Below are 56,374 nucleotides of genomic sequence, written 5' to 3' on the forward strand. Positions count from 1 at the left end.
GTGCGGCCGTGGCAGCGCCGTGCTGCCCCTGCATGCCTTGCGGGCCTGGGGCCGTGCCTTGTACCGTGCCTTGGGCTTCCTGCCGCGCCAATGTCAACAATTGTTCGACGAGCCGTGTGGCCCGGTCTATGCCGGCCGAAAGACGCTGCACGGCCTCGTCATGCGCGGCCGCATCGGGCGCGCGCTGCAAGGCCACCAGTTGCAGCTTGAGCGCGGCCAGCGGAGAGCGCAGCTCGTGCGCGGCGTCGGCCACGAAGTGCTGCTGCGCCTCGAAGGCCTGGCCCACGCGCTGCAGCAGCGCGTTGAGCTCGGCCACCAGGGGCCGCACCTCGTCGGGCAGGCCCTCGGCCGGCACGGGGGCCAGGTCCTGCGGGCGGCGCGCGGCCAGCTCGCGGCGCACGCGCTGCACGGGCGCCAGCGAACTGCGCACCACCCACCACACGGCCAGCGCCAGCACGGGCGCCAGCAAGGCGATGGGCAGCAGGCTTTGCCAGGCGGCATCGCGCGCCAGCGTGCGGCGCACGCGCATGTCCTGCGCCACCTGGATCACCTGCGAGCGCGTCTGCAGCGAGAACACGCGGTAGACGGTGCCGCGCGCGGGCACATCGGCAAAGCCCAGCACGGCCATCTGCGGCAATGCCGCACCCAGCGCGGACTCGAAAATGCGCAGGCCCTCGTTGGTCCAGACCTGGACGATGAATTCGTGGTTCTCATCCTCGGGCGGCGTGCCCTGGGGCCTGCCGCGCGCATCCACCGGCAGGCCGGCGCGCAGCGCGAAGGCGGTCTGCTGCATCTGGTAGTCGAACAGGGTGTCGGTCTGCAGCAGCGCGTTGCGGTAGGCCAGCAGGCCCTGCAGCAGCGCCGTGAGCACGATGGCCGCGCCCAGGAACAGGAGCAGCCGCGTGCCCAGTGCGCCGGGCAGGCGGCCGCGCAGCCGGGCGATGACAGAGGAAGCCGGCGCCGTCATGGCTTGGGCACCATGTAGCCCACGCCGCGCACATTGAGGATCAGCCCCGCGCCCAGCTTCTTGCGCAGGCCGTGGATGTAGACCTCGATGGCGTTGCTGCTGACCTCGTCGCCCCAGCCGTAGAGCTTGTCCTCGATCTGCTGGCGCGACAGCGTGCTGCCCGGGCGCGCCAGCAGCGTCTCCAGCACCGCCCATTCGCGGCCCGAGAGCACCACGTCGCGCCCCTCGACACTGGCCTCGCGCGTGGCGGGATTGAGCCGCACGCCTTCGCGCTCGTACAGCGGATCCATTGCGCCCGACGCCCGGCGCGCCAGCGCACGCAGCCGCGCGAGCAGCTCGTCCAGGTCATAGGGTTTGACCACGTAGTCGTCGGCCCCCGCATCCAGCCCGGCAATGCGGTCGCGCACGGCATCGCGCGCCGTGGCCACCAGCACCGGCGTGCGGTCGCGGCGCCCGCGCAGGCGGCGCAGCACCTGCAAACCGTCCTGCCCCGGCAGGCCCAGGTCCAGCAGCACCATGTCATAGCCATGGCCGCCACCCGGGCCGGGGCACAGGGCCGCATCGGCCTGCAGGCCGTCACGGACCCAGTCCACCGCATGGCCCTCGCCGCGCAGCAGGGTCTGCACGGCCTCGCCGATCATGGCGTCATCTTCGACAAGCAGTAAGCGCATGGCAGAAGAATAGCTCCCTGGACGGCTGGCTCAGTTCTGAGGCACATGCCGCCCGAAACTGGCGCGCTCAAACGTCAGGGGCAGCGAGCAAGGGCCTAAGCCGGCCGCGCCGCCCCGCCGCGAGGCTGTCGTCCCCCTCCTTCGCGAAGCGATTAGAGAGGGGGAAGGCGCGCAGCGACTCAGGGGGTGAGCGGCGGTCACACCGCCGCTTCAATCTTCGGCATGGCCATGCGGGCCTTGGTCAGCGCCATGCCCAGGTTGGCCGTGCGCCGGCAGACGAAGACGGCCACGTAGTCGGGCATGAGCTTGCCGCGCAGGAAGACGTGGATGAGGTTGTCGCTGTTGACGATGAGTTCCTGGAAGTAGTGGTGGCCGTCGTCCTTGAGGCCGCGCGATTTCTTGAACAGGCTCTCGATCATCGAGACGTTGGGGCCGTTGAACAGGTCGGCCGTGGCAGCGGCCACGAGATCGATGACTTCGCGCGGATGCGAGTCCACCGTGCGGATGGCCAGCAGCATGCCGGAGGCGGCATCCACATAGCCGATGGCCAGACATTCGGGCACCGAACCGGCCACCTCGCTCAAAACGTTATCAAGGCTCATTGCAGCTTTCCTTTTTTGTGAATGGATGTGATCGGTCAGCCCATCTTCAGCAGCAGTGCCACTTCGTACGCATACAGCAGGTCCTCCTGGGCCTGGGACTGCACGTACTGGGCATCGATGAGGCGCACGCGGCGCAGCGCCTCGTCGGCGGTGAGGCCCTCGCGCACCAGCCATGCGGCCAGCACCGTACCCGTGCGGCCCAGGCCGGCCAGGCAGTGCACGGCCAGCACCTCGCCCGCGCGCAGCATGGCCGACATGCGCGCCAGCAGCATCTGGATCTGGGCCACCGACGGTGATTCGTGGTCCCGCACCGGCAGGTGCAGGTTGCGCAGGCCATGGCGCTGCAGCGGCTCCTGCGGCAGGTCGTTTTCGGTCAGCGTGATCAGCACGGTGACGCCGCAGCCGCGCAGGGCCTTCAGGTCGAAGTCCATGGACTGCACCACGCCCGGTTGCGGCGCGCCCGCCAACCGGCCCGGCACCAGCCAGGCAAAGCCGCTGGGGCCACGGCTGGCCGGCACGGCCTGCGGGTCGGCCACCAGCGGCTGCCAGTCCACCAGCACGGAGGGATTGACGGCGCGCGGCCGGGCTGCGGCAGCGGGTGCCGGTGCGGACGCGGGTGCTGGTACCGGCGCAGGCACGGGTGCAGGCCCGGGCGCAGATGCGGGTACAGGCATGGGTTCGGATGCAGGCTCGGCGGCCACTGCGTCCGACAGGAATTCGGAGATCGCGGCCACGGCCGCTGCAGGCAGCGGAGGAGGCAGGGGCACGCCCTCCTCCAGGTCTTCGGCCCGCGCATCGGGCGAGGCCACGGCACAGCTGCCGGTGCGCAGGAACTGCTGGCCCGCCAGCGACAGCGGCGCACGCTGGAAGGCTTCCATGGATTGCGCCTCGGCAATGCGGCCGCCGGCCAGCAGCAGCATGTCCTGCGCCACGGCCTGTGCGTGCTGCTGGTGGTGCGTGCTCATCAGCACGGCCGTGCGCTGGGCCACCTGGCGCAGCAGCTCCAGCAGCACGAAGGCCTCGTAGCCCTCAAGCTCTGCCGTGGGCTCGTCCACCATCAGCAGGGCCGGCTCGGCCAGCGCCTCGCGCAGGATGGCCACGGCACGCTGCTGCACGGGGGACAGCTGCAGCGCCGGCTGGTCGAACATCAGCGCAAGCTCGGGAAAGCCGAAGGCCTGCACCTGGGCGCGGCACCAGTCGCGCAGCGCATGCGGCACCAGCTTGAGGCGGGGCCGGGCCAGCTCGACGATGGCGTCGAAGGTGCTGGCCATCATCAGCCGGGCCTGCTGCTGCACCAGGCGCGGCGCCTGCATGGCGCCGGTCCATTCCTGGCCCGCGTAGCGCACGCTGCCCCAGCGGCGAAAGCGCGGATTGGCGGCATTGAGATCGGCCAGCGTGCGCAGCAGCGTGGACTTGCCCGAGCCGCTGGGGCCCAGCAGGGCCGTGATGCCGTGGGTGGGCAGCGTGAAGTCCACCTCAGCCAGGATGACGCGCGCGCCGAACGATGCGCCCAAACCCGCCGCCTGCAAGCTGTAGTCCTGCTTCAAAGCATGCCCTTCCTGTTTTGCCATGGGCCCTTGCGGGCGCTTCTTCCTGAAACCAGAACGGTGCACGCCCGCCTGGATGGGCCGGCAGTCTAAGCGTATTCGCTCTATCTCAAATCGTCACAATTTGAAACACCGCTAACGCAAAAGGACGCGAATTCACAGAATACAACCATCACATTGCCGCACGAATGCAGGAATAGCCAGCCACTGGCCGGTTGAATTCCCCATGCAATAAGCCCCGGCACATTCGTGCCGGGGCTGTGCGATCAATTCAGTGTGCAGGTGCTTTTCAGTCCCTTACCTCCTTTCGCTTACCCGAGACGTACGGGAACAAATATCCTGTTGCCATCGCGCCAAATCAGCACGGCCACGGTCTTGCCGGCCTTGGCCATGGCGGCGCGCACGGCCTCGATATCTCCGGCAGGCGAGCCGTTGATGGACAGCAGCACATCGCCCTGCGTGATGCCGGCCTCGGCCGCCGGGCCTGCGGCGTCGGCAACGACCAGGCCGTCCTTCACGCCGATCTGCTGCTTTTCCTCGGGCTGCAGCGGGCGCAGGGCCAGGCCCAGCTTGCCCTTGCCGGCGTCGGGCTTGTCCTTGGCCACCTTGGCAGCCTTGTCGCTGGCATCGCCCAGCACGGCGCTGAGCGTGCGGGCCTCGCCGTTGCGCCATATCTCCAGCGTGACCTTCTGGCCCGGCAGCGCCTGGCCCACAAAGGCCGGCAGATCACCCGAGCCCACGATGGGCTGGCCATCGATCTTGCGCACCACGTCGCCGGGCTCCAGTCCCGCCTTGGCGGCAGGGCCGTTCTTGTCCACGCTGGACACCAGGGCGCCTTCGGGACGGTCGAGCTTGAAGGAATCGGCAAAGGCCTGGTTCACCTCCTGCACGGCCACGCCCAGCCGCGCATGCTGCACCTTGCCCGTGGCCACGATCTGCTGCTGCACGCGCGTGGCCACCTCGATGGGAATGGCGAAGGACACGCCCTGGTAGCCGCCCGAGCGCGAGTAGATCTGGCTGTTGATGCCCACCACCTCGCCGCGTGCGTTGAACAGCGGGCCGCCCGAGTTGCCGGGGTTGATGGCCACGTCGGTCTGCAGGAAAGGCACGAAGCTGTCGTCCGGCAGGGTGCGGCCCTTGGCGCTGACCACACCGGCCGTCACGCTGCTCTCGAAGCCGAAGGGCGAGCCGATGGCCAGCACCCAGTCGCCCACGCGCAGATCGGCCGTCTTGCCCAGCGACACCGTGGGCAGGTTCTTCGCCTCGATGCGCAGCACGGCCACGTCGGTCTTGGGATCGGCGCCCAGCACCTTGGCGCTGAACTCGCGCCGGTCGGTCAGCTTGACGGTCACTTCCTTGGCGCCGCGCACCACGTGGGCGTTGGTCAGGATCAGGCCGTCGCTGGAGACGATGAAGCCCGAGCCTTCGCCGCGCGTGGGCACGTCGCGCTGGGGCTGGCCCTGGCCCATGCCCGGCATGCCGGGCACGCCGAAGCGGCGGAAGAATTCAAAGAACGGATCGTTGGGGTCCATGCCCGGCACGCCCTGCTGCCCCTGGCGCGCTGCGGCCTCGTCGCCGTCCTCGCCCATGGCACGCGAGCTGCCGACCACGCTGATGTTGACCACGGCCGCGCCATTGCGCGCCGTGATGTCGGCAAAGTTGGGCGCCGCCACGGCGCCGGCGGGAGAAGCAGGAGAAGCGGCAGAAGCAGGCTGTGCTGCAGGCGCAAACAGCGACGTGGCGGCACGCGCATCGCCATGCACCACACCAACCAGACCGGCGCCCGTGGCGCCCAGGGCGCCGATGGCACCTGCGGCCACCAGGGCCAGCACCAGACGGCGGGGAGTCGACAGAATCTTGTTCATGGCAGACCTTTCCTCAAAAGCAGCGTTCCTTGCTGCGTTGGGGAGAAGTCTGAAGGGGCAGACTTAGGCGAGGCTTAGAAGCCTCGCCGTGCATCTCAGATCAGCGCCAGCACCTTCTCCGGCGGGCGGCACAGCGCCGCGCCCTTGGGTGTGACGACGATGGGGCGGTTGAGCAGCACCGGGTGCTCGGCCACGGCGGCGAGCAACTGCGCATCGCTGGCCAATGCATCGCCCAGGCCCAGCTCGGCGAAGACGGCTTCCTTGCTGCGCAGCAGCTCGCGCACGGGCATGCCCAGCTGCCGGACCAGGGCCTGCAGTTGCTCAGCGTCCAGGGGCTGGGCGATGTAGTCGACGATGGTCGGCTCTATGCCGTTGTCGCGCAGCAGGGCCAGCGCGCCGCGCGAGTTGCTGCAGCGGTTGTTGTGGTAGATGGTGATGTCGGTGCGGGGGGCGGTGGTGTTCATGGGCCGCAGTGTAGGCCCATGAAAATGCGCCTCAGGCCACGGCTTCCTCGGGATGGGCATCGACCTCGCGGCCGGGCAGCAGCAGGTTCAGCCCCACCGCGACCAGGGCGCCGACGGTAATGCCCGAACCGAAGACTTCGCGCACGAAGGCAGGCATGCGGGCCAGCAGGTCCGGGCGCACCGTGACCGCCAGGCCGCAGCCCAGCGAGACCGCGATGATCAGGCTGGCGCGCCGCGAGTGCTCGGCGCCGCTGAGCATGCGGATGCCGGCAGAAATGATCATGGCAAACATCATCAGCCCCGCGCCGCCGAGCACGGGCTGCGGAATCGTCACCACCAGTGCGCCCAGCACAGGAAAGAGGCCGGCCAGCAGCAGCATGACGCCCGTCAGCATGACCACGTGGCGGCTGGCCACGCCGGTCAGCGAGACCACGCCCACGTTCTGGGCGAAGGTGGACAGCGGAGGGCTGGACATCACGGCGGCAAAAGCCGAGCCCACGCCGTCGCACAGCATGCCGCTGGACAGGCGCTTGCCGTCGATGCGCATCTGCGTGGCCGCGCCCAGGGCCATGAAGGTGCCCGTGGTCTCGACGATGGTCACCAGAAAAGCGATGGACATGGCGACGATGCCGGCCACCGGGAACGTCATGCCGAAGGTCAGCGGCTGCGGGATGGCGAAGACCGCAGCCTCGCTCACCTGGGTGAAGTCGATCAGGCCCAGCGCCAGGCACAGCACATAGCCGCAGGCGATGCCCAGCACCACGGCCGAGGCAGAGACGATGCCCCTGCCCCACTGCACGAAGCCGATCACCAGCACCAGCACGAAGCCGGCGATGGCCAGGTGGCCGATCGCGCCGTAGTCGCTGCGACCCACGCCGCCCGCAGCCCAGTCCACCGCGACGGGGGTCAGCGACAGGCCGATCATGGTCACGACCACGCTGGTCACGGTGTGCGGAAAGAAGCGGCGGATCACGGGCATGAAGTAGCTGCCCACGATCATCACCAGCGACCCTACCAGCGAGGAGCCCAGGATGCCGGCCACGCCATGCTCCAGCCCCACGCTGATGCCCGCGCCCACGAAGGCGAAGCTGGTGCCCATGACGCAGGGCAGCCGTATGCCCACGGGCCCCACCCCCCTGCACTGGACGATGGTGACCACGCCCGAGCCCAGCAGCGCTGCATTCACCAGCGCCACGATCTGGTCGGCCGGCAGCTTGAGCGCCCCGCCGAAGACCAGGGGCACGGCGATGATGCCGCCCAGCGCCGCCAGCAGGTGCTGCAGCGACAGAAGCACCGTGGTGATGAGCATTGGCGGTCGGTCTTCCACCTTGTAAAGCAGTTGTTCCATTGTCTTGTCTCCTTGTGTCCTGGCCGTTGGCCTCTTCAGAGGCGCTTGTATGTATGTCGGGGCAGTGGTGCCGGAAAAGGGTGGGGGTCCTGAAAGTGCTGTCCGGGTCTTCGAGCCTCCTGGAGATGCTTCGGGGAAATGGCGCAGCGCGGCAGGTCGGCACCCGCGATGGCCTGGGTGCCGGCCTGCCGCGCTGCAGGGAGATGTCAGTGGCCCGCTGCGCGCTCGAACAGCGTGCGGGCCAGCTCGCGGTGGCGGGTCAGCACGCGCGGCAGGTCGGCGGTGAGCAGCAGCCCGTCGCGGACCACGACACGGCCGTTGATGACGCTGGTGGACACGTCGGTGGGCGTGCAGAACACCAGCGCGGCCACGGGGTCATGGCCTGCGCCCGCGTAGCCCACGCCCGACATGTCGAAGGCCACGAAGTCGGCCGACATGCCCGGCGCCAGCGCGCCGATGTCGTCGCGCCCCAGCACGCGCGCGCCGCCCAGCGTGGCGATCTCCAGCGCCTCGCGCGCGCCCATGGCGGCAGGGCCGTGGCCCACGCGCTGCAGCAGCAGGGCCTGGCGCGCCTCGCCCAGCATGTGGGCGCCGTCGTTGGAGGCGCTGCCGTCCACGCCCAGGCCCACGGGCACGCCCGCATCGCGCATGGTGCGCACGGGTGCGATGCCCGAGGCCAGGCGCATGTTGGAGCACGGGCAATGCGCCACGCCCGTGCCCGTGCGCGCGAACAGCGCAATGCCCTCGGCATCGAGCTTGACGCAGTGGGCATGCCAGACATCGGGGCCGACCCAGCCCAGACTTTCGGCGTACTGCGCGGGAGTGAGGCCGAATTTCTCGCGAGAGAAGGCGACGTCGTTGTCGTTCTCGGCCAGGTGGGTGTGCAGCGACACGCCATGCGCACGCGCCAGCACGGCGGACTCGCGCATCAGCTCGCGCGTCACCGAAAACGGCGAGCATGGCGCCAGCACCACGCGCAGCATGGAGTGGCGTGCGCTGTCGTGGTACTGCTGGATCAGGCGCAGGCTGTCGCGCAGGATGGCTTCCTCTTCCTCCACCACCGCGTCGGGCGGCAGGCCGCCCTTGCTGCGGCCCAGGCTCATGGAGCCGCGCGCCGCATGAAAGCGCATGCCCATCTGCTGCGCCGCGGCGATGGAGTCGTCCAGCCGAGCGCCATTCGGATACAGGTACAGGTGGTCGCTGGTGGTGGTGCAGCCCGACAGCATCAGCTCGGCCATGGCGGTCTGGGTGGAGACGTGGATCATCTCCGGCGTGAGGTGCGACCACAGCATGTACAGGTTGGTGAGCCACGAGAACAGCTCCGCATCCTGCGCGGCCGGCACGGCGCGCGTGAGGCTCTGGTACATGTGGTGGTGCGTGTTGACCAGGCCCGGCATCACCACGCGGCCGCGCATGTCCAGCACCTGTGCCGTGCCGTCGTCCACCATGCGACGGTACTGCGGCGGCAGATCGGCCGTGGCGCCCACCCATTGCACGGCCGGGCCGTCGGCCACCAGGGCGCCGTCGCGGATCTCGCGGCGCTGCGCATCCATGGTGACGAGTACATCGGCGTTCAGTGCGATCAAGGTCATGGCGTTCTCTTCTTCGAAATGGAAAAGCCGCCAGTCTAGGAAGGACAAGCCATTGCCGATAGCGCTGAATTCCGCCCGATGTGTCCACAAAAAGTGGACAGTGCCAAAGACTCACCGCCCCCCGGCAAACAGCCTTGCCAGCGCCTGGCCGATGGACTGGGCCATCAGCTCCCCCGCCGCGCTCAACTGACCCCTGGCCCGGCCGGTCAGCACCAGCGTCTGCCGCCGCAGATGCGCATCGCGCAAAGGCACGAAGACCAGGGCATTGCGGCTGCGCTCCTCCATCACGTCCAGCGGATTGAGCAGGGCAATGCCCTCGCCCAGCATGACCAGGCGCTGGATCAGCGCCATGGAGGTGGACTCGGCCACGGGCGTGACCTCGATGGCGTTGCGCGCAAAGGCTTCGTCCAGCAGGCTGCGGATGGACAGCGGCGGCGCGGGCAGGATGAGCGGATGGCCTATGCACTCGCTGAGCAGCACGGACGATTGGCGCGCCAGCGCATGCCGGGGCGGCACGATGGCGCCGATCTGCCATTCGCTGGTGGCCAGCGCGCGCAGCGCGGGGCGTTCGGACAGGTCGTAGGCCAGGCCCAGGTCGGCGTCGCCGCCTTCCACGGCGGCCGCGATGTCGCTCAGGGGCAGGTCGATGATGCGCACCACGATGCCCGGGTGACGCTGGCGGAATTCATGCACCAGCGAGGGCAGCAGCGAGCCGGCCAGCCCCGTGGTCGCGGCCACGGTGATCTCGCCGCTGCGCGCGCCCTGCAGTTCGGCAATGCGCTCGCGCAGCGCCGCATGCTCGCGCAGCGTGGCGCGCACATGGGCCAGCACCATCTCGCCCGTCGGGGTAAGGCGCAGACGCTTGTGAATGCGCTCGAACAGGGGCGTGCCCAGCTCGGCCTCCAGGTCGAGGATCTGGCGGTTGACGGCCGTGGGGGCCACGTGCAGATGTTCGGCCGCCTTGCGGATGGAACCGCGGCGGACCACTTCGTCGAGATAGCGCAGGACTCTGGCGTGCATGGCGCGAGCGTAGCGGGGTTTGCCGGGCCGCGCTTTGCAGCACCCGGCGGCGCAGGCTCAGCGGGCCGTGTCCGGGCGCTCGGCGCGCAGCGTGCGGCTGAGCATGATCACGGGGATCAGGCCCACCAGCACCAGGGCCAGCGACGGCAGGGCGGCCTCGCCCAGGCGTTCGTCGCGCGCGAGCTGGTAGGCCACGACGGCCAGGGTATCGCTGTTGAAGGGGCGCAGCACCATGGTGGCGGGCAGCTCCTTCATCACATCGACGAAGACCAGCAGCGCCGCCGCCGCCGTGGAGCGCCTGAGCAGCGGCCAGTGCACGCGCGACAGCATGCCCCAGGCGCCCGTGCCCAGCATGCGGGCCGAGTCGTCCAGGCTGGGCGCGATGCGCGCATAGCCGCTTTGCATGGACTGCAGGGCCACGGCGCAAAAGCGCACCAGGTAGGCCCAGACAATGCCCACGGCGGTGGCCGTGACCAGGCCGGCAAAGCCCCATTCGGGCCGCACCTGCTGCACCCAGCCCACGGGCAGCAGCAGGCCGACGACGACCACGGCGCCCGGCACCGCATAACCCAGGCTGGCCAGTTGCACCACGCCGCGCGTGACGGCCGACTCCTTGTGGCGGCGCACGGCAAACGCCAGGGCCACGGCGATGATGACGGCCAGCACCGAGGTGATGGCGCCCAGGCGCACGCTGTTGAGCGCCCAGTCGAGGAAGCGGTCCCAGGGCAGCACCGACCAGTCGGCCGCCAGCGGGCGCAGCATGAAGAACACGGGCGCCACAAAGCCCATGAGCACAGGCAGCAGGCACGCCAGCCAGGCCAGCGCGCAGCGCCAGCCGCGCAGGCGCAGCGGCTGCGCCTCGGCCGAGCCGGCGCGGCCCGCGCCGCCGGTGACGAAGCGCATGCGCCGCTGCGCGCGCAGCTCCAGCTGCAGCAGCAGCACCACCAGCACCAGCAGGAAGGTCGCCAGCTGCGCGGCGGCAATGCGGTTGTCCATGGACAGCCAGGCCTTGTAGATGCCCGTGGTGAAGGTCTGTATGCCGAAATAGCTGACCACGCCGAAGTCGGCCAGCGTCTCCATCACCACCAGGGCCACGCCAGCGGCCACGGCGGGGCGCGCCAGCGGCAGCGCCACCGACCAGATGCGCCGCGACAGCGGCGCGCCCATCAGGCGCGCGGCCTCCATCAGGTGCGCGGCGCGCTCGCCCAGCGCGGTGCGCGCCAGCAGGTAGACATACGGGTAGAGCGAGAAGATGAAGACCCAGACCGCGCCGCCGAGGCTGCGCACCTCGGGCAGGAGCCGGCCTTCCAGGCCATAGGTGTCGCGCATCCAGGTCTGCAGCGGGCCGCTGAACTGCAGGAAGTCGGTATAGGCATAGGCCGTGACATAGGCCGGCATGGCCAGCGGTAGCAACAGCAGCCATTCGAGCTGGCGCCGGCCGCGGAAGTCGAACAGCGTCACGGCCGCCGCCGTGCCCGTGCCCACGATGGCCGCGCCCAGCGCCACCAGCAGGCCCAGCCAGACCGTGGTCCACAGGTAGCCGGGCAGCACGGTGGCCGCCATCTCGCGCAGGATGGAGCCGGCCAGGGCATCGCCCTGCCCCAGAGGCAGCCAGGAGCCGAGCACGGCCAGCACGGGCAGCATCAGCACCAGGGCCAGCAGGAGCAGGGGAAGGGAGCGGAGTACGGACGACAGACGGCGCAAAGCGGAGGTCTCGGCTAGAGGATGAGGGGGAGGATCTGGCTGCCGGGCTATGGAACGGGCCGGGATCCGCGGCAGCCACCGGCCTGTGGGCCGAGGTGCCGCCGAGACCGGACGTGCCTGCGGGCTGCTGGAGTCGGCGGGCTCCGGGCATGCCCCTGGCCCGCCAATGCAAATGCGAATTCTATTCATTTGCGCGGTTCTACAATCGCCGCATGTTTTTGACCGTCTCCCAACTCGAGGTGCGCTACCCGGACCGCGACAGGCCTGCCGTGCAGGGCGTCACGCTGAATCTGGCCGCTGGCGACATCGGCGTGCTCATCGGCCCCTCGGGCTGCGGCAAGACCACGCTGCTGCGTGCCGTGGCGGGCCTGGAGCCCGTGAGCGGCGGCGAGATCCGCATCGACGGCCAGCTCGTGGGCAGCGCGGATTTCTCGCTCCCTCCCGAGCAGCGGCGCATCGGCATGGTGTTCCAGGACTATGCGCTGTTCCCCCATCTGAACGTGGGCCGCAACGTGGCCTTCGGCATCCACCATCTGCCCAAGGCGCGCCAGGCCGAGCGCGTGGCCGAGGTGCTGGAGCTGGTGGGCCTGGCCGGCAGTGCAGGAAGGTTTCCGCACGAGCTGTCAGGCGGCCAGCAGCAGCGCGTGGCGCTGGCCCGCGCGCTGGCGCCCAGCCCGCAGCTGATGCTGCTGGACGAGCCGTTTTCCAACCTCGACGTGGACCTGCGCGAGCGCCTGGCGCATGAGGTGCGCGGCATCCTCAAGGCCGCAGGCGCCACGGCCCTGTTCGTCACGCACGACCAGCTGGAGGCGTTTGCCATCGGCGACATGATCGGCGTGGTCCACCAGGGGCAGCTGCAGCAGTGGGACGACGCCTATTCGCTGTACCACCGGCCGGCCACGCGCTTCGTGGCGGACTTCATCGGCCACGGCGTCTTCGTGCCGGCCACGCTGGCCCACAGCGGTGCCGGCGGCGTGGTGGCGCGCACGGCGCTGGGCGATCTGGTCGATCCGGCCACCTGCCCGCTGCCTGCGCAGTTTGCGGACGGCGAGTGCGATGTGCTGCTGCGCGCCGACGATGTGGTGCACGACGATGCCTCGCCCGTGCAGGCACGCATCCTGCGCAAGGCGTTTCGCGGCTCGGAGTTCCTCTACACGCTGGAGCTGGCCAGCGGCCACAGCGTGCTGGCCCATGTGCCCAGCCACCACGACCATGCGGTGGGCGAGTGGGTGGGCATACGGCTGGACATGAATCACGTGGTCGCCTTCCCGCGAGAGAGACAGGGCACTGCGCAGACCGCAGCGGCCTGAGCAGGCGGCCGCCGCCGCGCCGTCCAGGCCTTTGTCATCCGACGGTCATGGGTGAAACCCAGAATCTGTCACATCTTGTGACAATTCAAGGCCACCCATGTTTGCTCTGGACCCCTCCTCCACGCAGCACGCTGCATCTGCTCCGACACCGGTTCCGGCGCTTGCCCCTGCGCCCGCCGCGCCACGCCTGCTGGCCCGCGCAGGCCAGCTCAGCCAGCCCACGGCGCCGATTCCCCCCGACACCAGCAACGAGGACGTGCACCGGCTGTTCAGCGAGCAGCCCCTGCTCGAAACCCTGGCCGTGGTGGCCGACGACCGGCCGCTGGGCCTGATCAACCGCCAGCGCTTCATGGAGCAGTACGCGCGGCCCTTTGCGCGCGACGTGTTCGGCCGCCGCAGCTGCCTGGTATTCACCGACACCGCGCCCATGGTGGTGGCGGCCGGCCTGCCCATCGACCAGCTGGTGCAGCAGGCGCTGGCCAGCGGCAGCCGCGTGCTCAAGGACGGCTTCATCACCGTCGAGGAAGGCCGCTATGCAGGCATAGGCACGGGCCACGCGCTGATGGCCGCCATGTCCGACATCGAGGCCGACAAGACGCGCCAGCTCATGGCCAGCATCGACTACGCCAGCCTGATCCAGCGCTCGCACCTGGTCGAGTCCGACCGCGTGCTGGCCAGCCAGCTGGCCAACCACGGCCTGCTGTGGGAGCCGCGCGACGTGGTGGGCGGCGATGCGTATTTCTTCCGTGCCACACCGCAGGGCCTGCTGGGCTGCATGTTCGACTGCACGGGCCACGGCGTGCCGGGCGCCTTCATGACGCTGATTGCGCTGTCCTTCCTCGAACAGGCCGTGGCGCCTGCAGGTATCGGCACTGGAACCGGCACCGGCACCGGCACCGGCGCCGCCATCGACCCCGGCGCCCTGCTGGGCCAGATGAACCGCTACATCAAGCGCGTGCTGCAGCAGCGCACCCGCGACGCCCAGCCGGCCTGGGGCGCACCAGCGGCCCCCGCCGACGGCCTGCCTGCGGAGAAGACCTCCAGCGATGGCCTGGACGCCGCGCTGTTCCTGCAGTCGCCCTGCGGCACGCAACTGCGCTTTGCCTCGGCCCGGCTGGACCTGCTGGTAGCGCCACCCGGCGTGCAGGAGGCGGCCCAGGTGCAGATCCATGCCGGCGACAAGCTGGGCATAGGCTATGCGACCACGCCCGACGACGCGGCCTGGAGCACGCAGGTGCTGGAGGTCGCGCCCGGCTCGCTGCTGATGGTGGCCACCGATGGCGTCATCGACCAGTTGGGTGGGCCGCGCCAGATCGCCCATGGCAGAAAGCGCCTGGCGCGCTTCCTGCACGAGCAGCAGTACCGCCCCGCCGCCCAGGCCTGCGCCGAGTTCCGGCAGGCCTTCGCCCAGTGGCAGGGCACGCAGCGCCGGCGCGACGATGTCTCGCTGCTGGTGTGGCGCAACCAGGCCCTGCAGTCATGAGCCCGGCCGAATTCGCTCAGCTGCGCGCCCAGGCCGAGCACAACGGCCTGCTGCTGTACTACGCGGGCACCTTCAACCCCCACGTGATCCAGGCGGCGGCCGACACGCTCAAGAGCCGCCTGGCCAGCGAGGACGGATCGAGCAGCGCCAAGCGCAAGCTGTTTTCCACCTTCATCGAGATGGCGCAGAACGTGCTGCACTACGCAGCGCCCCTGCCTGCGGCCGACACCGGCCCCCGCCAGGCGCTCAGCGCGCCCGTGCCACAGGGCGCCATCGGCGTGGGCCGCATCGATGCGCTGGCCTGCGCCCAGGAGGCGGGCGCCGAGCCGGCGCCCGCCCGCTTCTGGATCGCCTGCAGCAATGCCGTGCGCAGCGAGCATGTGCCGCGCCTGGCCGCCAAGCTGGATGCCGTGCGCTCCATGAGCCTGGCCGAGATCAAGGCCGCCTACAAGGCCCAGCTGCACAACACGGACCACGGCACCAGCGACGACATCAGCCGGGGCGCGGGCCTGGGCTGGCTGACCATTGCGCGCGATGCCTCGGCACCGCTGCAGTACCACATCGCCACGGGAGAGGACGCCGCCGAGACCGCGCCCCATGCCGTATTCCACGTCAAGGCGCTGATCTGAACGCCGGGCGTCCTTCAACGAACCGACCTGCCGCCATGCAAGCATTGAAATCCGAACGCACCTCCGTCACGCCCGAAGTGGTCTTCTCGCCGGCCGAGCAGCTTCTGCGCATCGAAGGCGAGTGCTATCCCGAAAACCCCCTGCCCTTCTTCAACCCCATCCTGTCCATGCTGGGCCGGTATTTCGAGGCGAGCCAGCCCCCTCGCTTCGTGGCCGAGATGAAGCTGCAGTACATCAACAGCGCCTCCACCATGGGCCTGCGCTCGCTGTTCGCGCTGCTGGACCAGGCCGGGCAAAAGGGCACGGACATCCGCGTGGTCTGGGCCTTTGACCAGGAGGACGACGCCATCGAGGAACTGGGCGCCGACCTGGTGGAGGACTTCGCCAACCTGGTGCTGGAGCGACAGCCCTACAGCAACTGAGGGCAGGCCTGCTCCGCCCTGGCCTTCAGGCCAGCGGCTTGCCCATGAGCACCGTGGTCAGGCCGCAGTCCCATTCCTCGTCGGGATAGGTGTCCAGCGTGGCATATCCCTGCGCCGTGTAAAAGCCCAGGGCCTGGGTGTTGAAGCTGTCGGTCTCCAGCCGCACCTGGGCGTGGCCGTCGGCGCGCATGGCCTGCTCCGCGTGGGCCAGCAGCGCACGGCCCACGCCGCGCCCCTGCCAGGCCGGCAGCACATGCAGGGCGCCGATGAAGTCATCCACGCGGTCCACGAAGCCGGCCACCACGCCATCGCACTCGGCCACCCAGAACAGGTGGCCGCGCGACTGCACGTACTGCGCGGTGCGGCCCGAGGCGCGGAACCGCGCATCCTTGTCCGCCGTCAGCTGGGGCTTCCAGGTGCTCTCGTAGGTGGCCCAGAGAACGGCGTTCAGGGCAGCGGTGTCATCAGGCCGCGCGGGCCGGAGCGTGAGAGTGTCAGTCATGTCGCTGGCAAGGTTCAGGCCTGGCGCAGCCGGTCCACCTCGGCATGCAGGTCCTGGGCCCAGACGCGGCGGTCGCGGCCATCGGCCGTCTGCGGCTGGCCATAGTGGACGGCGGCGACCAGATCGTCGGCACACAGCGTGCGCCAGATGGAGCCCAGCAGGGTTTCATCGCCCTCGTAGCTGGGCGCGTGGCTGATCTGCCCGGTGGCGCCGTCGATGAAGCGCAGGCCCACGGGCAGCACGGGCGCACCGATCTGCACGGCCGCCTGCAGCAAATTGGCATGGAAGGGCAGCAGCTTGCGGCCGTCGCCCGTCGTACCTTCGGGGAAGATGGCCAGGATCTCGCGGCGCTGCAGAGATTCCTCCATGCTCTGCACCATGCGCCGGGCATCGCGGCGCGAGGTGCGCTCGATGTACAGCGTGCCCGCCGCCGTGGCCAGCGTGCCGATCAGCGGCCAGCCCTTGACGTCGGACTTGGAGATGAAGCGGCAATGCCGCGCCGCATGCAGCACGGGAATGTCGAGCCAGGAAATATGGTTGCTGACCATGAGCACGGGGCCCTGGCTCGGCGGCTCGCCCTGGATCTCCAGGCGCACGCCCGCATGGGCCAGCAACTGCAGGGCCCAGGCCTGCACATGGGCGTGCTGGCGCTCCTCGGGCAGCTGCGGAAAGCGCAGGGCCACGATCCACAGCCCCTTGCACACATGGCCGAACAGGCGCGCTGCGCGCAGCGTGGCGCGCCCTCCATTACGCAAGCGTTTCATTTCAGCCATTCAGAGCGTTTGGCAACGCCCATGCCCGTGAAACAGGCACGCTCCATCTCAGGGACACCGAGGAAGGGCCGCCCCGCACCGAGGGTGTCGTCCCCCTCCCTCGCGTAGCGAGTAGAGAGGGGGAAGTCGCGAAGCGGCTCAGGGGGCGCTTCATTTCAGCGGCGTTCGTAAGCGATATGGCCGTCGACCAGCGTGCAGCGCACGCGGGCCGGCAGTTCGTAGCCGCCGAAGGGCGTGCTCTTGCCCTGGCTGGCCAGCTCCTGGGGCTTGACCGTCCAGGCCGCCTGCGGATCGACGATGCACAGGTCGGCCACGCCGCCCTCGGCCAGCCGGCCCAGCTGCCCCTGCAGCTCGCCCAGCGCCGATCCCAGCACCTGCACGGGCGATGCCGTGATGGCGGCCAGGGCACGGTTCAAAGGCACGCCACCGTCCTGCGACCACTTGACGGCCAGCGACAGCAGCAGCTCCACGCCCGTGGCGCCGGGCTCGGCCTCGGCAAAGGGCAGGACCTTGGCGTCCTCATCGACGGGCGTGTGGTCGGAGACCAGGGCGTCGATGGTGCCATCGGCCAGCGCGGCAGACAGCGCATCGCGGTCGCGCTGCTGGCGCAGCGGCGGCGTGACGCGGGCGCTGCTGTCGAAGTAGCCGATGTCGGTATCGGTCAGGTGCAGCGAGTTGATGGACACGTCGGCCGTGACCTGCAGGCCTTCGGCCTTGGCACGGCGCACCAGTTCCACGCCTGCGGCGCTGGACAGGCGGCACAGGTGCACGCGCGCCTGGGTGCCGCGCATCAGCTCGAAGATGGTGTGCAGGGCAATTGTCTCGGCCGCCACGGGCACGCCGGACAGGCCCATGCGCGTGGCCAGCGGGCCGCTGGCAGCCACGCCCTTGCCCAGGTACAGCTCCTGCGGGCGCAGCCACACGGTGTAGCCGTAGGTGGCCGCATACGCCAGGGCGCGCTGCAGGGTCTGGGTGCTGGTCATGGGCACCTCGGCCTGGCCGAAGCCGATGCAGCCGGACTCGGTCAGCTCGGCCATTTCGGTCAGCACCTCGCCCTTGAGGCCCAGCGTCAGCGCGCCCAGCGGGAACAGGCGCGACTGGTGCAGCTTCTCGGCGCGGAACTTGAGCATCTCCACCAGGCCCTGCTCGTCGAGCACGGGATCGGTATCAGGCGGGCAGACCAGGCTGGTCACGCCACCGGCCACCGAGGCGGCCATCTCGGACTGCAGCATGCCTTCGTGCTCGTGGCCGGGCTCGCGCAGGCGCACGGCCAGATCGACCAGGCCCGGCAGCACCCAGCAGCCGGCGGCATCGATCTCGCGTTCTGCGGCAAATCCCTCGGGCGCCTTGCCGATGGCCAGCACCTTGCCGCCGTCGATGGCCACGTCGGCCTGCTGGTCCAGGCCCCGTGCCGGGTCCATCACTCGGCCGTTGCGGATGAGTATCTTCATGGTTTGCTACCCCGTAGACCGCAGGCGGCGCATGGGCTGCGGCCTGCGGCGATCAAAAACATTTGCATTCACAAAAAGCGCCTGGACTCAGTCCAGGACACCGGGCATGGAAAAAGCATGGCCCATCTCAGGGACGCCGAGCAAAGGCCGCCCTGCAGCGAGGGCGTCGCCGGCTGCCCGTACGCCCCCCTCCCGCGTAGCGAGAGAGGGGGAAGCGACGCAGTCGCTCAGGGGGTGCTTCATTTCAAGCCTCGTTGCCGGCGACGATGGACATGACGGCCATGCGGACCGCGATGCCGAACGAGACCTGCGACAGGATCACGGCCTGCGGGCCATCGACCACTTCGGAGTCGATCTCCACGCCGCGGTTGATGGGGCCCGGGTGCATGACGATGGCGTCCGGCTTGGCTAGGCGCAGCTTCTCGGCCGTGAGGCCGAAGCTCTTGAAGTATTCCTGGCTGGACGGCAGCAGGGCGCCGCTCATGCGCTCGTTCTGCAGGCGCAGCATGATGATCACGTCGCAGTCCCGGATGCCCTCTTCCAGCGTGTGGAAGACGCGCACGCCCATCTGCGCCAGGTCCGGCGGCACCAGGGTGCGCGGGCCGACGACGCGCACTTCGGCCGCGCCCAGCGTGGTCAGCGCATGGATGTCGGAACGGGCCACGCGCGAGTGCAGCACATCGCCCACGATGGCCACGCGCAGGTTGGCGAAGTCCTTCTTGTAGTGGCGGATGGTGTACATGTCCAGCAGCCCCTGCGTGGGGTGGGCGTGGCGGCCGTCGCCGGCATTGACCACGTGGACATGGGGCGCCACATGCTGGGCGATGAGGTAGGGTGCGCCCGACTCGCTGTGGCGCACGACGAAGATGTCGGCGGCCATGGCCGAGAGGTTGGCGATGGTGTCCAGCAGCGACTCGCCCTTGCTGGCCGAGCTGCGCGCGATGTCCAGGTTGAACACGTCGGCCGACAGGCGCTTGGCCGCGATCTCGAACGTGGTGCGCGTGCGCGTGCTGTTCTCGAAGAACAGGTTGAACACGCTCTTGCCGCGCAGCAGCGGCACCTTCTTGACCTCGCGGTCATTGACGCTGACGAAGTTGGCCGCCGTGTCCAGGATGTGGGTCAGGATGTCCTTGGACAGTCCTTCGGTGGACAGCAGGTGGATCAGTTCGCCGTTCTTGTTGAGCTGGGGATTGCGCTTGTACAGCACGGTCAGGCCTCTTGGATGCGGAATTGGAAGACGCCGGCGTCATCGCGCGCCAGCGACAGCAGGCGGTCGGCCGGCAGCGCGATGCGCGCGGCGGCGAAGTCGGCCTGGAAGGGCAGCTCGCGCCCGCCCCGGTCCACCAGCACCGCCAGGCGCACGCAGGCCGGGCGGCCGTAGTCATAGAGTTCGTTGAGCACGGCGCGCACGGTGCGGCCGGTGTAGAGCACGTCGTCCAGCACCAGGATGTCGGCGCCGTTGACGTCAAAGTCGATCTGCGTCTGGGCGCTGGTGGCCATGCCGCGCTGCGCGAAGTCGTCGCGGTGCAGGGCCGAGGACAGCACGCTGGGGTTGCCGGGCAGGTTCAGGTCCTTGTGCAGCCGCTCCACCAGCCAGGCGCCGCCCGAGGTGATGCCGGCCAGGCGGGTTTCAGGCCCCATGAGGCTGCGCACGCCGCGCAGCAGTTCGCGGTACAGGGCCTCGGCGTCCAGCACCAGGCTGCCGGCTCCCGCAATGGATTCACTCATGGAAGACTCCTCAAAAACTGTTCAAGAATGATGCAGGCCGAGGCCGCATCGGCATCCCTTGCGCCACCGGCCAGGGCCTCGGTGGTGCTGTAGCGCTCGTCCACCTCGTAGACAGGCAGGCCGAAGCGGCTCTTGAGCTGGCGGCCGAACTTCTTCGCCCGCGCCGTGTTCTCGTGCGCGTTGCCGTCGGGGTGGTAGGGCACGCCGATGACCAGCGCATCGGGCTGCCACTCCTTGATGCGCTCGCCGGCCTGGGCCAGGCGGGCCTCGCCGGCCTCGGCGCGGATGGTGGGCAGCGGGTTGGCCGAGCGCAGCAGGCGCGTGCCCACGGCGCAGCCCGTGCGCTTGGCCCCGAAATCGAAGGCCACGAAACTCTGGAAATGGGAGGGAACGGTGGGCGGCACGGCCGTGCCGGCTGCCGCTGCTGCCTGGGACTCGGGAGCGGGCAGGCTCATGCGCGCCCCGCTTCGGGCGAGATCATCCAGCGCTGCAGGCCCAGCAGGCCCAGGGCGCGGTCATAGCGGTCGTCGACCGGGGTATCGAAGATGACGTTGGCGTCGGCGCCCACCGTGAGCCAGGCGTTTTCGGCCAGCTCCGACTCCAGCTGGCCCTCGCCCCAGGAGGCATAGCCCAGGGTGACCAGCAGGCGCTTGGGGCCTGCGCCATCGGACAGGGCTTCGAGCACGTCCTTGGAGGTGGTCATCTCCAGGCCGCCGGGAATGGTCATGGTCGAGGCGTAGGCGGACTCGTCGTCGGGCGCGCCTTCGATCACCATGGGATCGTGCAGCACGAAGCCGCGATCGGTCTGTACGGGCCCGCCGTTGAAGACGCGGTTGCCGCGAAGGTCCTCGCGGCCCAGGGCCAGATCCACCTTTTCCAGCAGGCCTTCCAGCGTAAGCTGCGAGGGCTTGTTGATAATCAGACCGAGCGCACCGCGCTCGCTGTGTTCGCACAGGTAGATCACACTGCGCGAGAACGCTTCGTCTTCCAGGCCAGGCATGGCAATCAGGAAGTGGTGCGTCAGATTGATAGGCGCAGTTTCAGCAGACATAACGACGGATTTTACCGGCGATCCATGCCACCTTCTTACCCTGTGGGCTTGGTCTGGCTGCGGCGCGACCTGCGCCTGTCCGACCATGCCGCCCTCTACCATGCGCTGCGCCAGTGCCGGCAGGTGCATTGCGTGTTCATCTTCGACGACGACATCCTCGCCCCCCTGCCCCGTGCCGACCGGCGCGTGGAGTTCATCTGCCAGAGCCTGGCGGGCCTGGACGATGCGCTGCGCGAGGCCTCGGGCCGCGCCGACACCGGCCTCATCGTGCGCCGCGGCCGGCCCGCTGAGCAGATCCCGGCCCTGGCCAGGCAGCTCGGCGCCCAGGCCGTGTTCTGCAACTGGGACGACGAGCCCGACGCACTGGCCCGCGACGCCCGCGTGCGCCAGGCACTGGCCGCCGAGGGCGTGGCCCTGCACAGCTTCAAGGACCACATGGTCTTTGCGCGCGACGAGGTGCTGACCCAGGCCGGCGCGCCGTTCTCGGTGTTCACCCCGTACAAGAACGCCTGGCTGCGCCAGATCACGCCCTTCTTCCTGTCCGCCTATCCCAGCGAGCGCGACCTGCCCGAGCGCCTGGCCCCGCGCCCCGAAGGCGAGCGCCGCCCCGTGCCCACCGCAGCCGACCTGGGCTTTGAGGCCGGCACGCTGGACGGCCTGCGCCTGCCCACGGGCTGCGCTGGCGCCGAGGAACTGCTGGCCGACTTCCTGCCGCGCCTGCCGCGCTACAAGCAGGCGCGCGACTTTCCTGCCGTCAAGGGCCCCAGCTACCTGAGCGTGCACCTGCGCTTTGGCACGGTCTCCATCCGCCGCCTGGCAAGGCTGGCCTGGGAGCAGACGCAGAGCCAGCCCCATGATGCCGAGGGAGCCGCCACCTGGCTGTCCGAGCTGGTCTGGCGCGACTTCTATTTCCAGATCCTGGCCCACCATCCGCATGTGGTGCACGCCAGCTTCAAGCCCGTCTACGACGCCATCGTGTGGGACACCGGCCCCGAGGCCGATGCGCTGTACGCCGCCTGGTGCGAGGGCCGCACCGGCTATCCGCTGGTCGATGCCGCCATGCGCCAGCTCAACACCACGGGCTACATGCACAACCGGCTGCGTATGGTGGCGGCCAGCTTCCTGGTCAAGGATCTGGGCATAGACTGGCGCCGGGGCGAGGCCTGGTTTGCGCGCCAGCTCAACGACTTCGACCTGGCGGCCAACAACGGCGGCTGGCAGTGGGCGGCCTCCACGGGCTGCGACGCCCAGCCCTGGTTCCGCATCTTCAACCCGATCACGCAAAGCCAGAAGTTCGATGCCGACGCGCGCTTCATCGAGCGCTACGTGCCCGAGCTGGCCCGCCTGCCCGCCGCGCTGCGCCACGCGCCCTGGCAGGCCCGGCCGCTGGAGCTGGCCGAGGCCGGCGTGGTGCTGGGCACGGACTATCCCCATCCCGTGGTGGACCACGCAGCCGCGCGCGAGCGCACGCTGGCCCGCTACAGCGTGGTCAAGCAGGCGGGCTGAAGGAAGCCGGTGCAAAGACACCGGAGCCAAGAAAAAAGGAGCAGCGCTGGCTGCTCCTTTTTTGCGGGGCGAGGGCTGGCCGCCGAGGCTCAGGCCTCTTCGCCCAGCACCTGCGTCTCCGTCTGCAGTGACAGCGGCGCAGGCTGGGTGCTGTTCCCTTGCAGGGAATAGTGCTGGATCAGGCCCAGCAGCTCCTCGTCCGAGTAGGGCTTGCCCAGGTAGTGGTTGGCGCCCAGCTGGCGCGCCATCTCGCGGTGCTTCTGGGCGATGCGCGAGGTGATCATGACCACGGGCAGGTCGCGCAGGGCCTCGTCGGCGCGGATGTTGCGCAGCAGGTCGAAGCCGTCCATGCGCGGCATCTCGATGTCGGACAGCACCAGGGTCGGGCGCTCCTCGGCCAGGCGTTCCATGGCCTGCAGGCCGTCGGCCGCCAGGGCCACGCGGTAGCCTTCGCGCTGCAGCAGGCGCTGGGTGACGCGGCGCACGGTGATGGAGTCGTCCACCACCAGCACCAGCGGCACCGAGACCGGTCCCGCGCTGGCCGGCACGGCTTCGCCGTCGCCCTGGCCGGCGGCACGCTCGGCCTCTTCGGTCCGGGCGCGCACCTCGTCGCCATAGACGTTGGCCAACGCCACAGGGTTGTAGATCTGCACCACGGCGCCCGAGGCCAGCACCGACATGCCGGTCAGGCCGGGCAGGCGGGCCAGCTGGGGGCCGAGGTTCTTGATCACCACTTCCTGGTTGCCCAGCACTTCGTCCACGTGCAGCGCAATGCGCTGCGACGCGCTGCGCAGGATGACCACGGGCCGGGTGCGGCCCACGGTTTCCTCGCTGCGCAGGGAGGACTGCCACAGCGCGCCCGCCCAGTAGAAAGGCAGGGTCTCGCCGCCATCTTCAAAGCCGTGGCTGGCATAGGCCTGCTGCAGCAGATCCAAGGGCGCACGGCGCACGATTTCCACCAGGCTGGCCGGCACGCCGACCAGCAGCCGGCCCGCGCGCAGCATGACCACCTGGGTGACGGCCGTGGTCAGCGGCAGCACGAGGCGGAAGGCACTGCCCCGGCCCGCTTCGCTGTGGGTCTCGATGCGGCCGCCCAGCGCGTTGACCTCGGAGCGCACCACGTCCATGCCGATGCCCCGGCCGGCCACGCCGGTCACCTCGGTGGCGGTGGTGAAGCCGGGCTCGAAGATCAGGCGGCCGGCGTCCTGCTCGGTCAGCGTCTGGTCCTCGGGCCACAGGCCCTGGGCCACGGCCTTGTCGCGGATGCGCTGCAGGTTCAAGCCGGCGCCATCGTCCTCCACCGACAGCGCCACGTCGTTGCGCTCCTGGCTCAGGATGATTTCGATGGTGCCCATGGCCGGCTTGCCGGCAGCGGTGCGCTGCTCGGGCGGCTCGATGCCGTGGGCCACGCAGTTGCGCAGCAGGTGCTCGAAGGCCGGCATCATGCGGTCCAGCATGCCCCGGTCCATTTCAATGGTGCCGCCGAGGATGTTCAGCCGCACCTGCTTGCCCATTTCCTTGGAGGTCTGGCGGACCACGGCATACAGGCGCTCGGCCAGGGAGTCGAACTCCACCATGCGCGTGCGCAGCAGGTCGCGCTGCAGCTCGCGCGCCTGGCGGCCCTGGGCGACCAGGTCGTCCTCGGCGCCCGCCATGTCGCGCTGCAGGTTGCGCTGCACGGTGGCCACGTCGTTGACCGACTCGGCCATCATGCGCGTGAGTTCCTGCACCCGCGTGAAGCGGTCGAACTCAAGCGGGTCGAAGCCGGCCGCCGAGTCCTTGGACAGGGCCAGGCGCGACTGCATCTGGCTCTCGGCCTGGACCTCGATGTCGCGCAGCTGCATGCGCAGGCGCTCCAGGTTGCCGGCCAGCTCGTCCAGCGAGCCACGGGCCTGGGCAAGGCGCGCATCGACACGCGAGCGCGCAATCAGCACCTCGCCGGCCTGGCTGATCAGGCGGTCCAGCAACTGGGCGCGCACGCGCACCGTCTGGTGGGCGCCCGCACGCAGCGGCGCGGTGACAGGAGCCGGCTGTGCGTCGGCTGGCGCCGGGGATGCGCCAGCGCCCGAGGCGTCGGAGGCCGTGGCGTCAGAAGACACCGCAGAGGCGGCAGGCTCGGCCTGGTCCGGCCCATCGGCCAGGCCCAGCGGCCCATCCTGCACCTGTTCGCCCGCAACGCGCAGCACGTCGAAGCCGGCCTGCAATGCGTCGAAGTTGCCCAGCAAGGGCTCGATCTGCTCGGCCGTGGGAGATTCGCTGTCGACCCGCTCGACGGCGGATTCCAGCCGATGGGCCATTTCGCCCAGGCGCATGGCGCCAGCCAGCCGGGCACTGCCCTTGAGGGTGTGCAGGGCGCGCAGCGTTTCGTGGCGCGCCTCGTCCAGGGAAGGCCGGCCATGCCAGCGACGCAGCGCAGCGCCCAGGCGGGGCAGCAGCTCGATGGCCTCTTCCTCGAAGATGGGGAACAGGTCGGGGTCCACCTCGTCCAGGGCGTCGATGTCGTCGTCCAGGTCGTTGCCCACGGCCACCGCATGGGCGATGGCCTCATCGATGCGGCGCTGCAGCTCGGCTTCCTGGCGTGCGTCGTTGACCAGGGGGCGCATGGAATAGGCCAGCGGCGCCACGTCCTGTGCCTGGGCCTGCGCATGGGCGCCGGCGTCGAGCACGGCATCCGTGCCAGGCTGCGGCAACGGCTCCGGCAGCAGCGCATCGAGCCGGCTGTCCGGAGCGTCCGCGACTTCGATATCCAGCGCCAGCAGTGCCTGCAGTGCTTCTTCCACGCCCGGCTGGGGTGTCTTGAGGAAGCCGGCCGCGAACTGGTGCAGCAGGCGCTGCACCTCGTCGGAAGCCGCAATGCAGGCGGCGACCTGCTCAGGCGTGCCACAGCGCTGCGGCTGCAGATGGGCCAGCGCATGCTCCAGCAGGCGCGCCAGGTCCGACAAGGCCTTGAAGCCCACGGTGGCCGAGCTGCCGGCCAGCGAATGCGCGAAGGCGATGGCGTCATCGGGCACGGGCTCGCCGGGCTCGGTCGCCCATTGCTGCAGCGACAGGTCCAGGCGGCGCGACCATTCGTCGGCCTCGTTGAGATAGACGTTGTACAGCGGCGCGCTGATGCGCAGGCCGTCCACGACCTTGAAGCCATCGGCATCGACGCCGGACGGCTCCTGTGCGCCGGACTCCTCAGCCACCGCAGGCGCCTCATCGGCCACGGATTCGGTATGCAGCTCCTGCGGGGTTTCCGCCTCGGAAGCTTCTACGGCTTCGATGGCCTCGGCAGGTGCGGTTGCCGGAGTCAGGTCCAGATCCAGCCCCTCGAAAGGCGCCAGCGGCACGGCGGCGTGCGGAGCCTGCTCTTCGGCTTCGGCTTCGGCTACAGCTTCTGCTTGCAGCTCGGGCAGCGCGTCGGCATGTGCCTCGGGCACAGTCTCTGTGCCGGGCAGCGCGGGCTGGTCGCCCGAGACAACGGCCAGGGCTTCCTGCTCGCTGTCGCGCATGGCCGCCTCGAAGGCGGCGAAGTCCAGCTCCTCCACCGCGTCGGTGGCCAGCGCGGCGGGTGCCTCGGCGGTCTCCGGCTGCGTTGAACCCTGCGACTGTTCGGGCACGGCCGCCGCAGGCTGGGGGTCCAGGTCCAGCAGACCGAAGTCCAGCGCAATGTCCAGGTCACTGGCGGTCCCGGTGGTCTCGTCAGGCACGGCCGGCTCGGGGGCTTCCCGCTGCTCGGCCTGCAGCTGCTGCTCCACTGCGGCGAAGGGCTCCACCGGCGCCTCGACCGCGGCAGGCTCGGCCTGCGTGCGGCGGTCGGCGCGCGGCACCAGGGCCACGTCGGCGCGCACGCCTTCCAGGCGCATGGCATCGGCTGCGGCGCGGAAGGGCGTGGCCAGCCAGGCATCGGCCTGCTGGCGCTCGATGGCCGAAGCCCAGGCGCCAAAGGCGCGCAGCGCGTCGCTGGCCAGCTCCTGCATGGGCTGGGGCATGGGCTTTTGCTCGGCCAGCCAGGCATTGAGCATTTGCTCCATGGCCCAGCCGGCTTCGCCGAATTCATCCAGGCCGACCATGCGCGAGCTGCCCTTGAGCGTATGGAAGGCGCGGCGCAGCGTGGTCTGCTCGCTGAGATTACCGGGCTCATCGGCCAGGGTGCGCAGCGCCTGCAGGCCGTTGTCCACGACCTCGCGGGCCTCTTCCAGGAAGATGCTCAGGATTTCGTCGTCGGAATCATCTTCCGAGACGGTCAGACCGGCCAGCGGGGGAACGGGTTCAGGCAGGGGTTCGGGCTGAGCCGTGGCGGCAGCGGCAGCAGGACCGGGCACCGGTTCGGCCGCTTCAGCCACGTCAGCTGCTTGAGCCGCTTCGGCGGGTATCTCGAGCGCCTTGGCGAATTGCGCCAGTTCGGCATCGTCGGCCAGCGCTTGCTGCCCGGCGACAGTCGCCTGCGGCAGGGGCTCGGGCACAAGGTCCACGGAGGGTGGCGGCGGCGCCGGCACCGACGGTGCTGCCGCAGCGGGTTCGGCAGGCAGGTCCTGCGCAGTCTCGGCGGGCTGGATCTGGGGCACGGGCAGCGGCTGGGCCACGGCAACGGCTTCGCGCTGCGGCGGCACGGCGGCGGTGTCCAGGGCCGGCAGCTGCTCGGGCGCCTTGCCCGCGTCGTCGGCGCGGTGGCCACGGCGGCCCATCAGGATGCGCAGGCCGCCTTCGGCCTCGTCATAGACAAAGAGCTTGCGCGCCATGCTGCGCTGGTAGCTCAGCATGTCGATCAGGAAACCCATGGCGCCCAGGCTGTTGCCCAGCTTGTCGAAGACCTGGGCACGTTCTGACTCGGCGATCTCGCCCAATACCAGCCGCTCCACGGTTTCGCGCATGCGCTGCATGGCCTGGGTGGCCTGGTCCAGGCCCAGCACGGACAGCACGCCGCGCATCTGCGCCATCTGGCCAGACACCGGCGCCAGCACGGTGGCATCGGCGGGGTTGCGGAAATACTGGTCCAGGTGCCGCTCGGCCTCGGCCAGCGTGGCACGCAATTCGCCCACGACCGAGCCCATGGTCTGGTGGTCGCTGGCCTGACGGTACAGCTCCTCCATCCAGGGCTCCAGCGGCCGGGCGGGCGCGCCCTGCAGGGATTCCTCCAGGCGCTGTACCAGGTTGGCGGATTGCTCGGCCAGTTCCTCGTCGCCCATGTCCATGGTGGCAAAGGCCGCCTGCAGATAGAGCACGGAGGTGGCCACTTCCATGGCCAGTTCCGCCGGCGGCGGCTCGCCGATGCGGGCCACGGTTTCGGCCACCTTGATCAGCATGCGCGCCAGGCCATGGCTGGCCGGGTGCAGCTTGACCAGGGATTCGGCCACCTGGGCGAACTGGTCCACCACGATCTTGGTGCGCGCACGGTCGCCGCCTGCCAGGGCGGACCAGGTCTCCGCCGCCGTGGTGATGCGCTTGCGCGCCTGCACCAGCACGGCCGGGTCGTAGCGGCCAAAGCGGGTCTGCTGGTAGTCCACCTGCGGCTGGGCCTGCATGCCATAGGCCTGGCGCACGGCCTGCAGGGCAGCGCCGGCCTGCTCGGCCGGGCGCGCCTGGGCGCAGAAGAACAGCAGGTCCTGCAGCAGGCGCGCAGGCGGCGTGCGGTCGCCCTTGGCCATGGCCGCGTACTGCATGAGCACGCGCGAGGCCATGCGTTTCACATAGAGGTCGACAACGATCAGGCCGCGCGACTGCGCGTCGAAGAAGCCAGCGGCCACCTTCCAGAAGCTGCGTGCGGTGACATCCTCGGTCTGGGCCACGGCAAAGCGCAGGCACAGGTCACGCATCTGGGCGGCGGCCTCGCGGTCATCGCTCTTGACCATGCGCAGCACCACGCCGTCGAGCAGGGCCCGGGCATCGGGCCCGTAGGCCAGCGGCTCGGCCTGGCGCGCCCATTCGGGCTCGCGCGCGCGGCGCTCGGCAGGCCACAGGTCGGCCGGATGCACCTTGTCGTTGCCGGCCAGCGCCTGGGTGTCGCGGTATTGGGGAAACAGGGCCACGGCCGAGACGGTCTTGCCGGCCAGCACGGTTTCCAGGTATTCGATCAGGGCAAAGCTGGCGCGCTCCAGCGTGGCGGCGGCCTGGTCGGTGCACAGCTCGGGGCGCTGCACGAAGCGCTGCACGGCGCTTTCCATGCCGCGCAGCACCAGGGCCGGAGAGCCCAGGCCCACCATTTCGAGGGCGCCGCAGGCCTGGTGCAGCTGCTGGCGGGCGATGCGCAGGGCCGAGGTGTCAAGCTCCTCAAGGTCCGAGGCGCGCGCCGCATCGGCATCGCGCACGAAACGCGCCACGGCCTTGCTCGCGCCTTCCAGCGACTTGCGCAGCTCATCGAGCACCCAGGCCAGCGGGCCCAGGTCCTGTTCGGTGTGCGCGGCCTGCGCCGCGCCCGTTTGCGATTCGTCAACCACTGACATGGACAGTTCCCCAAGCCCCTAGGGCCTGTGCATAGCTATGTTGGACCGGGTCAGGCAATCTTGAAACGCGCCACCGACTGGCGCAGTTCCTCGGCCATGTGCGAGAGTTCGCGCACCTGCTGCGCCGTGGTGCGCGTGCCTTCGCCCGTCTGCTCCGTCACCGCGAAAATGTGCTGGATGTTCTCGGCCACGTCGTTGGCCAGGACGGCCTCGCGCGAGGTGGACGAGGAGATCAGCTCGATCAGCTCGGCCAGGTGGCGCGACACGGTATCGATCTCGGTCAGCGCGGTACCTGCGGAGTCGGACAGTCGCGCCCCCTCGACCACACCCTGGGTGGAACGCTCCATGGCGGCCACGGCATCCTGGGTGTCGGTCTGAATCGCCTTCACCAGCGCCGCGATCTGGCGCGTCGCATCTGCCGAGCGCTCAGCCAGGCGCTGCACTTCTTCGGCCACCACCGAGAAGCCGCGACCGGCTTCACCGGCCGATGCGGCCTGGATGGCGGCGTTCAGCGCCAGCACGTTGGTCTGCTCGGTAATGTCGGAAATCAGCTCGGTGATTTCACCGATCTCCTGCGAGGATTCGCCCAGCCGCTTGATGCGCTTGGAGGTTTCCTGGATCTGGTCGCGGATGGAGTTCATGCCGCCGATGGCGTTCTGCACGGCCTTCAGGCCCAGGTCCGCAGCTTCCAGCGACTGGCGCGCCACCTGGGCAGATTCCTGCGCCTGGGTCGAGACCTCGTTGATGCGGCCTGCCATGTCCAGCACGGAGCGGCCGGTTTCGCGGATCTCGCGCAGCTGTTCGGTCGACGCGGCCAGCAGCTCGGTGGAGTTGGCATCCACCTCGGCCGTGGTCTGTGCCACGCGCGTTGCCGTGTTCTGCACGCTGCCCACCAGGGCGCGCAGCTCTTCCACCGTGTAGTTCACCGAGTCGGCAATGGCGCCGGTGATGTCCTCGGTCACGGTGGCCTCCTGCGTCAGATCGCCTTCGGCCACCGATTGCAGTTCGTTCATCAAGCGCAAAATCGCGGCCTGGTTGGCATCGTTGATGCGCTTGGCTTCATGCTCCTGCACGCGGGACTCTTCCTGGCGGCGTTCGGCCGCTTCCTGGCGCAGACGGCTGTCGAGCAGCTGCACGCGGGACAGGCCCACGCCGCACAGCAGCACCAGCACGGTGGCCAGCGCCAGCAGGCCCATGGGCAGCGAGCCGATGCCGGCGCCGCTTTGCAGCTTGTTCTGCAGGTCTTCCAGATGGCGGCGCAGCGGTTCGCTGTCGGCGTTGATGGCGGTCTGGGCTTCGCGGGCGGACACCAGGCCCTGCAGGTTGCCCAAAATGGCGCTGGCCTCGCTGCGGGTCTCTTCGTAGAGCTTGATCAGCGCCTCGATCTGCTCGCGGGTCTGGGCGTCGCGCGTGGGAGGCAGGCGCAGCTCGCTGCTGCCGCTCAGCAGGCTTTCGGAGATTTCCTTGAACGAGTTCAAGTCCTTGCCCAGCAGGAACACGGCCTCGGGGCTCACGCCTTCGGCGGTCTGGAATTCGTTGGCCGACTTGCCGATACGCTGGGTCAGCATCACGAGCTGGCCGGCAGCGGAGATTTCCGCCGGGCTGGCGCCCTGCTGCAGCTTCAGCGAGGAGATGGTTTCGGCGATCTCCAGCAGGTCCGAGGACTGCCGGTTGATGGTGCGCAGCGCGTCGCCGACCTGGGTCAGGATCTGCTTTTGGTCCATCACCACCTTGGCGCTTTGCTCGGCGCGCTCCATCAGCGGCGTGATCTGGGCCAGTTCGTCGGCATAGGCGCCGCCCAGCGGGCGCACGCCCATGGAGTCGTCGCCCGAGGCAATGGCGCGCACGTTGCGCGCCAGCACGCCGGAGCTGTCCTGCACGTCCACAAAGGAGGATGCCGCGCCCGTCAGCGCCTGCGAGACCGACTTGGCCAGACGCTGCGACTGCATCAGCGCCTGGCCGGTGGCGGCCAGCTGCTGCGCCGAGCCGTCGGCCTGGCGCAGGGCCCAGGCCGCCGCCAGCACCAGGGCCAGCACCGACACACCCAGCAAGGTGGACAGCGTGCGCTGGTGGCGCGCGGCAGGCGCGCGGCCCAGCAGCGGCAGGGCCACCATGTCGTGGTCAACGGCTGCGCCGCCGTCGCGGCCCGGCATGGCGTCGGGGGCGCCCTGCACGGTCAGTGACGCATCGAGTGCGTACATATCCTGGGAGACGGTGTCTCCGAGCATGCTGTTGTCCGCACCGGAGCCGGCGTCGGCCGGCTTGCGTTGGAAGCGATTTGCAAGACGTTGCAAGAATGACATGGGACGACCTTCAGAAACTCAGGCGCGAATGCTCAGAAACTCGGAGGTTTGGGACAGGCGCTGCAGTTGCAGCTCCTGCCAGCGGTGGCCCGCTTCATCGATATGCACGGGGCCGAAAAAGGCGGGAGAGTGCTCGGGCGCAGGCTCGGTGCGCACGAATGCGTCGGCGCTGCGCAGGCCCTGCAGGCGGTCCACGAGCAGGGCCGCATTCACTTCCAGCGCGGCATTGAACGCCAGCAGGCTGGACTCGGCCAGCGCCGGTTCGCTGCGTGTCACGCCGTGGCCCAGCAGGCTGGCCAGGTCGATCACGCCGGCCAGGGTGCCGCGCAGGTTGGCAATGCCCAGGAACCAGGGCTTTGTATAGGGCACAGGCTGCACGCCGGCCCAGGGAAAGATCTCGCCGGACTGGCCCAGCGGCATCAGGTAGTTGCGCCCGCCGGCCTGGACGGCCAGCCAGGCCGCCACCTTGACGCCTTCGCTGCGTGCGGCCTGAAGGCGGCCAGCCAGACGGGACTGCAGATCGCGCAGTGCTTCACGGTTCGCCATGGGCAGCGCACCAGATCAGTTCAGCGCCGCGATCTTGGCCTGCAGCTCGTCTGCATCCACAGGCTTGGTGATGTAGTCCCGCGCACCCTGGCGCATGCCCCAGACCCGGTCGGTCTCCTGGTTCTTGCTGGTGCACATGATGATGGGCAGGTCGGCGTACAGCGGGTCGCGCGTGATGGCACGCGTCAGTTGAAAGCCGTTCTGGCCGGGCATGACCACGTCCATCAGGATCAGGTCGGGACGGTCTTCGGCCAGGCTGCGCATGGCCTCTTCGCCATTCTCGGCCGTGCGTACCTGCAGGCCCTGCTTTTGCAGCATGTCGGACAGAAACATCAGTTCGGTCTTGGAGTCGTCCACGACCAGGACTTTGCGGATGGGCATCAAAGTGCTCCTATGGTTTGCTTGCCGAACTGCTCCACGGCCTGCAGCAGCTGGTCTTTGGTGAAGGGTTTCGTGAGGTAGTCCTGGCAGCCCACCATGCGCCCGCGCGCCTTGTCGAATACGCCGTCCTTGGACGAGAGCATGACCACAGGCGTGTCAGCAAAGCGCGCGTTGCGCTTGATGATGGCGCAGGTCTGGTAGCCGTCCAGCTTGGGCATGAGGATGTCGCAGAAGATCAGCTGGGGCTGGTAGTCGTTGACCTTGGACAGTGCGTCGAAGCCGTCGTCGGCCAGGAGCACTTCGTGCCCGCCCTGCTTGAGGAAGATTTCTGCGCTGCGGCGGATGGTATTGCTGTCATCCACCACGAGTACGCGCAAGGGTGCGCCCGATGTCGTCACTGAGAAACCTCCCGGAAATGTATGAGTCGGCGCGGGTGGTCCCGCGCTCAGATTTCGACCATCTCAAAGTCTTCTTTACGTGCTCCGCACTCGGGACAGGCCCAGTTCATGGGCACGTCTTCCCAACGCGTCTGGGGTGCGATGCCATGCTCGGGGCAGCCTTGCGCCTCGTCATAGATCCACCCGCAGATCAAGCACATCCAAGTTTTGGGGTCGGTCACAGCTTAAAGGGCCTTCACATAGAATGCAACGATTGTATCTAGTCACAACCACCCGCCACGGCCTTCGCTGGCGGGGCGCACACTGGGCTGAGCCATGGCATTGAACCCCTCCAACTCCCCCAGCCCCGACACCGAGCCGATGGACGAAACCGCGCCCGTCTGCGTGCTGGTCTTCAACGCCAGCGACCCCAGCGGGGCGGGCGGCCTGTCGGCCGATATCGCCACCATCGCCTCGGTCGGCGGCCATCCGCTGCCCGTGGTCACGGGTGCCTACGCACGCGATTCGGCCAAGATCTTCGAGCATTTTCCCTTTGACGACGAGGCCGTGGCCGAGCAGGCGCGCGCCGTGCTGGAGGACATTCCCGTGTCCGCCATCAAGGTCGGTTTCGTGGGCAGCCCGGGCAACCTGGCAGCGATTGCCGAGATCGCCTCCGACTACCCCGACATCCCCATCGTCTGTTACATGCCCGACCTGTCGTGGTGGGAGGAAGACCCGCTCGACCAGTACATGGACGCCCTCAAGGAACTTGTTCTTCCGCAAACGTCTGTGTTGGTTGGAAGCCACAGTACGCTGTCGCGCTGGCTGCTGCCCGACTGGACCAACAGCCGCAGCCCCACGGCGCGCGACATCGCCATGGCGGCCGAGGCCCTGGAAGTGCCCTACGTGCTGGTCACCGGCATTCCCCTGCCCGACCAGTTCGTGGACAACGTGCTGGCCACGGCGCAGTCGGTGCTGGGCAACAGCAAGTACGAGATGTTCGACGCCACCTTCACCGGCTCGGGCGACACCCTGTCGGCCGCGCTGACGGCCCTGGTGGCCAGCGGCAACGACCTGGGGCTGGCCACGCAGGAGGCGCTGGAGTACCTGGACCGCAGCCTGGACAGCGGCTTTCGCCCCGGCATGGGCCACTACATCCCGGACCGCATGTTCTGGGCCCAGCCCGAGCCCGAGGATGAAGATGCCGAGGCCGCCGCCGAGCCCCTCGCCGAACTGGACCCCGACACCCAGGCCATCGAAGGCTTCGTGATGCCCCCTCATGACACCAAGCATTGAGGCAGGCCACCGCCTGAGCGGCTGCGCGGCCGGCACAGGCCCTTGGCTTGGCACCTCTGGCTTGTCCCCCGCACATGGCAGACTCCTGCACTATGACCACTGACCTGAATATTCCCCTGTTCGAACGCGCCAAGGCCGTGATCCCCGGCGGCGTGAATTCACCCGTGCGCGCCTTCAACGCCGTGGGCGGCACGCCGCGCTTCGTGCGCCGTGCCCAGGGCGCGCATTTCTGGGACGAGAACGCCCAGCAGTTCACCGACTACATCGGCTCCTGGGGTCCGATGATCCTGGGCCACGGCCACCCCGAGGTGATGGCCGCCGTGCAGGCCGCCGCGCTGGAAGGCTTCTCCTTCGGCGCCCCCACGGAGCGCGAGGTCGTGCTGGCCGAGAAGATCCTCTCGCTCATGCCCTCCATGGACATGGTGCGCATGGTCAGCTCGGGCACCGAGGCCGGCATGAGCGCGCTGCGCCTGGCGCGCGGCTTCACGGGCCGCAACAAGATCATCAAGTTCAACGGCTGCTACCACGGCCATGCCGACGCCCTGCTGGTCAAGGCCGGCTCGGGCCTGGCGACGTTCGGCGCCTCCTCCTCGGCCGGCGTGCCGCAGGACGTGGTCAAGGACACCGTGGTGCTGGAATACAACGACGTGGGCCAGCTCGAGGAGGCCTTCGCCCAGTTCGGCGATCAGATCGCCTGCGTGATCATGGAGCCCATTGCCGGCAACATGAACTTCGTGCGCGCCAGCGTGCCCTTCACGCGCCGCATCCGCGAACTCACGCGCGAGCATGGCGCGCTGATGGTCTACGACGAGGTGATGACCGGCTTTCGCGTGGCCCTGGGCAGCGCCCAGAGCCTGTACGCCCAGCAGATCGAAGGCTTTGCGCCCGACATCACCGTGCTGGGCAAGGTCATCGGTGGCGGCATGCCCATGGCGGCCTTCGGCGCGCGCCGCGAGATCATGGAAAAGCTCTCGCCCCTGGGCCCGGTCTACCAGGCAGGCACCCTGTCGGGCAACCCCATTGCCACGGCCTGCGGCCTCAAGACGCTGGAGCTGATCAGCGAGCCCGGCTTCCACGACGCCCTGCACGCGAAGACCGGCCGCCTGATGGCCGGCTTCAAGGCCGAGGCCGACGCCGCCGGCGTGCCCTTCAGCGTGGACCACCAGGGCGGCCTGTTCGGCTTCTACCTGCTGCCCGAGCTGCCCAGCACCTGGGCCGAAGTCATGAAGACCGATGGCGCCCGCTTCAACCGCTTCTTCCACGGCATGCTGGAGCGCGGCCACTACTTCGCGCCCGCCCTGTACGAGGCCGGCTTCGTGAGCGCCGCGCACACGGACGAGGACATCGACAAGACCATCGAAGCCGCGCGCGAAGTGTTCAAGACGCTCTGACGCTGGCCCGTACCTGCCGATCGAGCCCGCCCTTGCGGACTCTTTTCACGTCAGGGCCGAAGAAAAGCCTGGCGCGCCTGTTCGACCTCATCGCGCACGGCACAGCCCTGCGCATGGTCGTTGACCAGGCCCATGGCCTGCATGAACGAGTAGACAGTCGTAGGCCCCACGAACTTCCAACCGAGCTTCTTCAGCTCCTTGGACAGCGCCCGGGACTCGGCCGTCTCGGACACGGGCCCGCCACCGGTCACGGGCTCCGGCGCATGGCGCCAGAAGAAGGCCGACAGCGAGCCTTGCGCCTCCACCATCTCCAGCGCCCGCTGCGCGTTGTTGATCACGGCCTCGATCTTGCCGCGATGCCGCACGATGCCCGCATCGCCCAGCAGCCGCAGCACGTCGTCCTCGGTGAAGCGCGCGACCTGGTGGAAGTCGAAGCCCGCAAAGGCCGCGCGGAAGTTCTCGCGCTTGTTGAGGATGGTCAGCCAGCTCAGGCCGGACTGGAAGCCTTCGAGGCTGAGTTTCTCGAACAGGCGCCGGTCGTCGGTGACGGGAAAGCCCCATTCACGGTCGTGGTAGGCCAGGTAGCTGTCCGTGGCCGCGCACCAGTGGCAGCGCGGCCGGCCGTCGGGGGCGGTGAACAGGCGGGACATGGTCAGGATTTCCCGGGTTCGGGAGAAGGGAGGGACAGCAGCCAGGCCGCCATCTGCAGGGATTGCGCCGTATCGATGTGCGGGTGGCGCGGCATGATGGCGCGGCCCCATTCGCCGGCCCCGCCCTCGCGGATCTTGCGCGCCAGGTAGTCGGCGGCATCTTCGCGGCCACGGTAGCGGCCGGCGATCTGCTGGAAGGACGGGCCCACATAGTTGCGCACCAGGCCGTGGCAGCGCAGGCAGTCATTGCCTTCCACCAGGGCCTTGCCGGCGGCCAGCTGCGCGTCGGCTGTCACGGCAGCTGCGGCCGGCGCCGTGGTGGCCCCGACAGCCGGCCCGCGCATGATGCGCCAGCCGATGTTGAAGACACCCAGCGCCACCAGCAGCATGAAGACCACGAGCGCCCAGCCCAGCCAGCGGGGCCGCTGGGGGGCGTCGTCGCCCTCGTCGTCTGCGCCAGGAGGCAGTTGGCCGGCCATCAGTGGCGGAAGTGGCGCACGCCGGTGAAGACCATGGCCACGCCGCGCTCGTTGGCGGCGTCAATGACTTCCTGGTCGCGCATGGAGCCGCCGGGCTGGGCCACGCAGGTGGCGCCTGCGTCAACGACCACGTCCAGGCCGTCGCGGAAGGGGAAGAAGGCATCGCTGGCCACGACCGTGCCCTGCAGGCTCAGCTTGGCGGCCTCGGCCTTGATGGAGGCGATGCGCGCCGAGTCCAGGCGGCTCATCTGGCCTGCGCCCACGCCCATGGTCATGCCGTTCTTGCAGAACACGATGGCATTGCTCTTGACGTACTTGGCGACCTTCCAGGCGAACAGCAGGTCCTGCAGTTCTTCGGGCGTAGGCTGCTTGACGGTGACGACCTTGAGGTCGGCCAGGGCCAGCTCATGGTTGTCGGCGGTCTGCAGCAGCAGGCCCGAGCCGACGCGCTTGGCGTCCACGGCGTTGCGGCCCTGGTCCCAGGCGCGCTCGCCGCCGGCCGGCAGGGCGATCTTCATGAGGCGCACATTGACCTTGGGCTTGAAGATTTCCAGCGCCTCGGCCGTGAAGTCGGGGGCCATCAGCACCTCGACGAATTGCTTGACCACGGCCTCGGCCGCCGCCTTGTCCACCGTGCGGTTGAAGGCGATGATGCCGCCGAAGGCGCTGGTGGGGTCGGTCTGGAAGGCCTTGGCATAGGCTTCGTGCGCGTCCTTGCCCACGGCCACGCCGCAGGGGTTGGCGTGCTTGACGATCACGCAGGCAGGCTGCTCGAAGCTCTTGACGCATTCCCAGGCGGCGTCGGCGTCGGCGATGTTGTTGTACGACAGCTCCTTGCCCTGCAGCTGCTCGCCCGTGACCAGAGAGCCGGGGGCCGGATACAGGTCGCGGTACAGGGCGGCCTGCTGGTGGCTGTTTTCGCCGTAGCGCAGGTCCTGCACCTTGGTGAAGTGGCCGTTGCTCTGGCCGGGGAAGGCGCTGCGCTCTGGCACGTAGGCTTCGGAGAGCTTGTCGTCCTCGAACTTCACGCTGGACAGGTAGTCGCTGATGGCGCCGTCGTACTGGGCAATGCGGTTGAAGGCGGCCACGGACAGCGCAAAGCGCAGCTTGTCGGAGAGCTTTCCATTGGCCTTGAGTTCGGCCAGCACGGCCTCGTACTGGCCGGCATCGGTGATCACGCCCACGTCGGCCCAGTTCTTGGCGGCAGAGCGCACCATGGCCGGGCCGCCGATGTCGATGTTCTCGATGGCGTCGGCCAGCGTGCAGCCGGCCGTGGCCACGGTGGCCTCGAAGGGGTAGAGGTTCACCACCAGCAGGTCGATGGTGTCGATGCCGTGCTCCTTGAGGGCCGCCATGTGGGCGGGCAGCTCGCGGCGCGCCAGCAGGCCGCCGTGGACCTTGGGGTGCAGGGTCTTGACGCGGCCGTCCAGCATCTCGGGGAACTGGGTGACTTCGGCGACCTCGGTCACGGGCAGGCCGGCCTCGGCCAGCAGCTTGGCGGTGCCGCCGGTGGACAGCAGCTTGATGCCCAGGGCGTGCAGGCCTTGGGCGAATTCGACAATACCGGTCTTGTCAGAGACGGAGAGCAGGGCGTTCATGGGCGTCGGTGCAGGGAGTTTGAAAAAAGGGGAATTCGTGCCGCTCAGAGCATGTCGTGCTCGAGCAGCTTCTTGCGCAGCGTGTTGCGGTTCAGGCCCAGCCAGTCGGCGGCGCGGGACTGGTTGTTGTCGGCCTGGCTCATCACCACTTCCAGCAGCGGCTTTTCGACCAGGTGGATCAGCATGTCGTACATGCCGTTGGGCTTTTCGCCGTCGAGATCGCGGAAGTACCCCTCCAGGCTTTCACGCACGCATTGTTCGATGTTCTGGTTGCTCATACTGTCATTCCTGCGGGCTCTGCGAATTCGGCGCTTGTGGCGCCGGCATCGATGGCGGCTGGTATCCGGTCCATCTGCGCGCCCAGGGCGTCCAGATAGTCGGCCACGGCCTGCCATTGCACCGCGCAGTCCTCGATGGTGTTGATGTGTTGTCTGAATGCCTCGCCGCCCGGCAGGCTGCGCAGGTACCAGGCGATGTGCTTGCGCGCACTGCGCACGCCGGTGCCTTCGCCGTACAGGCTGTAGTGGTCCTGCAGATGCTCCAGCAGCAGCCGGCGCAGCTCGGCCACCAGGGGCGGGGCCATGTGCTCGCCCGTGGCCAGGAAGTGCGCGATCTCGCGGAAGATCCATGGCCGGCCCTGGGCGGCGCGGCCGATCATCACGGCATCGGCGCCCGTGTAGGCGAGCACGTCGCGTGCCTTCTCGGGGCCGGTGATGTCGCCATTGGCCACCACGGGCACGCGCACCGCCGCCTTGACGGCAGCGATGGTGTCGTACTCGGCAAAACCCTTGTAACCCTGCTCGCGCGTGCGGCCGTGCACGGTGAGCATCTGTATGCCCACCTCCTCGAAGCGGCGGGCCAGCACCACGGCGTTCCTGTGCGCGTCGCACCAGCCGGTGCGCATCTTCAGCGTGACGGGCACGCCGTGCGGGGCGCAGGCCTCTACCACAGCCTGGGCAATCTCCACGGCCAGGGCCTCGTTCTGCATCAGGGCCGAGCCGGCCCATTTGTTGCAGACCTTCTTGGCCGGGCAGCCCATGTTGATGTCGATGATCTGGGCGCCGCGGTCCAGGTTGTAGCGCGCGGCCTCGGCCATCATCTCGGCGTCCGTGCCCGCGATCTGCACCGCGATGGGCCCGGGCTCGCCTTCATGATTGGCGCGGCGCGAGGTCTTGAGGCTGTTCCACAGGTCCTTGCGCGAAGTCACCATCTCGCTGACCGCATAGCCCGCGCCCAGGGCCTTGCACAGCTGGCGGAACGGCCGATCCGTCACCCCCGCCATGGGGGCGACGAACAGGCGGTTGGCCAGGGCATGGGGGCCTATGGACAGGGGAAGGGAGGACATCGGGAAAGCCGGAGAAAACGCGCGCGCCGATCACAAAACGGGCGGCAACAAAGGACCAAGATTGTACCTGCCCAAATTTTCAGCAGGGCTAAAACCGGGCCGTCAAGGCGGCCAAGCGGCGAAAACAAGACAGCGCAGCGGTTTCATGGTGTGGGAACGAAGGTGCGCACCTGGCCCGGAACGGCCTGCAGCCCGTAGGCGCCGAGCCGGCCCTGCCACCAGCGGCGGTTGAATTGCACGTCGGGAGAGACCTGGTCGTCGGGCATGGGGCGCAGGCCGACCTTCTGCAGCCCGGCTTTCTGCAGCCCAGCCTCAAGCCCCAGGTCCAGCGCCTCGCCGTCGGCCAGCGGGCCGCGCACCACGGCCATGGCCTTGCGCCCGTCGGTCACCCAGGCGTCCAGCACCAGGGCCGGGCGGGGCTCGGGACCGGCCAGGCTCACGCAGCCTTGCAGACGCGGCTCCAGGCCCAGAGGCTCCAGCTCGCGCTGCAGCTGCTCCAGCCTGTCGGCCACGGCCGGGTCCGGCAGGGTGCAGCCCTTGGCCTGCAGCGCCTTGCCCCAGGCCGAGGTCGGTGCGGCCTCCTGGGTCGGCGGCGCCTGGGCAGCGGCCTGTGCCACCACGGTGGTGTCTTTGCCTGGCGATGGCTGCAACGCGGCGCAGCCGGCCAGGCCGGCTGCTGCCATTCCCAATGCCGCCCATCCCGCCCATCCTGCAATCCGCCCTGTCTGCATGACGCCCCCTGTGCTTGTGGTTCCGGACCAGACCCCACGATAGCTTCAGGCCGACAAGGCGTCAGCCAGCGCAGACCTACACTTGGCAGCACCTATGGAAGTCTGGATGCATCAATTGCTGGGCTGGCTGGCGCTGCCGCAGTTCGGCCTCAGCACCGTGTTCATCGTGGCCCTGATCTCGGCCACGCTGCTGCCGCTGGGCTCGGAGCCTGCGGTGGTCGGCCTGCTCCAGCTCAATCCCGACCTGTTCTGGCAGACGGTTTTCGTGGCTACGGCCGGCAATACGCTGGGCGGGGCCATCAGCTGGTGGATGGGCCTGGGCGCGCACAAGGCCTGGCGCGCGGCACGCGAGCGGCGGCTGGCCGGACTGCCGCCTGAACGGGCCAAGCCGCCGCGCAATCTGTCACGCCACGAGCGCCGCGCCCGCGTCTGGCTGCGCCGCCTGGGCGCCAAGGCCTGCCTGCTGAGCTGGCTGCCCGTGGTGGGCGATCCGCTGTGCGCCGTGGCCGGCTGGCTGCGCCTGCCGTTCTGGCCCTGCGTGTTCTACATGGCCATCGGCAAGTTCCTGCGCTATGTGGTGATGACGGTGGTGCTGCTGCAGCTGCTGCCGGCCTCCTGGGCCAGCTGAGGCCGAAGCCCCCCACCGAAGCCCTCCCCTTTTTGCGATCTACGCCTGCGGCTCGCGCGCCCAGGGCGCCAGCGCGAAATGCGCGGCCAGGAAATCGATCAGCGCCTGCACGCGCGCCGGCCGGGCGCGCCCCGGCGGCGTGACGATGTGCAGGGCGATGGAGGGCACCTGCCAGTCGTCCATGCAGGTCTGCAGCGCACCCGATTGCAAATCTTCCCAGGCCAGGAATTCGGGCTGCAGGGCCAGGCCCAGCCCGGCGCGCAGGGCCGGCGCCAGGCCCTCGGCATTGTTCACGCGCATGGCCGTGGGCACGACCTGGGCGAACTCGCCGCGGCGCGCATGCACGAAGCGCCAGGCCTCGCCCAGGCGGCTGTGCACATAGCGCAGCGCCCGGTGCTGCGCCAGCTCGCGCGGATGGGTGGGGCGGCCGTGGCGCTCGAAGTATTCGGGTGATCCCACCAGCAGCAGGCGCACCGTGCACAGGCGCCGCGCCAGCAGGCTGGAGTCGGGCAGCGAGGAGATGCGCAGCGCGATGTCGAAGCCCTGGGCCACGACGTCGATCAGCTCGTCGCTGAAGTGCAGGTCCAGCGTGACTTCCGGGTGCTCGGCCATGAAGGCGGGCACGGCCGGCGCCAGGTGCGAGATGCCGAACGACATGGGCGCCGCAATGCGGATGGGGCCGCGCAGGCTCTTGGACTGCTCGCTGATCTCGGCCTCCACGGCCTCGCCCTCGGCCAGGATGCGCGCGGCCCGCTCCAGAGAGGCCTGGCCGCCGGCCGTCAGCGACATGCGCCGCGAGGTGCGGTGCAACAGGCTGGTCTTGAGCCGCGTCTCCAGCCGCGTGATGGCCTTGGAGATGGTGGGCTGGGAGACGCCCAGCTCGGCGGCGGCCTTGGCAAAGGAGCCCGTCTCGGCCACCTTGGCGAAGACGGCCCAGGCTTCGAGGTCAGGAAGTCTTGGCATGAAAGTTTTGGAATAGATGTCTTTGCATATTTTCTATTCTCTTCTTGATCGGCAAAACATAAAGTTCATCCATCGCAACACACAACGCAGCAGGAGAACACCATGATCGAACGCCGTCCCTTCCAAGCCCTTGGCGGTGCCAACCACGGCTGGCTCGATGCCAAGCACCACTTTTCCTTCGCCGGCTACCACGATCCGGCCCGCATGGGCTGGGGCGCGCTGCGGGTGTGGAACGACGACACCATCGCCGCCGGCACGGGCTTCCCGCCCCATGCCCACGCCAACATGGAAATCATCACCTATGTCCGTGAAGGCGCCATCACCCACCAGGACAGCCTGGGCAACAAGGGCCGCACCGAAGCGGGCGACGTGCAGGTAATGAGCGCGGGCACCGGCATCCGCCACTCGGAATACAACCAGGAAAAGGGCACGACGCGGATCTTCCAGATCTGGATCATGCCCGACGAGCGCGGCCAGCAGCCCCCGTCCTGGGGTGCCAAGCCCTTCCCCAAGGGCGAGCGCTCGGGCAGCTTCGTGGCCCTGGCCAGCGGCCTGCCCGGTGACGAGGACGCCCTGCCCATCCGCACCGCCGCCCGGGTGCTGGGCGCCACGCTCAAGGCCGGCGAGAGCACGGAGTACCGCATCGGCCGCGACCGCCTGGGCTACCTGGTGCCGGCCAGCGGCTCGGTGCAGATCGACGGCGTGACGCTCCAGGAGCGCGACGGCGCCGCCATCAGCGACGTCGAGACCCTGCGCGTCACGGCCCTGACCGACGCCGAGCTGGTGCTCGTCGACACGGCGCGCTGAAGCGCCCTTGCCGCCCCGGCTCCGGCCGGGGCCCACCTGCCCCAACTGTCTTTCCGAATTTCCGCTGTCCCTTCCTTCACCCAACCCACTGCCTCACAGGAGATCACCATGACCGACCGCAAGTACCTCGAAGTCCTGACCCCCGCCAACAGCCAGATCATCTTCATCGACCAGCAGCCCCAGATGGCCTTCGGCGTGCAGTCCATCGACCGCCAGGTGCTCAAGAACAATGTGGTGGGCCTGGCCAAGGCGGCCAAGGCCTTCGACATTCCCGCCACCATCACCACGGTGGAGACGGGCAGCTTCTCCGGCCACACCTATCCCGAACTGCTGGCCGTGTTCCCCGAGCACAGGCTGCTGGAGCGCAGCTCCATGAATTCCTGGGACGACCAGAACGTGCGGGATGCGCTGGCCGCCAACGCCGCCCAGGGCCGCAAGAAGATCGTGGTCTCCGGCCTGTGGACCGAGGTGTGCAACACCACCTTCGCCCTCTCGGCCCTGCATGACACGGACTACGAGATCTACATGGTGGCCGACGCCTCGGGCGGCACGTCGCTGGACGCCCACAACTACGCCATGGACCGCATGGTGCAGGCCGGCGTAGTGCCCGTGACCTGGCAGCAGGTGCTGCTGGAATGGCAGCGCGACTGGGCCCGCCGCGAGACCTATGACGCGGTGATGGACATCGTGCGCGAGCATTCCGGCGCCTACGGCATGGGCGTGGACTATGCCTACACCATGGTGCACAAGGCCGCCGAGCGCGTGCAGCATGGCGAGACCGTGGGCCCGAACCCCGCCAAGGCCTGAGCACCAGCGCCGCCGCCGGCCCGCCAAAGGAGTCTCGCCATGAAGCTCTATGCACTTTCCCTGGGGGCCGGCCTGCTGGTCGGCGTGGTCTACAGCCTGCTGCAGGTGCGCTCGCCCGCACCGCCGCTGGTAGCCCTGGTCGGCCTGCTGGGCATCCTGGCCGGCGAGCAGATCGTGCCCGTGGGCCGGCACCTGCTGCAGGGCATGGACCTGCGCAGCGCCTGCAGCAAGACGCAGGCCACCGAGCATGTGCTGGGCGAGTTGCCCGGTCGCAAGAGCACCGATGCCGATCGGCAGCACGGCTGACCTCTCCCCAAACCTTCAAGAAAACTGCACCATGACCACGCGCAGAAAAGTCCTGGGCTCCGCAGCCACCCTTGCCATGGGTGGACTGCTGGGTTGCACCACCAACGCTCGCCAAGGAGCCTCCATGTCCGATTCCACGCCCGAAGTCGTCTTCCACAACGGCCGCTTCACCACCCTGAACAAGGCCCAGCCCACGGCCACCGCCGTGGCCGTGAAGGACGGCCGGTTCATCGCCGTGGGCACGGACGCCGAGGTGCTGGCCCTGGCCGGCAGCGGCACGCGCCGCATCGATCTGCAGCGCCGCAGCGTGCTGCCCGGCCTGTTCGACAACCACACGCACGTGATCCGTGGCGGCCTGAACTTCAACCTGGAGCTGCGCTGGGACGGCGTGCGCTCGCTGGCCGATGCGCTGGACATGCTCAAGCGCCAGGTGGCCAACACGCCCACGCCGCAGTGGGTGCGCGTGGTCGGCGGTTTCACCGAACACCAGTTCGTGGAAAAGCGCCTGCCCACCATCGAGGAGATCAACGCCATCGCGCCCGACACGCCGGTGTTCCTGCTGCACCTGTATGACCGCGCCCTGCTCAACGCGGCCGCCCTGCGCGCCGTGGGCTACACCCGCGACACGCCCGAGCCCGCAGGCGGCGAGATCACGCGCGATGCCAACGGCAACCCCACGGGCCTGCTGCTGGCCAAGCCCAACGCCACCATCCTCTATGCCACGCTGGCCAAGGGTCCCAAGCTGCCGCTGGACTACCAGGTCAACTCCACGCGCCACTTCATGCGCGAACTCAACCGCCTGGGCGTGACCGGCGTCATCGATGCGGGCGGCGGCTTCCAGAACTACCCCGACGACTACGAGGTGATCCAGAAGCTCAGCGAGGCCAACCAGATCACCGTGCGCCTGGCCTACAACCTGTTCACGCAAAAGCCCAAGGAGGAGAAGGCCGACTTCCTCAACTGGACGCAGAGCGTGAAATACAAGCAGGGCAACGACTATTTCCGCCACAACGGCGCGGGCGAGATGCTGGTGTACTCGGCCGCCGACTTCGAGGACTTCCGCCAGCCGCGCCCCGACATGCCGCCCAGCATGGAGGGCGACCTGGAGGAAGTGGTGCGCGTGCTGGTGCAGAACCAATGGCCGTGGCGCCTGCACGCCACCTACGACGAGACCATCTCGCGCGCGCTCGATGTCTTCGAGAAGGTGCACCGCGACACGCCCATCGACGGCCTGAACTGGTTCTTCGACCATGCCGAGACCATTTCGGACAAGTCCATCGACCGCATTGCGGCCCTGGGCGGCGGCGTGGCCGTGCAGCACCGCATGGCCTACCAGGGCGAATATTTCACCGAACGCTACGGCGCACGCGCCACCGAGGCCACGCCGCCCGTCAAGAAGATCCTGGAGCGCGGCGTGAAGACCTCGGCCGGCACGGACGCCACGCGCGTGGCCTCCTACAACCCCTGGGTGTCGCTGTCGTGGATGGTGACGGGCAAGACCGTGGGCGGCCTGCAGATGTACCCCCAGCGCAACCTGCTGGACCGCGAGACCGCGTTGCGCATGTGGACCGAGAACGTGGCCTGGTTCTCCAACGAGGAAGGCCTGCGCGGCCGCATCCAGGTGGGCCAGCTGGCCGACATGATCGTGCCCAGCAAGGACTATTTCGCCGTGCCCGAGGACGAGATCTCCTTCCTCACCTCCGACCTCACCGTGGTGGGCGGCCGCGTGGTCTATGGCGCAGGCCCCTTCCAGCAGCATGACGACAACCCGCTGCCGCCGGCCATGCCCGACTGGTCGCCCGTGCGGCGCTTCGGCGGCTACGGCGCCTGGGGCGAGCCCGAGGGCGCGGGCAGGAACTCGCTCAACCCCGCGCGCTACCGCAGCCTGGCGGCGGCCTGCGGCTGCGGCACCAGCTGCGGCATGCACGGCCACCGCCATGCCGACGCCTGGGCATCGAACGTGCCGACCTCGGACCCCCGAAGCTTCTTCGGCGCGCTGGGCTGCTCCTGCTGGATGGCCTGAGGAGCAAGGCCATGTCCATCGATTCCAAGCCGTCTGCCCCAGCTGTTGCCGGCAGTTCCTCCGGCAGCTTCGCGCCGCTGCGACAGCCCGTGTTCGCGGTGCTGTGGGCGGCCACGGTGCTGGGCAATATCGGCAGCTTCATGCGCGATGTGGCCAGCTCCTGGATGGTGACCGAGCTGTCGGCCAGCCCGGCCGCCGTGGCCCTGATCCAGACGGCGGCCACGCTGCCCATCTTCCTGCTGGCGATTCCGGCAGGCGTGCTGTCGGACATCCTGGACCGCCGGCGTTTCCTGATCGGCATCCAGATCCTGCTGGCCGCCGTCAGCGCCAGCCTGCTGCTGCTGGCCCGCACCAACACGCTGACCGTGGAGTACCTGGTGGCGCTGACCTTCGTGGGCGGCATAGGCGCGGCGCTGATGGGGCCGACCTGGCAGTCCATCGTGCCCGAGCTGGTGCCGCGCAGCGACCTCAAGAACGCGGTGGCGCTGAACTCGCTGGGCATCAACATCGCACGCGCCCTGGGCCCTGCGGCCGGCGGCCTGCTGCTGGCCAGCTTCGGCGCGGCGGCGGCCTACGGTGCGGACGTGGTCAGCTACGTGTTCGTGATCGCCGCGCTGGTCTGGTGGAAGCGCCCCAAGGCCGAGGCATCGGCCCTGAACGAGCAGTTCTTCGGCGCCTTTCGCGCTGGCCTGCGCTATGCCCGCTCCAGCCGCGAGCTGCATGTGGTGCTGCTGCGCGCCGCCGTGTTCTTCCTGTTCGCCAGCTCGGTCTGGGCCCTGCTGCCGCTGGTGGCGCGGCGCATGCTGGGCGGCTCGGCAGGCTTTTACGGCGTGATGCTGGGCGCCGTGGGCGCAGGCGCCATCCTGGGCGCGCTGGTGCTGCCGCGCCTGCGCAAAAGGCTGGATGCCGATGGCCTGGTGCTCCTGTCCTCCGTGCTCAGCGCCGCCGTGATGGCCGCGCTGTCCACGGCGCCGCCGCAATGGGCCGCCGTGCTGCTGATGCTGGTGCTGGGCCTGGGCTGGATCATTGCGCTGACCACGCTCAACGGCGTGGCCCAGGCGGTGCTGCCCAACTGGGTGCGCGGCCGCGGGCTGGCCATCTACCTGATGGTGTTCAACGGCGCCATGGCGGGCGGCAGCCTGGCCTGGGGGCTGTTTGCACAGGGCGTGGGCATTCCCACGGCGCTGCTGATCGGCGCGGCGGGCCTGGTGGCCATCTCGCTGGTGTTCCACCGCATCAAGCTGCCCACGGGCGAGGCGGACCTGCAGGCCTCCAACCACTGGCCCGAGCCGCTGCTGGCCGAACCGGTGGGCCATGACCGTGGCCCGGTGATGATCCAGGTGGAGTACCAGGTGCGCCGCCAGGACCTGCCGGCCTTCATCGAGGCCATGCAGCATGTGGCACGCGAACGCCGCCGCGATGGCGCCTATGCCTGGGGCATCGCCGAGCACACGGGCGAGCCGGGCCGGGTGATCGAGTGGTTCCTGGTGGAGTCCTGGGCCGAGCATCTGCGCCAGCACCAGCGCGTGTCCAAGGCCGATGCCGATCTGCAGGCCCAGGCGCTGCGCTTTCATATCGGCCCCGAGCGGCCCGTGGTCCACCACTTCCTGGCGCTGGATGCCGCCAGTGCTGCCAGTGCCGCCAGCGGGCCTGCGCAGGCACCGGCGCACGGCCACGCCCACTGAAGCGTTGCGGCAGGCCTGCCCTGGCCTGCGCCCGGCCTGCGCCCGGCCTGCCAGGACACCTCAGCGGATATCCAGCCGCTCCAGCGCACGCACCAGGTCGGCCAGCGTGCGCACCTGCATCTTGCGCATGGCCTGGCTGCGGCGCACCTTGACCGTGATTTCGCTCACGCCCAGGTCTGCCGCGATCTGCTTGTTCAGCAGGCCGCGCACCACGCCCACGACCACTTCCTGCTCGCCGGGCGACAGCGACTGCCAGCAGGCGTGCAGCGCCTGTTGGCCGGCGTCCAGCGCACGGCGCTGGCGGTCCAGGGCAATGCCCTGCTGGATGGCGTCGAGCAGGTCCTGGTCGCGGAAGGGCTTGGTCAGGAACTCGATGGCGCCGGTCTTCATGGCCTCCACGCTCATGGGAATGTCGCCATGGCCGGTGATGAAGATGGTGGGCAGCTTCAGGCCCAGCTCCAGCATCTGGCGCCGGAAGTCCATGCCGCTTTGCCCCGGCATGCGGATGTCCAGCACCAGGCAGGCCGGCCCCTGCGGCGGCTGCCGCTGCCAGTGGTCCAGAAACTCGCGCGTGGCGCCGAAGGCGCGCACGCACAGGCCCACCGATGCCAGCAGGTCCTCGATGGCTGCGCGCACCGAGGGGTCGTCATCGACGATGTAGACCAGTGCCTCGGCTTCGGCGGTGGAGGGTTCAGCCATGGCGCAATCCCGTGGAAGGCCTGGCGCCCGTGGCCGGGGCGCAGGCGATGGTGACGTGAAAAGCCGTGCCCCCGCGCCCGTCCTCGCGGTCCGTGGCCCAGATGCGGCCGCCGTTGGCCTCGGCCATGTGGCGGCAGATGTTCAGGCCCAGGCCCATGCCGTCGGGCTTGGTGGTCCAGAAGGCGTCGAACAGGTGGGTGCGGGCCAGGGGCGACAGGCCTTCGCCCGCATCGGCCACGGTCAGCACCAGCTGCTGGCCCAGGGCCTGCGTGGCGATGGCGAGGCGCCGCTGCGCGGCCGGTGTGTGCTGCATGGCGTCCATGGCATTGAGCAGCAGGTTGGCCAGCACCTGCTGGATCTGCACGCGGTCGGCCCAGGCCGGCTGCAGCGCGGTCGCCAGCTGCAGGTCCAGGGCCACGCCGCGCCGGTCCAGCTCTGCGACGGACAGGCGGGCCATTTCGCGCACGGCCTCGTTGAGGTCGAAGGACTGCCGGCTGGGTGCGTCTCCGCGTGCCATGCTGCGGATGCGTGCGATGACATCGCTGGCGCGCTGCGCATCGCCCAGGATGCGCTCCAGCGCCTGGCCGGCCTTGGCGAGGTTGGGCGGCTCCTGGGCCAGCCAGCGCTGGCAGGCGTTGCCGCTGGTGACGATGGCCGCCAGCGGCTGGTTGACCTCATGGGCGATGGAGGCCGTCAACTGCCCCAGGCTGGTGGTCTGGGTGATGCGCAGCAGCTGGGTGCGCGCCGCATGGGCCGCGTTCTGGGCCGCCACCATCTTCAGGCCCAGATAGGCCGTGATGGCAATGGCCAGGATGCTGATCACCATGTTGATCAGTCCGGTGCGATAGGCACCGGCAGGCGTGAGCGCAAAGCTGGCCAGGGTCAGCACGATGCACAGCGCCGTGAGGCCGATGACCACGCGCGGGCTGAACCAGCGCACCGCCACCAGGATGATGGCGGTGTGGAACACGGCGGCCGCCACGGCGTAGTCGGTCAGCGTGTCCAGCGCGAAGATCGCGGCCATGGCGACGCCCATGGCCGCCAGGATCAGGGCCCGGGGCCAATGGGGAAAGCGGCGCAGAGCGGTGGTCATGGCGTGCAGGGCTGCGATGAGGGCGTGTCGATTGTGTCCCAAGATGCCCTGCCCTCCCGCGCTCAAAGCGCGGGCCGGCGGCCCACGCTCAGTTGGAGCTCCACGGTGGCCTTGGCCAGCTCGGTCTCGGCCTCCAGCGATCCCAGGTAGGCCTCGTCGGCCGAGCGCTGGGCGGACAGCAGCTCCAGCAGCGAAGCCTCGCCATGCCGGTAGGACAGGCGTATGCCTTCGAGCACGCGCTGCGCATCGCGCAGCACGCCGTCGCGGTAGCGCTGCACGTTCTCGCGCGCGGCGCTCAGGCGAAAGCGGGCGGCGCGCACATCGGCCTCGGCCCGGTTCTGGGCCTGCTGCAGGGCCAGCATGGCCTGGGTGACGGCCGCCTCGGCCTGCACCAGGTCGCCCCGGTCCAGGCGCGACAGCGGCAGCGGCACGCTGACCGAGACCGACAGCGTGCGCGAGCGCCCGCCGCCATCGAAGGGATTGCCCTGGGCGTCCGTGCCACCGGCCGTGGCGGGCACGGCGGCCATGCCCACGGCCAGCGTGGGATTGACCCAGCGGTTGGCCCGGGCCAGGCCCGCGTTGTCGCGCGCATGCTCCAGCGCCGCCTGGGCGATGCGCACCTCGGCGCGCGACTGCAGGGCCTGGGCGACCAGGGCGTCGGCGTCCTCCAGTCCCGAGTCTTCGGCCAATTCCATGAAGCCGCATTGCAGCGTGTCGCTGGCAAAGACTTCGGACAGGCGGCGCCCCAGCGGGACGGACAGCGCCAGCCGTGCGGTCTGCGCCTCGGCGCGCGCCTGCACCACCTCGGCCTGGAAGCGGTCGCGCTCCACGCGCGACTGCAGCCATTCCACGCCGCCGATGTCGCCGGCCTTGCGCCGCAGCTCGTTGGCCTGCACCACATCGTCCAGCGCCTTCAGGGTCTGCTGCTTGCGCTCCAGCGCCAGCGAGTCGCGGCAGGCCTGGGTGTAGTCCTGGGCGGCATCGGAGAACAGCTGGCTGCGCACGCCTTCAAGGCCGGCCTCGGACAGGCGCACCTGGCTGCGTGCGGACTGAATGCGCGCGGCGCGCTTGCCGCCCGTCTCCAGCTCCATGCTGATCTCGTAGTTGCGCGTGGTGGGCCGGGGCTGGCCGGTGCGCACCTGCTCGCGCGAGGCGCCCAGCGTGAGGCTGGGGTCGGGGCGTATGCCGGCGATGCCGATGCCGGCACGCGCGGATTCCACGCCCTGCTCCTCCGAGCGCAGCAGGGGGCTGTGCTGCTCCACGGCGTTGAGGTAGTCGGAAAAGCGCAGGCCAGCGGACGGCGCCGTCTGCGCCTGGGCTGCGGCGCCAAGGCACAGCAGCAGGGCCAGGGCCTGCCTGGGGAAGAAAGGGGTCGTTTGCATGGCGACTCGCATCAATGGGGTTGGCTCGTTGCGGTGCGATGCCCGCCCTCGTGCTCGGCGGCATCCGGATCGCCGCTCTCACCGCGTTCAGCGGCGCGGCGCTGGCGGCGCTCGGCCGCGCGGACGGCACGGGCCTCGATCACGTAGTAGAGGTTGGGCAGCAGCAGCAGGGTCAGCAAGGTGGCGCTGAACAGGCCGCAGACCACGACGGTGGCCAGGGGCCGCTGCACGTCGCTGCCCAGGCCCGTGGCCAGCATGGCCGGCGTGAGGCCGAAGGCGGCGACGGTGGCCGTCATCAGCACGGGGCGCATGCGGCTGGAGGCGCCTTCGAGCACGGCTTCGCGCAGGCCCAGGCCGTCCTCGCGGCGCAGCCGGTTGATCTGCGAGACCATGAGCACGCCCGAGAGCACGGCCACGCCGAACAGCGCGATGAAGCCCACGGCGCTGGAGACGTTGAGCGTCATGCCGCGCAGGTGCAGGCCCGCAAAGCCGCCGATCATGGCCAGCGGCACCACGCCCAGCACCAGCAGCGGCTGGCGCAGGTTGCCGAACTCGCCGAACAGCAGCACCAGCATGATGCCCAGCGTCAGCGGCAGGATCATGAGCAGCCGCGCCTCGGCACGCTGCAGGTTCTCGAACTGGCCGCCCCACTCGATGTGCAGCTTCTGGCGGTCGTAGTCCAGGTGCTGGTCGATGGCGGTGTGCGCATCCTTGAGGAAGCCCGCCAGGTCGCGGCCACGCACATTGAGCTTGACGAGGATGTGGCGCTCCCCGCCCTCGCGCACGATGACGCTCTGGCCCACGGTGGTGGTGATGCGCGCCACGTCGGCCAGCGGCACCTGGGCGCCATTGGCGGCCGACAGGCGCAGCGCGCCGATGGCCTCGGGGCTGCTGCGCGTGTCGGGCGTGAAGCGCACGGCCATGTCGTAGCTGCGCTCGCCCACGTACAGCTGGCCGATGGAGGCCCCGCCCACGCCGGTGGAGATGAGCTGCGCCACCTCGGAGGCATTGATGCCGTAGCGCGCGGCAGCGGCGCGGTCCAGCGCAATGCGCAGGTTGGGCAGCGGCGGCTCCACGTCCACGGCCACATCGGCCGCGCCGGGCACTTTCTCCAGCACGGCCACCAGGGCATCGGCCACGCGCCGGTCTTCGGCCAGGTCCTGGCCGAAGACCTTCACCGTGAGGTCGCTGTGCGCGCCCGACAGCTTGTCCTGCACGCCGTCGATCATGGGCTGCATGAAGCCCACGGAGTAGCCGGGCAACTGGTCGAAGCGCGCGGCCATCTTCGCGATCAGTTGCTGCTTGGTCAGGCCCGACTTCCATTCGCCATAGGGATGCAGGCCCACGCTGGCCTCGATGTGCGAGGGCGTCCAGTAGTCGGTGCCGTCATCGTTGCGCCCGGTCTGGGTGACGATGTAGGAGACCTCGGGGAACTCCAGCGCGGCGCTGCGCAGCGCGTCGGCCATGTCGCGCGCCTTGTCCAGCGTGATGCCGGGCGGCATCTGCACCTGCAGCCAGATGGAGCCTTCGTCCAGGTACGGCAGGAAGTCGCGGCCCATGGTGCCGGCCAGCACGCCCAGCGCCAGCAGCGAGGCCGCCACGGCCCCCGCCAGCCAGCGCACGCGGCCCACGGCCGCGCCCAGGAAGCGGTCATAGCCCACGCCCAGCCGGTGCAGCACGGGGTTGTGGAAGATCCTGCGCGGCCTGCGGAAGGCCAGCCAGGCCAGGGCCGGCGTGAGCAGCAGGGCCACGGCCAGCGCCCCCACCAGGGCCGCGCCCACGGCGCTGGCCATGGGCGAGAACAGCTTGTACTCGATGCGCTCGAAGGCGAACAGCGGCAGGTAGGCGGCCGCGATCACGCACATGCCGAAGAAGATGGGCCGCGCCACCTGCAGCGTGGCCGTGATGGCGTCCCTGGGCGTGAGCGGCCGGTTCTGGTCGGCCTCGCGGCGCCGCAGGATGTTCTCGACCACGACCACGGCGCCGTCCACCAGGATGCCGAAGTCGATGGCGCCCAGCGACAGCAGGTTGGCCGGAATCTTCGCGTGGTGCATGAAGATGAAGGCCAGCAGCAGCGCCATGGGAATGGTCAGCGCCACGATCAGCGCCGCGCGCGGGCTGCCCAGAAAGACCAGCAGCACCAGGGTGACGACGATCAGGCCTTCGGCCAGGGTCTTGCCCACGGTGTGGGTGGTGCGCTCGATCAGCGTGGTGCGGTCCAGGTAGGGCACGACCTTCACGTCGGGCGGCAGCAGCTTGCCGTTGAGCTCCTCCACGGCGGCATGGATGCCCTCCAGCGCCTGCGAGGGGTTGGAGCCCTTGAGCAGCAGCACGATGCCCTGCAGGGTGTCGGAGTTGCCGTCCTTGCCCAGGATGCCGCGCCGCTCCACGTTGCCGTAGGTCAGCCGCCCCAGGTCCTTGACCAGCACGGGCGTGCCGCTGTCCGTGGTCTTGACGACCACGTTGCCCATGTCGTCCAGCGAGCCCAGCAGGCCCACGCCGCGCACCACATAGGAGACATCGCCCCGGTCGATGACGCTGCCGCCGCCGCTGGCGTTGTTGGCATTGATGGCCTCGACCACCTGGGACAGCGCCAGCCCGTACTGCAGCAGCCGCGCCGGGTCCAGCTCCAGCATGAACTGCGTGGTCAGGCCGCCGAAGTTGGTCACGTCCACCACGGACTGGGCCTTCTTCAGGCGCGGGATCACCACCCACTGCTGCAGCTCGGACAGCTCGCGCAGGCTGCGCACGGGGCTTTCCAGCGTGTAGCGGTAGACCTCGCCCGTGGGCGAGCTGTAGGGGTCCAGCCCGGCGCGGGCACCATAGGGCAGCGTGACCTCGTCGATGCGCTCCTTCAGGCGCTGGCGCGCCCAGTAGCCGTCCACGCCGTCCTCGAAGACCACGGTGATCAGCGACAGCGCGAACAGGCTGCGCGAGCGCAGCACGTGCATGCCGGGCGTGGCCAGCAGGGCGCGCTCCAGCGGGATGGTGATCTGCTGCTCTATCTCCTCGGCCGCAAGGCCTGGCACCTGGGTGACGATCTGCGAGGTCACGTCGGCAATGTCGGGATAGGCCTCCAGCGGCAGCTGCTTCCAGCTGAACACGCCATACAGGGCCGCGAAGCAAAAGACCAGCCACACCACGCCGCGGCGCGAAAAGCCGATGTTGACGATGCGCTCGATCATTGCAGCAGCACTCCCCCGTTGACCACCACGCGCTCGCCGGCCGCCAGGCCCGAGAGGATCTCGGCCTGGCCGTCCTGCTGCGCGCCGACCTGCACGTCGCGCGGCTCGAAGCGCCAGCCGCCCTTGTCCACGAAGACGCGCGTGCTGACCTGGCCCTGCAGCAGGGCCGCGGCCGGCACCATCACGGCCTGGCGCGCCGGGGCGTCGAAGCCCACGCGCGCAAACATGCCGGGGCGCAGCCGCCCTTCGGGGTTGTCCACGGCCACGCGCACCTTGACGCTGCGCGTGGCGGTGTCCACCAGCTCGCCCACGTACTGCACGCGGCCCTGCAGCTGCAGGTCAGGATAGGCGGCCAGCGCGATGTGGGCCTGCTGGCCCACGTCCACATGGGCCAGGTCGCGCTCGCTGACGCTGGCGCTGAGCCAGACCTTGCGCAGGTCGGCCACGGTCATGACGGAGGCATTCACATCGTTCCAGTAGCCGCCCTGCGAGCCTGCCATCTCGACCACGCGCCCGCTGATGGGCGACTTGACCACGTAGCTGCCGCGCGAGCCTTCCTGCACGGCCGCACCCAGCTGGGACAGATGATCGGAGGCGGCGCGCGCATCGGCACCTGCTGCGGCCAGCGCCTGCTGCGCTGCCTCGTAGTCCTTGCGCGCGGCGATCTCGGCATCGAACAGCAGCTTCTGGCGGTCGAATTCCTGGCGCGCGTGCAGCAGCGCGGCCTGGGCCTTGGCGTGCTCGGCACGCACGCTGGAGATCTCGGAGGAGTCCATGGTGATCAGCGCATCGCCGGCCTTCACCGCATCGCCCAGCTGGTGGTGCAGGCGCACCAGGCGGCCCGCCACGGGCGGCGTGATGCGGACCAGCTTTTCAGGCTCGGCCTCGATGGTGGCGGGGGCCGACAGGCGGGTCTGCAGCGGCTGCAGGGCGATCTCGGCCACCTGCAGGCGCTCGCGCAGCGGCGAGCCTTCGGGCACCACGATGAGGTTGCCTTCGCGGCGCACGGGAGCCGGCTGCGGAGCGGTGGTGGCTGCATGCGTGGCTGCCGTGGGCTCGGCCGGGCCGTTGCAGGCGGCCATGGCCACGCTGATCAGCAGCCCGCCCACAGGCCAGGCGGCCGCCAGCAAGGGATGGCGCTGGTGCAGGCCATGGGGTCGGCCATGTGGTTGGCCATGGGGTCGGCCTGGTCGTTCAGAAGCGAGAAAGCGGGTCATCCTGAGGTCTCCGGGTGCCACGGACCCGCGCAGACCTCTCGCCCCTTCAGGCGATCACAGGCCTCCGCCCAGGTCCGGGCAGATTAAGAAATGGAAGAAGGGAAAGACGGAAAGGGGCGGCGCGGCAGCGCCTGGCAGGATCGGGATCGGAATCAGGATCGGGGTCCATGGGGTACTCCTTTGCGTGTGGGTGGCGCAGTCCCCGCGCAGGCCGGGAGCCCTGTTTGCTGCAGTGCAATATGTGCCCGGAATTATCAAAGGCGAAAGTGCCTGCGGCCAGCCTTTGTTGGGAAGGCTGGCCTGTTCATTGGTGGATGCGGGATATACCTTCGTATAGAAGATGGCCGGCACAAGGGCCCCTCGGCCTGGCCCGGCACAGCCCGGCCCGGAAAGCAAAAAGCCGCCAGCGCGGAGCGGGCGGCTTGCGGGCGATGGCCTGCGGGAAAGCTCAGTCCACTTTCAGGCCGATGGCTTTCACCAGTTCGCCAAAGCGCTCGCGCTCGGTGGCGTGGTGGTCGATGAAGGCCTTGCGGCTCAGGGGCGCGGGCGTGGCGCCCAGGGTGAGGATGACGTCATTGACGTTCTTTTGCTCCAGCGCCTTGGCCACGGCAGTGCGAACGGCCTCGATCACCGACTCGGGCGTGCCCGTGGGCGCGTAGATGCCGAACAGCGTGTCCGCATCAAAGCCCGGCAGGCCGCTTTCGGCCAGCGTGGGCACGTTGGGGTACTGCGGCGAGCGGTGCGGGCTGCCGATGGCCAGCAGGCGCAGCTTGCCCGCCTCGACCTGCTTGAGGCCCGGACCCGGGTCGAACCAGAACTGCAGCTGCCCGCTGAGCACGTCGCTGAGCGCCGGGCCCGCGCCCTTGTAGGGGGCGTGCACGGCATCGACGCCGGCCATCCGCTTGAACATCTCGCCTGCCAAATGCGGCGAGCTGCCCTGGCCCGGCGAGCCGTAGGACAGCTTGCCGGGGTTGGCCTTCAGGTGCTTGATGAACTCGGCCACGTTGGTGGCGGGCACGGCGGGATTGGTCTCCAGGAACACATGCACGCGCGCCACGGCAGCCACGGGCGTCAAGTCCTTTTCGGGATTGAAGGCCAGCTTGCTGTAGATCATCGGGTTGATGGTGATGGCCCCGCCCGAGCTGAGCAGCAGCGTGTAGCCATCCTTGGGCGCGCGCACGGTTTCGCTGATGCCGATGTTGCCGCCCGCGCCGGGCTTGTTGTCCACCACCACCGACTGGCCCAGCACCTGGGACATGGTGGGCGTGATGGCGCGCGCCAGCACATCGGCCGCGCCGCCGGGCGCGAAGTTCACCACCAGGCGCACGGGGCGCTCGGGCCATTTGTCGCCGGCCTTCTGCGCCAGCGCAGGGACCGAGGCCGTCGCGCCCAGCAGGGCCAGCAGGCCCAGGCGGCGCCAGC

Annotated in this window: 49 protein-coding genes (2 of these 49 cut by a window edge); 13 read left to right on the top strand and 36 right to left on the bottom strand. The window is 69.3% G+C overall.

Annotated features, from left to right (window positions below; translation table 11 throughout):
• From GRX31_RS06575 to GRX31_RS06620, 10 genes are all read right to left on the bottom strand, one after another.
• Window positions 1-967: the 5' portion of an ATP-binding protein gene (locus tag GRX31_RS06575; protein ID WP_160851945.1), read on the bottom strand. Its footprint begins 485 nt before the window's first position; only the first 967 of its 1,452 coding nucleotides appear in the window; it begins with the start codon at window positions 965-967; its stop codon lies off the left edge, out of view.
• Entirely contained in the window at window positions 964-1,638 is a 675-nt protein-coding gene (locus GRX31_RS06580; RefSeq protein WP_017405435.1) for a response regulator, read from the bottom strand. Before GRX31_RS06580 ends, GRX31_RS06575 begins: the two co-directional genes overlap by 4 nt.
• A 197-nt stretch (window positions 1,639-1,835) precedes the next feature.
• Entirely contained in the window at window positions 1,836-2,240 is a 405-nt protein-coding gene (locus GRX31_RS06585) for a hypothetical protein (protein ID WP_012203525.1), read from the bottom strand.
• A gap of 35 nt (window positions 2,241-2,275) precedes the next feature.
• On the bottom strand, window positions 2,276-3,787 hold the full coding sequence (locus GRX31_RS06590; protein ID WP_160851946.1) for a phosphatase domain-containing putative toxin: 1,512 nt from the start codon (window positions 3,785-3,787) through the stop codon (window positions 2,276-2,278).
• Window positions 3,788-4,098: 311 nt separating this feature from the next.
• Complete coding sequence (locus GRX31_RS06595; RefSeq protein WP_016447917.1) at window positions 4,099-5,652, bottom strand: Do family serine endopeptidase; 1,554 nt, start codon at window positions 5,650-5,652, stop codon at window positions 4,099-4,101.
• A gap of 95 nt (window positions 5,653-5,747) precedes the next feature.
• Window positions 5,748-6,116 carry an arsenate reductase (glutaredoxin) gene (arsC, locus tag GRX31_RS06600; RefSeq protein ID WP_016447918.1) on the bottom strand — a complete coding sequence of 123 codons (369 nt, stop codon included), beginning with the start codon at window positions 6,114-6,116 and terminating at the stop codon, window positions 5,748-5,750.
• 31 nt (window positions 6,117-6,147) lie between these two features.
• A complete protein-coding gene (locus tag GRX31_RS06605; RefSeq protein WP_160851948.1) occupies window positions 6,148-7,464 on the bottom strand; it encodes a nucleobase:cation symporter-2 family protein in 1,317 nt (438 codons plus the stop codon).
• Window positions 7,465-7,670: 206 nt separating this feature from the next.
• A complete protein-coding gene (locus GRX31_RS06610) occupies window positions 7,671-9,056 on the bottom strand; it encodes an 8-oxoguanine deaminase (protein ID WP_016447920.1) in 1,386 nt (461 codons plus the stop codon).
• 111 nt (window positions 9,057-9,167) lie between these two features.
• Window positions 9,168-10,076, bottom strand: coding sequence for a LysR family transcriptional regulator (locus GRX31_RS06615; RefSeq protein ID WP_012203519.1), 909 nt, complete (start codon window positions 10,074-10,076; stop codon window positions 9,168-9,170).
• A gap of 57 nt (window positions 10,077-10,133) precedes the next feature.
• A complete protein-coding gene (locus GRX31_RS06620; protein ID WP_160851950.1) occupies window positions 10,134-11,780 on the bottom strand; it encodes an ABC transporter permease in 1,647 nt (548 codons plus the stop codon).
• Window positions 11,781-11,992: 212 nt separating this feature from the next.
• Between GRX31_RS06620 and GRX31_RS06625 the strand changes: the two genes are divergently transcribed.
• The 4 genes from GRX31_RS06625 to GRX31_RS06640 all read left to right on the top strand — a co-directional run bounded on the left by GRX31_RS06625 (window position 11,993) and on the right by GRX31_RS06640 (window position 15,624).
• On the top strand, window positions 11,993-13,090 hold the full coding sequence (locus tag GRX31_RS06625) for an ABC transporter ATP-binding protein (protein ID WP_160851952.1): 1,098 nt from the start codon (window positions 11,993-11,995) through the stop codon (window positions 13,088-13,090).
• 97 nt (window positions 13,091-13,187) lie between these two features.
• Window positions 13,188-14,573 carry a SpoIIE family protein phosphatase gene (locus GRX31_RS06630; protein ID WP_160851953.1) on the top strand — a complete coding sequence of 462 codons (1,386 nt, stop codon included), beginning with the start codon at window positions 13,188-13,190 and terminating at the stop codon, window positions 14,571-14,573.
• Window positions 14,570-15,202 carry a DUF6272 family protein gene (locus GRX31_RS06635; RefSeq protein WP_160851955.1) on the top strand — a complete coding sequence of 211 codons (633 nt, stop codon included), beginning with the start codon at window positions 14,570-14,572 and terminating at the stop codon, window positions 15,200-15,202. The genes GRX31_RS06630 and GRX31_RS06635 overlap by 4 nt, the downstream gene beginning before the upstream one ends.
• 35 nt (window positions 15,203-15,237) lie before the next feature.
• Window positions 15,238-15,624, top strand: coding sequence for a DUF1987 domain-containing protein (locus GRX31_RS06640; RefSeq protein ID WP_047326082.1), 387 nt, complete (start codon window positions 15,238-15,240; stop codon window positions 15,622-15,624).
• Between the two features lie 25 nt (window positions 15,625-15,649).
• Here GRX31_RS06640 and GRX31_RS06645 read toward each other — a convergent pair whose 3' ends face one another.
• From GRX31_RS06645 to GRX31_RS06675, 7 genes are all read right to left on the bottom strand, one after another.
• Window positions 15,650-16,126 (bottom strand): GNAT family N-acetyltransferase, encoded by a 477-nt coding sequence (locus GRX31_RS06645; protein WP_017406130.1) that lies wholly within the window; start codon window positions 16,124-16,126, stop codon window positions 15,650-15,652.
• A 14-nt stretch (window positions 16,127-16,140) separates the two neighbouring features.
• Window positions 16,141-16,890: a lysophospholipid acyltransferase family protein gene (locus GRX31_RS06650; RefSeq protein ID WP_074922782.1), complete on the bottom strand. Its 750-nt coding sequence runs from the start codon at window positions 16,888-16,890 to the stop codon at window positions 16,141-16,143.
• Between the two features lie 164 nt (window positions 16,891-17,054).
• Window positions 17,055-18,350 carry a dihydroorotase gene (locus GRX31_RS06655; protein ID WP_046986993.1) on the bottom strand — a complete coding sequence of 432 codons (1,296 nt, stop codon included), beginning with the start codon at window positions 18,348-18,350 and terminating at the stop codon, window positions 17,055-17,057.
• Window positions 18,351-18,594: 244 nt separating this feature from the next.
• Window positions 18,595-19,557, bottom strand: coding sequence for an aspartate carbamoyltransferase catalytic subunit (locus tag GRX31_RS06660; RefSeq protein ID WP_012203510.1), 963 nt, complete (start codon window positions 19,555-19,557; stop codon window positions 18,595-18,597).
• Between the two features lie 2 nt (window positions 19,558-19,559).
• Window positions 19,560-20,078 carry a bifunctional pyr operon transcriptional regulator/uracil phosphoribosyltransferase PyrR gene (gene pyrR / locus GRX31_RS06665; RefSeq protein ID WP_013804027.1) on the bottom strand — a complete coding sequence of 173 codons (519 nt, stop codon included), beginning with the start codon at window positions 20,076-20,078 and terminating at the stop codon, window positions 19,560-19,562.
• Window positions 20,075-20,533 (bottom strand): Holliday junction resolvase RuvX, encoded by a 459-nt coding sequence (ruvX, locus tag GRX31_RS06670; RefSeq protein WP_016447930.1) that lies wholly within the window; start codon window positions 20,531-20,533, stop codon window positions 20,075-20,077. The genes pyrR and ruvX overlap by 4 nt, the downstream gene beginning before the upstream one ends.
• Complete coding sequence (locus GRX31_RS06675) at window positions 20,530-21,129, bottom strand: YqgE/AlgH family protein (RefSeq protein WP_012203507.1); 600 nt, start codon at window positions 21,127-21,129, stop codon at window positions 20,530-20,532. The genes ruvX and GRX31_RS06675 overlap by 4 nt, the downstream gene beginning before the upstream one ends.
• 24 nt (window positions 21,130-21,153) lie before the next feature.
• Between GRX31_RS06675 and GRX31_RS06680 the strand changes: the two genes are divergently transcribed.
• Window positions 21,154-22,635 carry a cryptochrome/photolyase family protein gene (locus tag GRX31_RS06680; RefSeq protein ID WP_160851957.1) on the top strand — a complete coding sequence of 494 codons (1,482 nt, stop codon included), beginning with the start codon at window positions 21,154-21,156 and terminating at the stop codon, window positions 22,633-22,635.
• An 89-nt stretch (window positions 22,636-22,724) separates the two neighbouring features.
• Here the strand turns inward: GRX31_RS06680 and GRX31_RS06685 are convergent, their stop codons facing one another.
• The 6 genes from GRX31_RS06685 to GRX31_RS06710 are packed head-to-tail and all read right to left on the bottom strand — an operon-like array spanning window position 22,725 to window position 32,888.
• A complete protein-coding gene (locus GRX31_RS06685; RefSeq protein ID WP_160851959.1) occupies window positions 22,725-29,060 on the bottom strand; it encodes an Hpt domain-containing protein in 6,336 nt (2,111 codons plus the stop codon).
• 50 nt (window positions 29,061-29,110) lie between these two features.
• Window positions 29,111-31,363: a methyl-accepting chemotaxis protein gene (locus GRX31_RS06690; RefSeq protein ID WP_016447934.1), complete on the bottom strand. Its 2,253-nt coding sequence runs from the start codon at window positions 31,361-31,363 to the stop codon at window positions 29,111-29,113.
• Window positions 31,364-31,381: 18 nt separating this feature from the next.
• Complete coding sequence (locus tag GRX31_RS06695) at window positions 31,382-31,909, bottom strand: chemotaxis protein CheW (RefSeq protein ID WP_016447935.1); 528 nt, start codon at window positions 31,907-31,909, stop codon at window positions 31,382-31,384.
• Between the two features lie 15 nt (window positions 31,910-31,924).
• Window positions 31,925-32,290 carry a response regulator gene (locus tag GRX31_RS06700; RefSeq protein ID WP_016447936.1) on the bottom strand — a complete coding sequence of 122 codons (366 nt, stop codon included), beginning with the start codon at window positions 32,288-32,290 and terminating at the stop codon, window positions 31,925-31,927.
• Window positions 32,290-32,688 carry a response regulator gene (locus GRX31_RS06705; RefSeq protein ID WP_016447937.1) on the bottom strand — a complete coding sequence of 133 codons (399 nt, stop codon included), beginning with the start codon at window positions 32,686-32,688 and terminating at the stop codon, window positions 32,290-32,292. Before GRX31_RS06705 ends, GRX31_RS06700 begins: the two co-directional genes overlap by 1 nt.
• A 47-nt stretch (window positions 32,689-32,735) precedes the next feature.
• Window positions 32,736-32,888: a rubredoxin gene (locus GRX31_RS06710; protein WP_160852047.1), complete on the bottom strand. Its 153-nt coding sequence runs from the start codon at window positions 32,886-32,888 to the stop codon at window positions 32,736-32,738.
• 115 nt (window positions 32,889-33,003) lie between these two features.
• Here GRX31_RS06710 and thiD point away from each other — a divergent pair, with 115 nt between their 5' ends.
• On the top strand, window positions 33,004-33,963 hold the full coding sequence (thiD, locus tag GRX31_RS06715) for a bifunctional hydroxymethylpyrimidine kinase/phosphomethylpyrimidine kinase (protein ID WP_016453190.1): 960 nt from the start codon (window positions 33,004-33,006) through the stop codon (window positions 33,961-33,963).
• Window positions 33,964-34,037: 74 nt separating this feature from the next.
• Window positions 34,038-35,354 (top strand): glutamate-1-semialdehyde 2,1-aminomutase, encoded by a 1,317-nt coding sequence (hemL, locus tag GRX31_RS06720; protein WP_442874079.1) that lies wholly within the window; start codon window positions 34,038-34,040, stop codon window positions 35,352-35,354.
• 50 nt (window positions 35,355-35,404) lie between these two features.
• Here the strand turns inward: hemL and GRX31_RS06725 are convergent, their stop codons facing one another.
• The 6 genes from GRX31_RS06725 to GRX31_RS06750 all read right to left on the bottom strand — a co-directional run bounded on the left by GRX31_RS06725 (window position 35,405) and on the right by GRX31_RS06750 (window position 40,157).
• Entirely contained in the window at window positions 35,405-36,004 is a 600-nt protein-coding gene (locus GRX31_RS06725; protein ID WP_016447940.1) for a DNA-3-methyladenine glycosylase I, read from the bottom strand.
• Window positions 36,005-36,006: 2 nt separating this feature from the next.
• Window positions 36,007-36,483 (bottom strand): c-type cytochrome, encoded by a 477-nt coding sequence (locus tag GRX31_RS06730; RefSeq protein ID WP_160851962.1) that lies wholly within the window; start codon window positions 36,481-36,483, stop codon window positions 36,007-36,009.
• The gene (purH, locus tag GRX31_RS06735; protein ID WP_160851964.1) at window positions 36,483-38,081 is read right to left on the bottom strand and encodes a bifunctional phosphoribosylaminoimidazolecarboxamide formyltransferase/IMP cyclohydrolase; all 1,599 of its coding nucleotides are present in this window, start codon (window positions 38,079-38,081) and stop codon (window positions 36,483-36,485) included. The genes GRX31_RS06730 and purH overlap by 1 nt, the downstream gene beginning before the upstream one ends.
• Window positions 38,082-38,125: 44 nt before the next feature.
• Complete coding sequence (locus tag GRX31_RS06740) at window positions 38,126-38,359, bottom strand: Fis family transcriptional regulator (RefSeq protein ID WP_016447943.1); 234 nt, start codon at window positions 38,357-38,359, stop codon at window positions 38,126-38,128.
• Window positions 38,356-39,426 (bottom strand): tRNA dihydrouridine synthase DusB, encoded by a 1,071-nt coding sequence (dusB, locus tag GRX31_RS06745; RefSeq protein WP_017406139.1) that lies wholly within the window; start codon window positions 39,424-39,426, stop codon window positions 38,356-38,358. The genes GRX31_RS06740 and dusB overlap by 4 nt, the downstream gene beginning before the upstream one ends.
• 143 nt (window positions 39,427-39,569) lie before the next feature.
• Window positions 39,570-40,157: a hypothetical protein gene (locus GRX31_RS06750; RefSeq protein WP_133072282.1), complete on the bottom strand. Its 588-nt coding sequence runs from the start codon at window positions 40,155-40,157 to the stop codon at window positions 39,570-39,572.
• 106 nt (window positions 40,158-40,263) lie between these two features.
• Here GRX31_RS06750 and GRX31_RS06755 point away from each other — a divergent pair, with 106 nt between their 5' ends.
• Window positions 40,264-40,785, top strand: coding sequence for a YqaA family protein (locus GRX31_RS06755; protein WP_016447946.1), 522 nt, complete (start codon window positions 40,264-40,266; stop codon window positions 40,783-40,785).
• Between the two features lie 39 nt (window positions 40,786-40,824).
• Here GRX31_RS06755 and GRX31_RS06760 read toward each other — a convergent pair whose 3' ends face one another.
• Window positions 40,825-41,748: a LysR family transcriptional regulator gene (locus tag GRX31_RS06760; RefSeq protein ID WP_016447947.1), complete on the bottom strand. Its 924-nt coding sequence runs from the start codon at window positions 41,746-41,748 to the stop codon at window positions 40,825-40,827.
• 102 nt (window positions 41,749-41,850) lie between these two features.
• Here GRX31_RS06760 and GRX31_RS06765 point away from each other — a divergent pair, with 102 nt between their 5' ends.
• The 5 genes from GRX31_RS06765 (at window position 41,851) to GRX31_RS06785 (ending at window position 47,376) form a co-directional block, all read left to right on the top strand.
• Window positions 41,851-42,555, top strand: coding sequence for a pirin family protein (locus GRX31_RS06765; RefSeq protein ID WP_016447948.1), 705 nt, complete (start codon window positions 41,851-41,853; stop codon window positions 42,553-42,555).
• A gap of 108 nt (window positions 42,556-42,663) precedes the next feature.
• On the top strand, window positions 42,664-43,362 hold the full coding sequence (locus GRX31_RS06770) for a hydrolase (protein ID WP_016447949.1): 699 nt from the start codon (window positions 42,664-42,666) through the stop codon (window positions 43,360-43,362).
• A 39-nt stretch (window positions 43,363-43,401) separates the two neighbouring features.
• Window positions 43,402-43,668: a XapX domain-containing protein gene (locus GRX31_RS06775; RefSeq protein WP_016447950.1), complete on the top strand. Its 267-nt coding sequence runs from the start codon at window positions 43,402-43,404 to the stop codon at window positions 43,666-43,668.
• A gap of 124 nt (window positions 43,669-43,792) precedes the next feature.
• A complete protein-coding gene (locus GRX31_RS06780; RefSeq protein WP_202396508.1) occupies window positions 43,793-45,691 on the top strand; it encodes an amidohydrolase in 1,899 nt (632 codons plus the stop codon).
• An 11-nt stretch (window positions 45,692-45,702) separates the two neighbouring features.
• The gene (locus GRX31_RS06785) at window positions 45,703-47,376 is read left to right on the top strand and encodes an MFS transporter (RefSeq protein WP_160851968.1); all 1,674 of its coding nucleotides are present in this window, start codon (window positions 45,703-45,705) and stop codon (window positions 47,374-47,376) included.
• A gap of 60 nt (window positions 47,377-47,436) precedes the next feature.
• Here the strand turns inward: GRX31_RS06785 and GRX31_RS06790 are convergent, their stop codons facing one another.
• From GRX31_RS06790 to GRX31_RS06815, 6 genes are all read right to left on the bottom strand, one after another.
• On the bottom strand, window positions 47,437-48,075 hold the full coding sequence (locus GRX31_RS06790; RefSeq protein WP_160851969.1) for a response regulator transcription factor: 639 nt from the start codon (window positions 48,073-48,075) through the stop codon (window positions 47,437-47,439).
• Complete coding sequence (locus tag GRX31_RS06795; RefSeq protein ID WP_160851971.1) at window positions 48,068-49,168, bottom strand: sensor histidine kinase; 1,101 nt, start codon at window positions 49,166-49,168, stop codon at window positions 48,068-48,070. Before GRX31_RS06795 ends, GRX31_RS06790 begins: the two co-directional genes overlap by 8 nt.
• A gap of 62 nt (window positions 49,169-49,230) precedes the next feature.
• Entirely contained in the window at window positions 49,231-50,550 is a 1,320-nt protein-coding gene (locus GRX31_RS06800) for a TolC family protein (protein WP_160851973.1), read from the bottom strand.
• An 11-nt stretch (window positions 50,551-50,561) separates the two neighbouring features.
• The gene (locus GRX31_RS06805; RefSeq protein WP_160851974.1) at window positions 50,562-53,735 is read right to left on the bottom strand and encodes an efflux RND transporter permease subunit; all 3,174 of its coding nucleotides are present in this window, start codon (window positions 53,733-53,735) and stop codon (window positions 50,562-50,564) included.
• Window positions 53,732-54,952, bottom strand: coding sequence for an efflux RND transporter periplasmic adaptor subunit (locus GRX31_RS06810; RefSeq protein WP_160851976.1), 1,221 nt, complete (start codon window positions 54,950-54,952; stop codon window positions 53,732-53,734). Before GRX31_RS06810 ends, GRX31_RS06805 begins: the two co-directional genes overlap by 4 nt.
• A 448-nt stretch (window positions 54,953-55,400) precedes the next feature.
• Window positions 55,401-56,374, bottom strand: the 3' portion of a protein-coding gene (locus GRX31_RS06815; RefSeq protein ID WP_126312465.1) for a Bug family tripartite tricarboxylate transporter substrate binding protein. It continues 25 nt past the right edge of the window; the window shows 974 of its 999 coding nt (coding positions 26-999); the start codon falls outside the window, past its right edge; it ends in the stop codon at window positions 55,401-55,403.

Origin of the sequence: Delftia sp. CH05, assembly GCF_009827015.1 — a bacterium.
GTDB classification, from domain to species: domain Bacteria; phylum Pseudomonadota; class Gammaproteobacteria; order Burkholderiales; family Burkholderiaceae_C; genus Comamonas; species Comamonas tsuruhatensis.

Bases quoted from the DNA above. Each gene is read 5' to 3' on its own strand.
- GRX31_RS06580 (WP_017405435.1), bottom strand. From the start codon at position 1,638: ATGCGCTTACTGCTTGTCGAAGATGACGCCATGATCGGCGAGGCCGTG.
- GRX31_RS06585 (WP_012203525.1), bottom strand. From the start codon at position 2,240: ATGAGCCTTGATAACGTTTTGAGCGAGGTGGCCGGTTCGGTGCCCGAA.
- GRX31_RS06595 (WP_016447917.1), bottom strand. From the start codon at position 5,652: ATGAACAAGATTCTGTCGACTCCCCGCCGTCTGGTGCTGGCCCTGGTG.
- arsC (WP_016447918.1), bottom strand. From the start codon at position 6,116: ATGAACACCACCGCCCCCCGCACCGACATCACCATCTACCACAACAAC.
- GRX31_RS06605 (WP_160851948.1), bottom strand. From the start codon at position 7,464: ATGGAACAACTGCTTTACAAGGTGGAAGACCGACCGCCAATGCTCATC.
- GRX31_RS06610 (WP_016447920.1), bottom strand. From the start codon at position 9,056: ATGACCTTGATCGCACTGAACGCCGATGTACTCGTCACCATGGATGCG.
- GRX31_RS06615 (WP_012203519.1), bottom strand. From the start codon at position 10,076: ATGCACGCCAGAGTCCTGCGCTATCTCGACGAAGTGGTCCGCCGCGGT.
- GRX31_RS06625 (WP_160851952.1), top strand. From the start codon at position 11,993: ATGTTTTTGACCGTCTCCCAACTCGAGGTGCGCTACCCGGACCGCGAC.
- GRX31_RS06630 (WP_160851953.1), top strand. From the start codon at position 13,188: ATGTTTGCTCTGGACCCCTCCTCCACGCAGCACGCTGCATCTGCTCCG.
- GRX31_RS06635 (WP_160851955.1), top strand. From the start codon at position 14,570: ATGAGCCCGGCCGAATTCGCTCAGCTGCGCGCCCAGGCCGAGCACAAC.
- GRX31_RS06640 (WP_047326082.1), top strand. From the start codon at position 15,238: ATGCAAGCATTGAAATCCGAACGCACCTCCGTCACGCCCGAAGTGGTC.
- GRX31_RS06645 (WP_017406130.1), bottom strand. From the start codon at position 16,126: ATGACTGACACTCTCACGCTCCGGCCCGCGCGGCCTGATGACACCGCT.
- GRX31_RS06650 (WP_074922782.1), bottom strand. From the start codon at position 16,890: ATGAAACGCTTGCGTAATGGAGGGCGCGCCACGCTGCGCGCAGCGCGC.
- GRX31_RS06655 (WP_046986993.1), bottom strand. From the start codon at position 18,350: ATGAAGATACTCATCCGCAACGGCCGAGTGATGGACCCGGCACGGGGC.
- pyrR (WP_013804027.1), bottom strand. From the start codon at position 20,078: ATGAGTGAATCCATTGCGGGAGCCGGCAGCCTGGTGCTGGACGCCGAG.
- ruvX (WP_016447930.1), bottom strand. From the start codon at position 20,533: ATGAGCCTGCCCGCTCCCGAGTCCCAGGCAGCAGCGGCAGCCGGCACG.
- GRX31_RS06675 (WP_012203507.1), bottom strand. From the start codon at position 21,129: ATGTCTGCTGAAACTGCGCCTATCAATCTGACGCACCACTTCCTGATT.
- GRX31_RS06680 (WP_160851957.1), top strand. From the start codon at position 21,154: ATGCCACCTTCTTACCCTGTGGGCTTGGTCTGGCTGCGGCGCGACCTG.
- GRX31_RS06685 (WP_160851959.1), bottom strand. From the start codon at position 29,060: ATGTCAGTGGTTGACGAATCGCAAACGGGCGCGGCGCAGGCCGCGCAC.
- GRX31_RS06690 (WP_016447934.1), bottom strand. From the start codon at position 31,363: ATGTCATTCTTGCAACGTCTTGCAAATCGCTTCCAACGCAAGCCGGCC.
- GRX31_RS06695 (WP_016447935.1), bottom strand. From the start codon at position 31,909: ATGGCGAACCGTGAAGCACTGCGCGATCTGCAGTCCCGTCTGGCTGGC.
- GRX31_RS06700 (WP_016447936.1), bottom strand. From the start codon at position 32,290: ATGCCCATCCGCAAAGTCCTGGTCGTGGACGACTCCAAGACCGAACTG.
- GRX31_RS06710 (WP_160852047.1), bottom strand. From the start codon at position 32,888: ATGTGCTTGATCTGCGGGTGGATCTATGACGAGGCGCAAGGCTGCCCC.
- thiD (WP_016453190.1), top strand. From the start codon at position 33,004: ATGGCATTGAACCCCTCCAACTCCCCCAGCCCCGACACCGAGCCGATG.
- hemL (WP_442874079.1), top strand. From the start codon at position 34,038: ATGGCAGACTCCTGCACTATGACCACTGACCTGAATATTCCCCTGTTC.
- GRX31_RS06725 (WP_016447940.1), bottom strand. From the start codon at position 36,004: ATGTCCCGCCTGTTCACCGCCCCCGACGGCCGGCCGCGCTGCCACTGG.
- GRX31_RS06730 (WP_160851962.1), bottom strand. From the start codon at position 36,483: ATGGCCGGCCAACTGCCTCCTGGCGCAGACGACGAGGGCGACGACGCC.
- purH (WP_160851964.1), bottom strand. From the start codon at position 38,081: ATGAACGCCCTGCTCTCCGTCTCTGACAAGACCGGTATTGTCGAATTC.
- GRX31_RS06740 (WP_016447943.1), bottom strand. From the start codon at position 38,359: ATGAGCAACCAGAACATCGAACAATGCGTGCGTGAAAGCCTGGAGGGG.
- dusB (WP_017406139.1), bottom strand. From the start codon at position 39,426: ATGTCCTCCCTTCCCCTGTCCATAGGCCCCCATGCCCTGGCCAACCGC.
- GRX31_RS06750 (WP_133072282.1), bottom strand. From the start codon at position 40,157: ATGCAGACAGGGCGGATTGCAGGATGGGCGGGATGGGCGGCATTGGGA.
- GRX31_RS06755 (WP_016447946.1), top strand. From the start codon at position 40,264: ATGCATCAATTGCTGGGCTGGCTGGCGCTGCCGCAGTTCGGCCTCAGC.
- GRX31_RS06760 (WP_016447947.1), bottom strand. From the start codon at position 41,748: ATGCCAAGACTTCCTGACCTCGAAGCCTGGGCCGTCTTCGCCAAGGTG.
- GRX31_RS06765 (WP_016447948.1), top strand. From the start codon at position 41,851: ATGATCGAACGCCGTCCCTTCCAAGCCCTTGGCGGTGCCAACCACGGC.
- GRX31_RS06770 (WP_016447949.1), top strand. From the start codon at position 42,664: ATGACCGACCGCAAGTACCTCGAAGTCCTGACCCCCGCCAACAGCCAG.
- GRX31_RS06775 (WP_016447950.1), top strand. From the start codon at position 43,402: ATGAAGCTCTATGCACTTTCCCTGGGGGCCGGCCTGCTGGTCGGCGTG.
- GRX31_RS06780 (WP_202396508.1), top strand. From the start codon at position 43,793: ATGTCCGATTCCACGCCCGAAGTCGTCTTCCACAACGGCCGCTTCACC.
- GRX31_RS06785 (WP_160851968.1), top strand. From the start codon at position 45,703: ATGTCCATCGATTCCAAGCCGTCTGCCCCAGCTGTTGCCGGCAGTTCC.
- GRX31_RS06790 (WP_160851969.1), bottom strand. From the start codon at position 48,075: ATGGCTGAACCCTCCACCGCCGAAGCCGAGGCACTGGTCTACATCGTC.
- GRX31_RS06795 (WP_160851971.1), bottom strand. From the start codon at position 49,168: ATGACCACCGCTCTGCGCCGCTTTCCCCATTGGCCCCGGGCCCTGATC.
- GRX31_RS06800 (WP_160851973.1), bottom strand. From the start codon at position 50,550: ATGCAAACGACCCCTTTCTTCCCCAGGCAGGCCCTGGCCCTGCTGCTG.
- GRX31_RS06805 (WP_160851974.1), bottom strand. From the start codon at position 53,735: ATGATCGAGCGCATCGTCAACATCGGCTTTTCGCGCCGCGGCGTGGTG.
- GRX31_RS06810 (WP_160851976.1), bottom strand. From the start codon at position 54,952: ATGACCCGCTTTCTCGCTTCTGAACGACCAGGCCGACCCCATGGCCAA.